Source organism: Bacillus sp. 2B09 (genome assembly GCF_003946835.1).
Taxonomy (GTDB): Bacteria; Bacillota; Bacilli; order Bacillales; family Bacillaceae; genus Bacillus; species Bacillus altitudinis.
This window is the reverse complement of sequence record NZ_RPSG01000007.1, coordinates 1-55,351: the sequence shown is the minus strand read 5'-3', so window position 1 is coordinate 55,351 and position 55,351 is coordinate 1. Positions and strand designations below refer to the sequence as shown.

Here is a 55,351-nt window from a genome sequence, read left to right as displayed (position 1 = left end):
TTCTTGAACAGCAGTGGATACCTTTGGAATGGATAGGCCAAATTCAACCACACAATACACATCAATTGTGATGCCTTCATCAGAGACATCTACTTTCACACCTTTACGGTGATTTTTCTTCCCAAAGCGTTCTGCCACATCAGCAGCGAAGTTGCCGCGCATTTCCGCAATTCCTTCGACCTCTGATGCAGCGATCCCAGCAATGACTTCAATCACTTCTGGCGCAATTTGCACTTTTCCCAATTGATCTTCATCAAGGTTCATTTCAAGCAAATTGTTTTCTGACACGATCATTCACCTCCGAAAGCTGTTATTATTTCATAATTTGATACGTTTCTAAAAACTTCGTATTAAAATTACCGCTCACAAATGTTTCGTGCTCTAGTAATCTGAGGTGGAATGGAATCGTTGTGTAGACTCCTTCAATGACGAATTCTTGAAGCGCACGTTTCATTCTTGCAATTGCTTCTTCTCTCGTTTTACCATATGTGATCACTTTCGCAATCATACTATCGTAATATGGCGGAATCACATAACCAGGGTAAGCGGCAGAATCAATACGTACTCCTAAACCGCCTGGCGGAAGGTACATTTTAATTTCACCAGCAGAAGGCATGAAATTTTTCTCAGGGTTCTCTGCATTAATACGACATTCAATCGCCCATCCTTCGTATACAACATCCTCTTGAGTAAGGGAAAGCTTTTCACCAGAAGCTACTTTGATCTGTTCTTTGATCAAATCAACACCAGTGACCATTTCCGTTACAGGATGCTCTACTTGGATACGTGTATTCATTTCCATGAAGTAAAACTTCTCTTCATTATAATCGTAAATGAATTCAACCGTTCCAGCACCTGTGTATTCAACAGCTTCGGCTGCTTTTACGGCAGCTTCACCCATTTGCTCACGAATATCTGCATTTAGTGCAGGTGATGGCGTTTCTTCCAGAAGCTTTTGCATTCTTCTTTGGATAGAACAATCACGTTCACCTAAGTGAATGGTATTCCCATGCTGATCAGCAAGGACTTGAATTTCAACGTGTCTAAAGTCTTCAATGAATTTCTCCAAATAGACACCTGGGTTCCCGAAGTTTTGTGCTGCTTCCTGCTGCGTGATGGTGACACCGTTAATGAGCTCTTCTTCTGTGCGAGCCACACGGATACCTTTACCACCGCCGCCTGCAGTTGCTTTAATAATGACAGGATACCCAATACCAGCTGCTGTTGAAACAGCATCATCAAGATCTTTTACAATTCCTTGAGAACCAGGGACAATTGGAACTCCAGCTTGCTTCATTGTTTCTCTTGCCACATCTTTCGTTCCCATTTTGGAAATTGCTGAAGCAGTTGGTCCAACAAAGATGACATTACATTCCTCGCAAAGCTCTGCAAAGTCTGCATTTTCAGCAAGGAAACCATATCCTGGATGGATGGCATCTGTACCTGTTAGTTTTGCCACACTGACAATATTTGTCACATTTAAATAACTATCTTTTGAAGCAGTCGGTCCGATGCAATATGCTTCATCAGCCATTTGAACATGCAGCGCATCACGATCCGCTTCAGAAAATACCGCAACTGTTTCAATTCCAAGCTCTTTACAAGCACGGATGATTCTAACTGCGATTTCTCCTCTGTTTGCAATTAATAGCTTTTTAATCATGATCGTACTCCTTACTCTGCTTTCACTAGAAAGAGGGGTTGTCCGAATTCTACAAGCTGACCGTTTTCAGCTAATACTTCGACGATTTCGCCTTTTACTTCTGCTTCGATTTCATTAAACAGTTTCATCGCTTCAACGATACATACAACTGAGTTTTCCTTCACTTTAGAACCTGTTGTCACATATGGATCTGCTTCTGGTGAAGAAGAAGCGTAAAATGTGCCAACCATTGGGGATGTGATTTTATGCAGGTTTTCAGACGCAGTTGCCTCTTGTGCAGGGGCTTCGGTCTGAGCTGGAGCTTGTGCTTTAGGAGCTTGTTGAGCTGGAGCTGCTTGGACAGGAGCCACTGGTGCTTGTGCCGCAACTTGCTGAACGACTTCTTTATTTTTCTTTAACTTGATTTTTGCACCTTCATTTTCGTACGTAAATTCATCAATTGTTGATTCGTCAATTAATTTAATTAGTTCATGAATCTCTTCAATTTTTAACATGGATTTGCACCCCTATGTATGGATTTATCTTTTTTTATAGGCTAGTACTAAAAGTACATACTATAACCATCTTACAGGAGGATTTCGTTGAATTCAACTATTAATGTGATGAGACACCTCGCGCAAGCACCTGAAAAAGGGCGTCAACCCGCATGAAAAAACGCCCTTTTCAAAAAAGGGCGCTTGTGCATTTTTTATTGATTCGATGGCTCAAAAGTGACGGCTACGTTATCAAGCCCTCTCATTTCTTTTGTGACCAAATCAATAATATCTGCTGCTTGGGACTTTGATTTTTTATCAGAACGAACCGTGATGTTCACTTTATCTCCTTCTGCACTGACGAGCGCATCTTTATATCCTTTTGTTTTGATTAATGTCTCCAGCTGACGCTCTGTTCCTTCTGCCTCACTAAGCGCTGTCATTTGATCATAAGCTTCACTTTTCTCTTGCGCTGTTGCATCATCGCTAGACACGATTTCGTTATACTCTTCACGCTGCTTGCTGCGCTTATCTTCAAGTTCAAGTCTGTAGGTTGTGAAAAGTTCATCGTCGGTCTGCTCTGAAACAGCCTTTCCTTCTTCTCCACTTGTTTCAACATCTTCTTGTTTCGCATTGCTTTCTTTGTCAGTTGATTTGTCTTCTGTACCCTTTTCGGTTCCTTTGTCAGTCCCTTTTTCTGGCTCAGCCTTTTTCTCTTCCATTCCTTTTGATTTTGTATCTTCTACTGTCACAGCATTCTCACCTTGTGGAGACATGATATAGTACACACTTAATACGACAACTAAACTTAGCATCGTTAATAGCCAAACCGTTTGTTTTTTTAACATCATTCCGAATCCTCCTTGATTTTTTTAGGGGCAACAGCCACTCTATGGCTCGGTACATCAAGCACTCGTGTAACCGCTTCAATGATGGTTTTCTTTATTTGAACGTTGTCTACTCCTTGAGCAACAACGAGGACACCTCGAATGTCTGGCTTTTTCGTTTGGACAACAACAGGTGTTTCTTCATTTCCATTTTTAATTATGACAATCTCTTCTTCTTTTGTTTGATCCGTGACACTTCGCACGCCGCCTTCTTTGTCTGTTTCCTCGGTTGTAGTGCTTTTATTGGATTTGTTTTTTTCAAACACTTTTAAAGAGGTTGCGTCTACATTTACCACGATGGAAACATCCTCAACACCAATGATCGTTTCTAAAATCTCTTTCAGCTGATTTTCGTATTCTTGTTCAACATCCTCTATCGAGTTGTTTGACTTACCTGAAGAGGATGGTTTGAACACCGCCTGCTCTTCTGAGGATGTTTTTTCAGACGCAGGAACAGCAGCCTCTTGTTTGCTTGATGGCGGTGACAAAATTTGACTGACTAACATGAATGACACGCCGATGATGAAGACAAGCAGTAAGTAATGGTGCTTCGTTAATTTTGGTTTCCCTTCACCTTTTTCAGGTGCTTGGAACATTGATTTCAGTTTTTGTCTCCAGTCTTTGTTATTCATGATCTGCTGCGTCACCTCCCTCAATGTTCAGCGCAATGTGTTCAGGCCGTGTATTCCATACATCTGCAAGCGTCTCTTTCACCCTCGCCATCTCTTTTGCTGACGCCCCGGCGCTTTCCTCCTTTTGCCTGGAGAGATCAATGTCGACCTTTGCCACCGTTTCTACAGCATCACCTGTGAGCGGGACAAGGACTGCTTTGATGCGAAATTGATCTGCCTCCATATTCTGATCAAGGTGCTCCTCATCTGCCAATACTTCTACGTGTTTCATTTCATAGCTCTCCTTCTCCAGTGGCTCCTTTGCGCTTTTTTCTAGTTGGACAGCCATTTGCTTTAAAATATATGCACGCTGTGAAGCTTGTATTTCTTTTTTTTCTAAATTCATCTGATTTTTTATTTCTTCTGATTGCGCTTGGTCCTTCCCTTTCATGATTTCTGAGAAAATTCGGTCCGGATCTGCCCGGAATAACGCAAAGATCGGATTGAGCATCACCACAATTAACAATAAGCTGACGACCATTTTTGCATACTTCTGCATGCTTGAATTGGGAAGCAAAAGATCAATCACAATCGCAAATAAAATAAATAGGATAATACTTGTGATCCATTCTGTGAGAAAACTCAAATGGTGTCCCCTCCTTACTTCATCATCATGGTGAGGTTGCCAGCTGTGATGATAACGGTAATGCTTAAAAAGAACATAAGCGATACAACAGCTAATGCAGCAAATATATAAAGAACACTTTTTGAAATGACATCAAGGCAGCTAATAATCGGCCCGCCCCCTAAAGGCTGAAGAATCGCAGCGGCCAATTTATAAATCAGAGCGAGCGACAGCACTTTAATCGCTGGGAAAGCCGCAATTGAAATCAAAATGGCGACGCCTACAAGGCCAACCGTATTTTTCAGCAGCACAGAGGCGCTGATAACGGTATCTGTCGCATCAGTAAACATTCTGCCAAGGACAGGGATGAAATTTCCGGTAATAAACTTGGCTGTGCGAAGAGCGATGCCATCCGTGATAGCAGCAGATGCCCCCTGTACAGAAATGACGCCGAGGAATACAGTTAAAAAAACAGCGAGCCCGCCAATGGCGACATTTCTTAACAGCTGGGCAAGCTGGGTCACTTTGTATTGTTCGGTCAATGTACTGACGATGCTCAAGATCGCTGATAAAAAGATGAGCGGAAGAACGACATATTGAATAAAAACACCGCTCGTGTTCATTAAAAACAAAATCACAGGATGAAAGAATCCGGCTGAGACAAGCCCGCCTGATGAGGCAATAAGTGCTAATAAAAGAGGAATAAGAGCAAGAATAAAACTAGTCATCGTTTGAATGGCTTCTGTTGCATAAGAGATCGCAACATGAAAACTGTTTAATGCAATAATGATAAGCACCATATAAACAAGAGCGTATGCAACTTTACTAACAGTGCTTTGCTCAAACGCATTTTGCAAAAGCTGCAAAAGCGAACAAAAGATGGTGAGTAATATAAGTGTGCCTAAGAGCTTTCCATTGGCAATCAGCTCATGAAACAGATAATGAACAAAAGCCTTCAGCCACGTTTGGGGAGACAGCTCTTTATCGCCATCGATCATTTCCTTCACTGTACCTTTTTGGCTTTCAGGCAGAAAGCCGCCATACTCGTCCAATATCGTTTCCCAAAAGTCACTGATAGAATGAAGCTCTAAGGCATCAGCCTGTCCACCCGCAACTTCTTCTGCGACCGGTTCTTCACTTGATAAAGGCACACTTTCTTCTGCACCTGCATACGGAACAATCATCCAAAAGAACATCATAAACCCCAGCACAGCTGTCACCCGTTTCATCATCATCACCTCTTTTCCATCAAGTCATGGACGGGATCATACCTAGGATCGTCTCAATGATGACCGTTAAAATCGGTACCGCCATGACCAAAATAAGAATTTTGCCGCCAAGCTCTATTTTTGAAGCGATGGCGCCTTGTCCAGCATCCTTTGTGAGCTGGGCACCAAATTCTGCAATATAGGCAATGCCAATGATTTTCAAAATGGTTTCAACGTATTTCATATTGACGCCTGCACTTGCTGCAATTTTTTCAATCATGGAGATAATGGCATAGATTTGATCGATTAAATAAAGGAAAATGACACACCCAGTAAACACAACAAGCATAAAGGCGAAGGTTGGCTTTTGTTCTTTGACGATTAATGCTAGAAAAGTAGCGATTAAACCAAGTCCAACAATTTGAATGATTTCGATTTGTAAGCCCTCCCCTATCCTTGAAATAGAAATACGGCTTTAATCTTCTTAAACAAATCATCCACAATGGTAGCAACCATAAATAAAATGTAGATAAATCCAAGCAGTGTCACCCACTGTGCGTACTCTTTTTTCCCCATTTGATCTAAAATCGTATGGAGAAAAGCCACGACGATACCCACTCCCGCAATTTGGAATATGACGTTTACATCAACGCCCATGCTCTCGACTCCCTTCCTCTCACATCAATAACAGAATCAGTAGTAACCCACTTAGAAAACCAAGACTTCTCACCATTTTTTCATTTTTTGCTTGGGCGACTTCAGCTTCTTTCTCCTCTGATTCCAAATGGCCTAAAGCTAGCTTGATATATTTTTGTTGAGCCGTCACATCATGCTGACCAAGGGTTTCTCCAAAGTGCTTCAGCGCCTCATATTCGCCTTTTTTTAATACGGTTTTTTTCCATACATCTTCTAGACTTTCATTCCATGCATGCCTCGCAGAAAGAGTTCCGACGTTGAGTTTTTCTGCAAATTGTTCAAATAGCCGATTCACAGGCGGTCCTACTTGGGACGCAATTTGGTCAGCGGCTCTAGCTAAAGGTGTTTGACCATACATAATTTCAGCTTCAAGAGATTGGAGTGCAAACCGGAGCTGGCGGATTTGCTTTGGCCGATCACTGTACCGCTTCGCAAACTCGAATCCTCCCCATGTCGTAGCCGCAACAATGAAAATAGCACCAATAAGCTTTAACATACGTCCACTCCCCGCCTCCTCTTCAGCTCTTGTCCCTCTTGGTCAAATATCCGTCCGATCGTGCCAGGCCCTTTTTCTCTATTTAATTCCACATATCGATCAAACACACGAAGCTGCCATAACGGTTCAAATGATGGCCGTTTAGATAAGTCTTCAAGAGAATACCCATGAGCTGAGACGATAATGGTGACTCCAGCATGGATTGCTTCTAGCAGTGCCTGTACATCTTCACTTTTTCCGATTTCATCGACAATGATGACTTCTGGGCTCATGGACCTGATCATCATCATTAACCCTTCAGCCTTTGGGCACGCATCAAGTACATCAATCCGGTGCCCAAAAGAATGCTGCGGCACTCCTCTTATACAACCTGCGATTTCAGATCGTTCATCTACAATCCCTGTTTTTCTAGGAGAAATGGTTGTTGTTCCTGTACTGACAAGACGTGCTAGATCACGCAGCAATGTCGTTTTCCCGGTTTGCGGCGGACCTATAATCAGTGTGTTACACCAATGTTTTTCATATAAATAAGGGAGAAACGGCAGAGCAATTCCGATCTTCTCTTTTGCGATGCGAATATTAAATGAAGAAATATCTCTTAAGCCTTTGACGAATCCATTTTCGACGATGACCTTTCCAGCAAGCCCAACCCGATGTCCGCCAGATATGGTGATATAGCCCTGTTTTAACTCTTCCTCAAGTGTGTACATGCTGTAATTACTGAGCCTGCCTAATAGCTGAGCCGCATCTTCACCTGTTGTATGATAGGAAAGAAAGCGGGGTTTTCCTCCTTGCATCAGCTCAATTGGGCGATCGGTGCGAATGCGGATTTCTTCTATTTGCGCCCACTCTGCTTCTTTTAACATGCTGAGTTCTTGTCCAATTGAGTGCGGGAGAATATCCAACAAACTCCGCAACGAATTCCCCTCCTTTTTTTCTTCTCTAAAATGTATGATGCATGCCGTTAATTATGCCAAGCCATTTCACTTATAAATTCCAACAAGAATAAATACGACACCAATGAAAATAAACACAAGCTTCGCATAGGATAACTGCCCTGCAATTTGATAGATTCCAATCGTCATCGTGATAATAAAAATGAGCGGCCCGATGATCGCTAATATACTATTGATGACAACCGCTTTACGCACATCATTAGTCACTAAAATGAGGATGGCGGCCGTCAGTTCAATCGATGCAGATAAAAACCTCATCCCTGCCATGGCAGCAACTGATGGGTGTATACCCGGGAGAAATTGTTTCATATAGAACCTCCAGCTTTTTTTACACTATATGCTTCACTAGCTAGAAGTAGTCTTGTTTTTCAAAAGGAAGAGAGATGGATGAGAGAATAGAGTAAGGGGTGTCATAACGAGGCGTCCTATTTTTCAAATAAAAAAAGACTGTAAACACGAAGTTTACAGTCTCAGATAGTTGATAAAGGGCTAAAATGAACTTGATTTTAGCCCTTTGTCTTCTTTTCAGCGTGATAGAAAACCTTTGGAGTCTAGGAAGAACGAGCACTGGCGCGGAGCGAATTTGACATTCGTGAGCACCAGCGCGCAGGACTGACAAAGAATGCGAGGGTTTGCCTACACGCTGAGACTGTAAACACGAGGTTTACAGTCTCTCTCCGTTCATTACGCTCTTGAAACGTATGAACCGTCAGATGTATTGATCACTAGTTTATCACCTTGGTTCACAAAGAAAGGAACGTTCACGATTAAACCAGTTTCTGTTTTTGCAGGTTTTGATCCACCTGATGTCGTATCACCTTTAATACCAGGCTCTGTTTCTACTACTTCTAGTTCTACAGTGTTTGGAAGTTCTACTCCAAGTGTTTCATCACCGTACATGACGATTTGAACCGACATATTTTCAAGCAAATATTTCAGCTCATCTTTGATTTGCGTTTCGCTTAGTTCAAGTTGTTCGTATGAACTTGTATCCATGAATACATGTTGATCGCCATTTGCATATAAATATTGCATTGTTTTTGTTTCAATTTGAGCTTTCGCTACTTTTTCACCTGCACGGAATGTTTTTTCTTGAATCGCACCTGTACGCAGGTTACGCAGTTTCGAACGGACAAACGCTGCGCCTTTTCCTGGTTTTACGTGTTGGAAATCCACTACACGCCAAATACCGCCGTCCACTTCAATTGTCAGGCCTGTACGAAAATCGTTTACTGAAATCATTTTGTCATCCTCCTACATTTCACCATCATAATATGATAAGTTCTTTCGGTGAGTGGGTCAATCGTTTATTGCCGTCAGCTGTCAGGACAATATCATCCTCAATTCTCACGCCGCCGACATCCGGCAAGTAAATGCCTGGTTCAACTGTCACAACCATTCCCTCTTCTAACACGACATCTGAGCGTGAGGAAAGGCCAGGTGCTTCATGTACTTCCATACCAAGACCATGTCCAGTCGAATGCCCGAAGTATCGACCGTAGCCATACTTTTCAATGATGTCTCGTGTGATGCGATCAGCTTCTTTTCCTGTTAAGCCTGGCTTGATTTTATCCACACCAGCGTTTTCTGCTTCTAATACGATATGATAAATTTCCTTTAATTTGTCGCTTGGTGTTCCTACAGCAATGGTTCTTGTCATGTCTGAACAATAGCCTTTATAATAGGCACCGAAATCCAGTGTCACCAAGTCGCCAGATTCAATCACCTTTTCGCTCGCTCTCCCGTGTGGCAGGCTTGAACGAACGCCAGAGGCAACAATCATATCGAATGAAGATCCTTCTGCCCCTTCTTTTCTCATGAAAAATTCAAGCTCGTTCATGACCGCAATTTCTGTCAGGCCCGGCTTGATGTACGTGAGAATATGATCAAAGGCATGATCTGCAATCTTCGCAGCTTCCTCTAATATCTTAATCTCTTCATTAGACTTAATCAAGCGCAACTTTTCAACTGATTCTGAGACTGGAACAAGCTCGATACCGCTTGCTTTCCCCGAGTACTGCTGGTAGGTGGCAAATGTCATATGGTTTTGTTCAAAACCAAGACGTTTCACCCCAAATTCGTTTGCCGTTTGGACAGCAGTTTCCACAATGTTTCCTTTATGTTCAATGATGTCATAGCCCTTTACTTGATCCTTGGCTTGCTCCGTGTAACGAAAATCCGTAATAAAGGCGGCACGATCCTTTGAAACGATGGCAAGACCGGCTGATCCAGTAAAACTCGTCATATAATGTAAATTAAAGCTGCTCGTAATCACTAAACCATCTATGTCTAATTCAGCTAAAAGTTTTCTTAGTTTTTCAAGTTTCATGATACTGCTCCCCCTTCACTGACTAAATAACGAATCGCCAATTTATATCCTTCTAAACCGAGTCCAACGATTTGACCTTGGCATACTGGAGCAAGAACCGAATGATGGCGGAATTCCTCTCTCTTATGAACATTTGTGATATGTACTTCGATGACAGGTAACGTAATACTTGCAATGGCATCTCTCAGTGCATAGCTATAGTGGGTAAAAGCACCCGGGTTAAACACGACGCCATCGTACTGGTCTTCTGCTTCATGGAGCGCATCGACCAAATCTCCCTCGTGATTCGATTGAAAGAACGTCAATTGAATATTTGCTCTTTCTGCAAACTGAAACAAATCCGTTTCTAAATCTGTTAATGTTTTACTTCCATAAACTCCTGGCTCTCTCTTGCCGAGCCTATTTAAGTTGGGCCCATTCAGCACTAGAAAATGAGGCATATGACCACTCCTTCACCCTAATTCACTCTATATCGATGTCTGTTTCTTTTTCCTTAGAAACCTTTCGTTTCCAAAAATAATTTTATCATATGAATGGTGGATTTACACTTTATTCTGTCTTTTTCCCGAGTGCCCTTGCAAGCTTCTGACTCGTTAATTCATTATATTCAAATGAAATACTGTATCCGACAAACATGCCATATAAAATATATAGGCAAAATGTCGTCACAATGGTGCTTTGCTGCAAATCTTGCACTTGCTTCACATCGGGGAATATAGGATTAAATACATAAAAAACAAGCAGCCATAAAATCGCGCCATAAATCAGTCCCATCCAAAAACCTTTTATCCGTTTGAGCAGTCCATAATAAATAAAGGCTGCCCCAATAGATAAAATCCCTAAAAGTACAATACTCATAAATGTACCAAGTCCGCCTTTTTTCCATTCACCAAGCACAAATGGCTGCAACAGCATATTTGGACTCACCTCTGAAAAATGAAACATATGGGTCAGAAATCCGATAAAGCCCCAAAAAACTCCGCCGACAAAACCTGTGGCTGCTGCCCTTGCCACCATTGAAGACGTTTGTACTGATTGATTTTTTTCTTCTTGGTTTTTCTTTTCATCACGTTTCATATAAACACCTCCAGCAAGTAGTATGTCCAAAATGTCATGAAAAAAAAGGATTTCCGTGCGAGAGTGTAAAATTTTTATAACAGGGTATACTGGCTAAAAAGAGGTAGATAGAATTCTAGTAGATAATCGACCTGTGAGCTAGTGATTTCCCCTCTTTTCCTGTACAATAAAGGTATAAGGAAATGCATGTAAATTACAGGAAACAGGCAGGTTGATGAAATATGTCCAATCAAACAAAACCTCCAGCATATGGAGGGCAGGCAGTTGTGGAAGGTGTCATGTTCGGAGGTAAAATGAACTATGTGACAGCGATTCGGCGTAAGGATGAGTCGATTGAGTTTTTAAAGCTTCCCCGGACCTCCAATAAACGAACCGCCTTTCTTAAGAAAATCCCTTTTGTCAGGGGTGTTGCTGCACTTGTTGAAGCAAGCGCAAACGGCAGTAAGCACTTAAACTTCTCCAGCGAGCGCTATGACTTAGATCCTTCTGAAGATCATTCTCTTGAAAAAGAACAAAAAAGCTCGAAATTATCAATGATCTTTGGCATTGCTGTGATCGGAGTTCTCTCTCTTCTTTTTAGTAAATTTGTCTTTACTTTAGTGCCTGTCTTTTTAGCTGAACTTGTGCGTCCGGTGTTTTCTGGAAACTTCGCACAAATTGCAGTGGAAACATTCTTTAAATTGATCCTGTTATTAGGCTATATTTACTTTATTTCCATGACCCCTTTAATTAAAAGGGTATTTCAATATCATGGGGCAGAACATAAAGTCATAAACTGCTATGAACAGAATCTTGACATCACAGTGGAAAATGTCCAAAGCCAATCTCGCCTGCATTATCGATGCGGCAGCAGCTTTATTTTATTCACTGTCATTGTCGGCATGTTCGTCTATTTACTCGTACCGACAGATCCTTTATGGGTGAGAGTTCTGAATCGCTTGGCGCTTATTCCGGTTGTTCTGGGCATTTCATTTGAAGTGCTTCAGCTCACAAACAAACTCCGTGACGTGCCAGTGCTTAAAGTGCTTGGCTATCCTGGCCTTTGGCTGCAATTGCTCACAACAAAAGAACCCTCTGATGATCAAGTCGAGGTAGCCATTGCAAGTTTTAATGAACTTCTTCGTTTAGAGGAAGCATCTGCGAAACAAGCATCAGATTCTGCTCATCAAGTGATCTAGTTTATAAATCCGGTAAATTCTTTCGGAGGTGGACAGTTATGAATCGCCGAGTACATCCTGCTTTTACCATTATTTTCGCTTTAGGTGTTTTGGGATTTGTGTATTTACTCACAACGAATCCAAGCAGACTCTTTACAATGCTGCTATCAGTTGTGATCGTTGGAGCGGTTCTATTTTTCTTATTTAGATGGCTGATGAATCGAAGAACTGGAACAGAAGGAAATCTTTATCGTAAAGCAGTCAAACAATCAAAACGTCGCTACCAGCAGCCTAAACCAAAAACGAAAAGCCAGATGAAAAACCGGGTCACTCATTTGCGAAGCGTGCCGACTGACCACAAGTCGAAGCCCGTCCTTCTCAAAAAGAAAAGCCAAACACATTTGACAGTCATTGAAGGCAAGAAAAACAAAAAGAAAAATCGCGCCTTATTTTAAAATGTCCAGCTCTTTAAAAATTGCTCGGCCTTCTGTCTGCCTAGATCGACGAGCGCCTTTTTCTTTTCTGTCATCAGCTGAAAATCAGTGGCGATGACGTGTTCTACAGGAATAAAAATAATATGACGTTCGTGTTTTGTGGCAATATGTCTTTCGTCATGAGCACCACGCATCGTTTCAAATAGAGCGCCAAACAGTTCAAACGCATTGCGGATGGAATGTTGAGGGCGTTCTTTTTCGTTTGGGGTTAATGTGACACCGACAAACGGTCTTTTTTTCTCTTCAGCAAAAAGCCAAATCGGAAAGTTGCTGAGCACGCCGCCATCCACTATGGTACAAATTCCTTTTGAAGACCTCAGTTTGACAGGTTCGAAAAAATACGGCAGACTGCAGCTCATCCGAATGGCTCTGGCAACAGAAAACCGTTCTGGATTTAACCCATAGGAAGGAAGGTCATCTGGAAGGACAAGGATTTTGCCATTTGTTAAATCAGAAGCGACGATTTTGAGCGTATCTTTTTTCAGATCCCCAAATACAGTGACGCCTTTTCGTTTTAACACGTCTGTCAGCCATTTTTCTAGACGGTCACCTTTGTAAAGGCCAAGACGCCAATAAATAGACACCCACCTGAGCATTTTAAACGGGATAAATTGACACCTTCGGTCAAGCAATTGATGCTCATCCATTTCGTCTAACAGCTCCCGAATCTCCTGACTCGTAAAACCCGCTGCGATGAGTGAAGCAATGATCGCTCCCGCACTTGTTCCAGCGAGACGGACAAATTGAAATCCCCTTGCTTCAAGCGCTTCATAGGCGCCTGCAAGTGCTGCACCCTTAATGCCTCCACCTGAGAACACACCATCTATCTTCATCAAGGAGCCCCCTTTTCTTGTCACACTATTAATAGTGTAGGAGCATTTGCCTTTCATTAGAACTATATTCAAAAAGGACACCCTTCGCCAGGTGTCCTTTCAGCGTGTAGACAAACCATCGCATTCGGTGTCAGTCCTGCGCTCCGGTGCTTACGAATGTCAAATTCGCTCCGCTCCGATGCTCGTCCTTCCTAGACTGCAAAGGTTTTCTTTCACGCTGAAAAGAAGACAAAGAGCTAAAATAAAGTACATTTTACCCCTTTGTCAACAATTTAAAAGGACACCCTTCGACAGGTGTCCTTTTTCTTAAGATTCTTGATTTGTTTGTTCGTTTTTCTTTTGAATCGCTTTCAGCTGAACGGATCGCTCATCGTTTTCTTCAAAGAATTGGACAAGATCGCCGATGCGGTCAATGCTGTTCCAGCTGAGATGATGCTCAATACCTTCTACATCATCATAAATTTTCTCTTCATCTACACCAATGATTCTTAAAAATTGCTCTAGCAGTTCATGTCTGTATACGAGACGTTTTCCAATTTTTTTGCCTTTCGGGGTTAAAATTAGACCACGATATTTCTCATAAATGAGGTATTCATCTTTATCTAGCTTCTGAACCATTTTTGTTACAGAGGAGGGATGGACAGCGAGGGCTTCTGCAATATCAGATACTCTTGCATATCCTTTTTCTTCTATCAGCATATAAATTTGTTCAATATAATCTTCCATACTAGGTGTAGTCATAAAACCCCTCCAAAATGCACCTTTACTTAATAATCATAACAATTCTACACCATCGCCCATTAAAAAACAAGAAGAGTCCTTCGTCTTAACGCTTGTAATTCCAATCATCTGTGGCGTATTTCGTTTTGGCGAGGTGATGAACAAATGCCAACTCTTCATCTGTCAGCTCATAAGGCACAAGCTCGATATTTAATCCTTTTTCAAACCCTCGTTTAAATGCAACACGCGCATCGTCTATCGTACATGTTCGATCTGAAATTTCATTGATCGCCACCGCTTTGTTTTTAAAGCTGCGCTGCATCCGCTCTCTCACCCGGTCGTTTGGATACAGAAATAAATCAAACAATTTATCCTCATCAAGATCAATTAAAATCGAGCCATGCTGGAGGATCACACCTTTTTGCCTTGTTTGCGCACTGCCTGCTACTTTTCTGCCTTCTACAACAAGCTCGTACCATGAAGGCGCATCAAAACATACAGACGATCTTGGATTTTTTAAGCTTTCTTTTTCTTTTTCTGTACGAGGAATGGCAAAATACGCATCGAGTCCCAGTTCTTTAAAGCCCTCTAAAATCCCTTCTGAAATGACGCGGTATGCCTCTGTCACCGTCGCCGGCATCTCTGGGTGCTCTTCTGACACGATGACACTGTAGGTCAATTCCTGATCATGAAGAACGCCGCGGCCTCCTGTAGGCCTGCGAACAAATCCAAGACCATAGCGCTCAACCGCTTCCATGTTGATTTCTTTTTCAACATGTTGAAAATATCCAACAGATAATGTCGCTGGATTCCAACCATAAAAACGGATCACAGGCGGGATCAGCTTCTCGCTATGCCAATAAAGCAAGGCTTCGTCCATTGCCATGTTAAAGGCAGGGTCTTGGTTTCCTGTATCAATGAAACACCATTTCTCTTTTTGCATATAAAATCCCTTCTCTTTTACGTAGTCAATGTTAGATGACGGTGGTAACCACCGATTTTCTCTCTTCATCAGTCTATCAAATAGGGAAGGAATTGAAAATAATTCTTACCATTTATGATGACAAGTTTCTTTTGCTTTACTATAATAGTATTTGTCTAAAACGTACCATCAGACAGGTGACTGTGCTGATGCTCAAGAAGGAGTCGAGTCGTATTGCCAATATTCAACTATATCGTCCTCTCACTTTGTGGACTTTTCGTTCTTTATTCCATCGGCAGTTACATTTATCAGCAGCGCATTATGAAAACGCTGACGGAAGCAGAATTTATCAAAGGTTACCGCAAAGCCCAACTCATTGATGTGAGAGAACCAAATGAGTTTGAAGGTGGACATATTTTAGGCGCAAGAAACATTCCCCTTTCACAATTAAAGCAGCGCAAAAATGAAATACGCCCTGACAAGCCTGTTTATCTCTATTGCCAAAATAATTTGAGAAGCGGAAAGGCTGCTCAAACGTTACGTAAAAATGGCTGTCGTGAGATTTATAATTTAAAGGGCGGCTTTAAAAAATGGGGCGGCCGCATTAAAACAAAGAACTAACAAAAAAGACTCTGGGAGCTATTGCCCCCCATGAGTCTTTTTATTTTCTTTCAAAAACCAGCACTGGATTCCGTGCAGCCTTTGTTTCATCCATTCGTTTCACAACGGTTGTATGTGGTGCTTCCTGTACGATTTCTGGGTTCTCTTCCGCTTCTTTTGCGATTTGAATCATCGCTTCAATAAATGCATCGAGGGTTTCTTTTGATTCTGTTTCAGTTGGTTCAATCATGATACATTCCTCTACATTTAGCGGGAAGTAAATCGTTGGCGGATGATAGCCAAAATCAAGTAATCGTTTGGCAATATCAAGTGTCCGCACACCTAGTTTCTTTTGACGTTTACCTGAAAGGACAAATTCATGCTTACAGTGACGGTCAAATGGCAAATCATAATGAACACATAAGCGGCGCATCATATAGTTTGCATTCAACACCGCATGATCAGTTACAGCCTTTAAGCCGTCTGGCCCCATAGAGCGGATATACGCATACGCTCTGACATTGATACCAAAGTTCCCATAGAACGGTTTCACACGGCCGATGGATTCTGGACGATCGTAATCAAAGAAATAACGACCTTCTTTCTTTACAAGCACTGGCTTTGGCAAATATGGAATCAAATCCTTTTTCACGCCAACTGGACCTGAACCAGGGCCTCCTCCTCCGTGTGGACCTGTAAAGGTTTTATGAAGATTTAAGTGAACCACATCAAATCCCATATCCCCCGGTCTTGCTCTGCTTAATACGGCATTTAAGTTCGCTCCATCATAATAGAGCTTCCCGCCTGCTCCATGGACGATTTCAGCCATTTCTAAAATATTTTCTTCAAAAAGACCGAGTGTATTTGGATTTGTGAGCATGAGCGCCGCCGTTTCTTCATTGACAACACGGCGCAGGTCGTCTAAATCGACAAGCCCATGTTCATTAGATGCCACCGTAATCGTTTCAAATCCAGCTACTGTTGCAGATGCGGGATTTGTTCCATGAGCAGAATCAGGCACGATGACTTTTGTTCGTTTATGATCTCCTCTTGCTTCATGGTATGCACGAATCATCATGAGCCCCGTCCATTCGCCATGTGCTCCTGCCGCAGGCTGTAATGTCACGGCGTCCATTCCTGTAATTTCTTCTAAATGGTCACCTAAATCATAAAGTAACTCTAATGCACCTTGCACAGTGTCTGCCTCTTGAAGTGGATGCACATGCGAGAAACCTGCAAGACGTGCCACCTTTTCGTTAATCTTTGGATTATATTTCATCGTACAAGATCCTAGAGGATAAAAGCCAGAATCGACCCCGTGATTACGCCTAGATAATGCTGTGTAGTGACGCATAATATCCAGTTCAGAAACCTCTGGCAGCTCCGCATCTTCATGGCGGATATACGTTTCATCAAATAAATTTGGGAGCTTCTCCTCAGGTACGTCTAAATCAGGCAGGCTGTAACCAATTCTTCCTTCTTTGGATAATTCAAAAATAAGCGGCTGATCTTGTTTATTCATGACGATCCCCCAATTCCTTGATGAACGTATCAATTTCTTCTTTTGTTCTTAGTTCTGTCACAGCGACGAGCATATGCTGCTGAAGCTCTGGATAATCCCGTCCCAAGTCATATCCACCGATGATTCCTTTTTCAAGCAATCGCTCATTCGCTTCTTTCACAGGTTCATTCAGTTTCAGCACAAATTCATTAAAATGAGCGCCCTCTATTTCAGCCTGTAACCCATGTTTTTCTGCCTGCGTCTTGGCATAATGGGCCTTTTGTACGTTTTGATAGGCAATGTCTTTGATACCTGTTTTCCCAAGCGCCGTCATCGCAACAGAAGCGGCTAACGCATTTAATGCTTGGTTTGAACAAATATTTGAAGTCGCTTTGTCTCTTCGGATATGCTGCTCGCGCGCTTGAAGGGTCAGCACAAATCCTCGCACACCGTTCTCGTCTTCTGTTTGCCCGACTAAACGCCCCGGCACTTTCCGCATTAATTTTTTCGTCACAGCGAAATATCCACAATGAGGTCCGCCAAATGCAGCTGGAATGCCAAATGGCTGCGCATCACCAACGACAATATCTGCCCCAAGCTTTCCTGGTGGTGTCAGTAAACCAAGTGCAAGCGGGTTACTTGAGACGATGAATAAACTTTTCCCTTTATGCGCAATCGGTTCAATGTCCTTTAATGGTTCAACAACACCGAAGAAGTTTGGGTATTGTACAAGGACCGCTGCTGTTTCGTCGCAGACGGCTTCTTCTAATGCGGCTAGATCGGTCTGACCTTTTCGCGCAGGTACCTCGACGACTTCAATATGCTGTCCTTTCGCATATGTTTTCAGCACCGCTCTTGATTCAGGATGAACCGTCTCAGAGACCACAATCTTTTTCTTTTTTGTATGTCCTGCTGCCAACATCGCCGCTTCAGCTAATGCCGTTCCGCCATCATACATCGAGGAGTTGGCAAGATCCATGCCAGTCAGCTCAGCAATCATTGTTTGGAATTCAAAAATTGCCTGCAATTCACCTTGAGAAATTTCAGGCTGATAAGGTGTGTACGCTGTATAAAATTCAGAACGTGAAATCACATGATCGACAATCACAGGCTGGTAATGATCATACACACCAGCACCTAAAAACGAGGCATAGGCCACTGTATCTTTATTTTTTGCAGCAAGACGAGACAATTCCCGCACTAGCTCTGTTTCAGATGCGGCTTCTTTGATGTTGTACGCACCTTTGAATCTGACTTTCTCTGGGATATCTGAGAAAAGCTCATCAATTGACTGAACACCGATGACATCCAGCATTTCTTTTTGATCTTGCTCTGTTTGCGGCAAATACCTGTGCTTCATCCTCTATTCCTCCTCGTTATTTGGCTCTTTTATAAAATGGTGTAGCGACGATTTTGGCTTTTAGACGTTTTTTACGAACTTGCACTTCCACTTCTGTCCCAAGCTGCGCCTCTGATGTTTCAATCAAGGCAAGCCCAATATTTTTCTTTAATGTTGGAGATTGTGTACCGGTTGTGACTACACCAATCTGCTTATCTCCTGAGAAGACCGGATAGTCTGTCCGCGGAATCCCCTTATCTATCATTTCAATCCCGACAAGCTTTCGCTTCGGTCCTTCTTCTTTTTGTTTTTTAAGTGCATCTTTTCCGATAAAATCTGCTTCTTTATCCGTTTTAACAGCAAAACCAATGCCGCCTTCTAAAGGAGAAATATCCTTCGTGAGCTCTTGGCCATAAAGCGGGAGTCTTGCTTCAAATCTTAAGGTGTCACGTGCACCGAGTCCACATGGGATCAGTCCTTTCGGCAGTCCGGCTTCTAATAAAGCGGTCCAAAGGTGAACAGCATCTTCTGACTGGCAGTAGATTTCAAAGCCATCTTCTCCTGTGTAGCCGGTTCTTGATACAAGCACCTCTTTTTGCGCAATTATCGCTTTTGATAAAAACGTAAATGGCTTCAGTGATGTTACCTCTTCATCCGCCACATCTTTGATGATGTCAGCAGCAAGAGGTCCTTGAAGGGCTAACAAGGCGGTTTGATCAGAGACATTTTTAATCGAAACATCTTCCTCACCTTGATGTTTCAGCAGCCACTCCACATCTTTTTCAATATTTGAAGCATTGATCACAAGCAAATAGTTGTTCTTTTCTTTTTGGTAGACAAGCAGATCATCCACCGTTCCGCCATCTTCATAACACATGGCTGTATATAGTGCCTTACCGTCTGTCAGCTTTGACAGATCATTGGTTAATAACCTTTGTAAAAAAGGAAGGGCTCCCTGACCTGTGACTTCCACCTCACCCATGTGAGACACGTCAAACAGCCCTGCTTTTGTTCGAACAGCTTCATGTTCTTCTTTAATGGAAGAAAATTGGACAGGTAATTCCCAGCCCCCGAAGTCAATGGTTTTTGCGCCAAACGTTTCATACGCATGAAAAAGCGGTGTTCGTTTCAACATCAATCGTTTCCCCCTTTTTTCTTACAGTGCACATCACAAGCTGAATTTTCAGAAAAAAATCACAGCAAAAAAGGACAGAGCGCTCCCTTTTATCAAAAAGAAGTCTCTGTCCTTGCACCTGAAAGTTTACAGCACAACATCATTGTGCGTTTTCCCCTTTGGTGGTTTGCTAAAAATCGCTGCGCAAACACTCTCCAGAGTTGCGTCCGGTAAGAGTACTTTTGCCTGAGAGATTCACTGAACCAATTCAGCTTGCTCCTTCGGCGCCTGTCAGTGCAAAATAACCGCTAGGTCTCTCCCCATACCATCATCCGCTCATATTCTTCACCTTTATTGGACATACTATCAAAATGGGTGACTTATTCTCTAGATCACTTACCAACATCCTACCATTAGAAATGGATGAAGAGCAACAGAAAAATCATTAACATTTTTAAAATAATCATTCATTATCGTTCGCTTTTATTGATATATAACATCTTTTAAATCGCTATGAAAAAATGAAGCGTTTAAAAACAGAACGATTTTATCATCACTCTACCAGAAAGGCAGGCGGTCACATTGAATATTCAAACGATATTTGATCAAAAATGGGCAAGTGAATTTCAAAAGCGGCTTACAGCAGACGGTCCCTGGGCGAATTGGGATATGTACCGTTTAGCAGCACAAGTACAAAAAGTGACAGCCATTGATTCATTTGAAGGACTGCAAGCACCTGCGCACCTGCCTGCATTTACTCCTTTAAAACACCAGCTCGAAGTCGCTAGAAGAGTCGTAGAAGAGATGAATGGGAAAGCCATTTTAGCAGATGAAGTGGGTCTTGGAAAAACCGTTGAAGCAGGACTGATTATCAAAGAATACATGATTCGCGGACTTGCCAAGAAGATTCTCATTCTCGTACCCGCCTCCCTTGTGTCCCAATGGGTACAAGAACTGCGGACGAAATTTTACATAGATGCTGTCGAGCAAAAGAAGAGCTATGTGTGGGAGCAGTGCGATGTTGTGGTTTCCTCAATTGATACAGCCAAAAGACAGCCACATCGAGATACGATCTTATCCATCTCCTACGATATGGTCATTATTGATGAAGCACACAAACTGAAAAACAATAAAACGAAAAACTATGAGTTTGTGAGAAATTTGAATAAAAAGTTCTGCTTACTGCTCACAGCCACACCTATCCAAAATCGGATAGGAGAAATTTTTAATCTCGTTTCTCTGTTGAAGCCAGGCCATTTAGGTAATGAAACACAGTTTAAAGACCTCTTTGCCAAAAAAGACCTTCAACTTGAGGACCATGACCGGCTAAAACAGTTAGTCAATAAAGTCATGATTCGGAACCGGAGACAAGACACTGGCATCGAATGGTCAAAGCGGCATGTAAAGACGATTTCTATTGATTTCTCCCCGACAGAACAAGCACTATATGATGAAATTTGTAAGTTAAAAGAAAACCCTTCCTATACGAAGCACATGTTTTCAATTATGACCTTAGAACGAGAATGCTGTTCGAGTCGTGAGGCCGTCTATATGACCATTAAAAAAATGCAAGAAGAGGAAAAACACATTCTAGGTGCTTCTGCGATGATGCACATCATGGAGAAAATCAACCAGGTAGAACAAAATTCTAAAGCACTTGAAGTCGTTAAACTCATTCAACAATTAAATGAAAAAGTCATTATCTTCACTGAATACCGTGCGACACAAATTTATTTACAATGGTTTCTCCAACAAAACGGCATCAGTTCGGTTCCTTTTCGAGGCGGGTTTAAACGGAGTAAAAAAGACTGGATGAAAGATTTATTTAGAGAGCGGGCGCAAGTGCTCATTGCAACAGAAGCAGGCGGCGAAGGGATCAACCTTCAGTTTTGCAACCAAATCATCAACTACGACCTCCCGTGGAACCCAATGCGCTTGGAACAAAGAATTGGACGTATTCACCGGCTCGGTCAAGAGCGGGATGTCCACATTTACAATATGGCAACTAGCGGGACAGTTGAAGAACATATTTTAAAACTTTTATATGAAAAAATTCAGCTGTTTGAAAACGTCATTGGTGATCTAGATGATATTTTAACCCGAATTGATATCCAAGATGCTGAAACAGAATTGCATCAAATTCTCTTCCAACACGAGTCTGACGTAGACATGAAAAAGAAATTAACCCAATTTGCTTCCTATTTAAAAGAAGCACAAACACCGCTTTTAGAAGAAAGACAGCAAGGTTCATAAAGGAGAGTTGACCAATGGAGCAGCGCGAGATTCACACATTTCTTCTCCGTTTCTTTCAGGCAAATCAATGCGACATACTTGAAGAAAGTGCAGGACACATGACCGTACAGCTGACAATCGAAATGGATAAATTGATCATGAACCGTCCTTTTTATTGGCATTGGCTCGAAAAAACGGGAGGCGTACCTGAGCCGCGGCAATTGACTTTGATCACTGATCAAAAAAAAGCTGATGACTCGGTCGAAGGAGAATTTGTCCACTTCGGCTCCCCTCGTTTATTCCAAATATTCGAGGTTGTGAAACAGCAAGGCCGTTTTATTCGGCTGTACGAAAAAGTCAGACCGCTCACAAACAGCCAGATCGCGCTGGAGCCGTGGCTTGGTCTCAATGTCAAAATATCCTATCTGGCAGACCGTAAAAAAGACAAACTGCTGTCTCTTGGACTTCATCTAATACGCGGAGAAGTCATCGAACAATTTCAAGAGAAGCTGGAAGCGCGTGAGCTATCGTCTCAAATTCCTGATTATTGCTTCACAATGAGTACGATGATTAAGCCAGAGAGCGGCGTCAAACGGCTTTACAGCCTGATGGAACGTTATGCCAATGAAGAGCCGGATGATTGGGCGGTAAGAGCTGTTCAAAAGTGGAAAGAAGACTCGGAACTTTTAAACCAATTTTATGAAGGGACTTCAGACACATCTGTAGAATATGAAATAGAAAGACAAGCACTTAAAACTTTATACGAACCAAAAATCAGTCTTACGATTGAAAATGGCGGACTTTTTTACTTACAGCAAAAAAGAGGAGGCTGACTTAGCGAGTCTCCCTCCCTTTCATGTGATATCAAATTTTCGATCAATCAAAAGCAACGTTTGTCTGTTTGTATTGGGCGGAAACATGACGCAAGCAATCTATGAGGTCTTATCACCTGTGTTTTTCCATTTCATGCGTTAAGTGCCTGAAATACACGATTCAGTATTTTAGGAGGGTATTTGTATGGAAAAGAAAACGAAGTTATTAGACAGTGAATGGGTTCAATTATTACGCGAAGCGCGCAAAGCAGGACTAACAGTAGAAGAAGTCCGTCATTTTCTCAAATCACGCGAAAAGTCCTCTGAGTCTCCCCCTATGGCAAGAAGTCATTCTATCAAACCTTTCTGAATGTGCTATAATATCGAAAGGAAGGTGATGACATTGATTGGCCAGCGTATTAAACAATACCGCAATGAAAAAGGCTACTCACTATCAGAACTGGCCGAAAAGGCTGGGGTAGCGAAGTCTTATTTAAGTTCAATAGAAAGAAACTTGCAAACAAACCCCTCCATTCAATTTCTTGAAAAAGTCTCCGCTGTTCTGGACGTCTCGGTTCATACACTGTTAAACGAAAATGATGAAACCGAATACGATGGTCAATTAGATAGTGAATGGGAAAAACTAGTTCGAGATGCAATGACATCAGGGGTTTCGAAAAAGCAATTTCGTGAATTTTTAGATTATCAAATCTGGAAAAAAAAGCAAGAAGAGGAGTAATGCGCATATTTTAGCGCATACTCCTCCAATTGCTATGCAGATCTTGTTATCAGTCTAAAGACTGACTTTATTTTTTATCTTCGCTGTGTGCTTTTTCGTTTTCTTTCACGTAGCCTTTTTCATCCGTATGCTTTTTTGGATTGATCGTTAAACCATTCCACTGAGTCGCTTCGAAGGAAAGATCAACTTGAATCGCATCGCCTTGGTATTTATTTTGGATATAGTTACCCGCTTTATCCTTCGTCTGGTCATTGACAAATTCAATGATCATTTCCATTTTATCGTAATCAAACGGATTCTTTGGAATGCCGTCATACTCTGGAGCTGTTGATCCATCAACGGTGGCAACATTAATTTTACCACTTTCATGTAAAAACTTCTCATCGACGGCATGACGAAGCTTTTCAAATGCGGTCTGATCCTGCTTTGACGTTAATAGATGCAGGTCAAGCAGGTTTGCATGGTCTAAAATAATATTTTTCGGGTATCCATTCCCACCTTCGGCTCCAACCGTTAGAACACTCACCTGAAATTGGCTGAGGAATTCTTCAGCTGTATTCTTCCCGCCATTTTTCGCTGATGTTCCATCTTGAAACTGGCTATAATCAAGACTCATCAGGACTTGATTAATTGCAAGAGACCCTTTATTTTCAAAATTAAATTCCTTCTTTATACGGTCACCGGGTTTTATGTTCGCAAGGTTGATGGCGCCGGAATTCTCTTTTGCAGATAGATTCAGCTCTCCTGTAGAGTAGACCGCGTTTGCCGTCTCAACATCATTAAATGCAGCCCACGTTCCCCCTCCAATTAAAGCAAGACCTAATGCTCCTGATAAAACACCTAAACGAATTGATTTTTTCATTGCCATGATTGAACCCCCTAATAAATTGTTTTATTGAAACCTGATTTAGGTTACAAACGAAAATTTATGCTTGTTCCTCTGACATATGTAACTCAGCCGTATGTCTTCTATGTTTGGCAGCACCAACAAAATGAATGGTTGAATAAACAAGCAGCATCACCCCTGGAATAATGAGCAAAAGAGCGGTCCCAGCAGAAGTTCCTGCATACGAAAGAAGCTTTCCTGCATAAGGAATGTTCACGCCCGTATACTGCGCAGTCACTTGATTCGCTTTGACGAGCGTGCCGTCTTGATACATATTGTGGTCTCCTTTTGTCTCAAAGGCTTTATTTACTCCTTTTCCTTTCACCCCAACAATGCGGTGAGTCACAAAGGATTGGTCTTGCTTCGTTTGAAACGTAATAATATCCCCTTTTTTGAGTGTTTCAGGTGAGGTGACATGTTTCACGACAATCAATGAACCAGTCGAAAATTCAGGTTCCATTGATCCAGATAATACTTGCTTGATCTCATAACCAAAAATCTGAGGATCTCCTCCTGTTGTTCTTGATGACAACACGACAATAATACACACAATCATCATCGTGAAGACCAGCGCGTAAACAATACTCCCAGACATTTTCATCCACTTTTTCATACCTTTCTCCCCTTTACATATCATGTTTCATTCAAAAGACTAGTCCCCTTTAGGACACCTTTTCTTGACAATTCGAAAGCTGCATATGTTGAGACGTAAAGAATGGCTTTTCAGAACCACCAAACCCTTTAGGATAATAGATTTTAAACACATAGATTCCATTTGTTTTTGCTTTACCTGACGTGACAGTCGTCGTTTCTTCTGATGAGAGGGACTGTATAGCACCTTTTTCAATAACATGGCCATCTTGTAATGGCATCTGAACACTCTCTACTTTATGTAGTTCCCACTTCCATTCAGAGTGCGCGATGGGTTGTCCAATATTTTTTAGTGACATGCTCAGCTTTTGAGGCGCACAGACTGTCCCCTCAATGATCGTTTGATCGATCAGTTTCAAATGGCTTCTATCCCATTTCTTCGGCTGGCAATGCTGATCTGTCTCTTCGAAATTTTCACATGTTTTCATGACAAAATTCGAATGCTCAACATCGTTAAAAGAAGCATTAGTAGACGTAATAAAAAAAGAAGTGAAAATCAAACAAATAGCACAAAATAGTACAAAGAGCGGCTGTTTCATTGAATCTTTCAACTCCTTGAACAATTGTTCTTTAAAAAGAACGATTACACTCAGTATAAGGAATTACCTATAAAATCCAAAACGTCAAATTAGTCCATTTTGTTCTTAAACAAGAACATTACCGAGAAAATTCTTCCATTTTCTCATTCTTTCGCCATATTCAATATTTTTTTCTGTGACATTTGTACTTCTTAAAAATTTACATAAAAGTGCAGGATTTGGTCAGGATAATAATTGGTGAGGTGATGTTAGTTGAATTATAGAAGAATCATGATCATGCTCAGTTTACTGTTAAGCCCTTTGATCCAAAGCGCCCATCTAGCGGAGGCAAAAGGAATCACTGTTGCCGCAGATCAATGGGAAACAAGGGCAGTCAAAGAAGCAAAAAAACGGTATCCGTTAGCACATGTTTTATTCAAACAAAAAGTGTGGGATCGGCACCGGGAGAAAGAATCCGTGAAGCAATATCATATTACGTTGAAAGATCAGGCCAAAGAATTTGGGGTATATGTCACCATTTCCTATAACCCTTACTCGAACAAGGTCAATAAAGTCATTGTTGTGGAAGAATACAGCTAAAATGGCATTAAAAAAACCGCCTGCTGGCGGCTTTTTACTTTTGTCGATGACGTTTTTTTAGCATCATTGAAAAGCCAAAAGGCAGAACACCGAATAAACGCTGAGAAAATGGTGGTTTCGTCTCCATTTTTTCCTGTTTATGTTCTTTCCGCTCGTCACGTGGTGTATTCATATATTTAATAATTTCCTGCGTCATATATTTTACATAATCATTTGTCTTCATCGAACACTCACCTCTTCTTCCTTAAAGTGTTACCAAGAATAGTATCGTTTTATACACTCGCTAATAAGTGCTGATCCATTGATTGATTTCTCCTGTCTCCTTATTCATCTCTAGTTCCCGCTCGTCAGTTACACCACCCTTTGTCTCGATGTTAACCAAGAGGCGGACTAGCTTTTTTCTGTCATCACACCCAATTCGCTTCAACGTCACTCGACCTTCTTCTGTGAAAATTGGGCTCAATGGCTGATCACAAATACGATTTAATTTGTTTGCAGCTTCACTTAGACCTAAACGAAATAACTGCTGTTTTTGATAAAAAGAAATCGTGAGCTCTGCACTTTTCAACTCTTTTTGAAGCCCAATGGTCATTGAGCCTAGAATCAATAAAAATAAAAGAATGACAGCAAGTACGTGAGGATAAATAAACCCGTCTTCTCTTTTCACGTTTTAGGAATCACTCCTTTGTAAGTGAAAAAAACAGCTTCATGTACTTGACCAAATACATCTGTGACTTGGAGAGTGGTGGTTTGCTCTTTTGTTCTTACATGGAATTGTTTCACCTTTTGTAATAAAGGGAGATGGCCTGCCTGATCCGTTCGTTTACGAAGCATCTCTTGATACGGCTCAATCGTCACCACTCGCCCTTGATTAGAAATATACTCCAGTGCTGTTCCATTTTTCATCGCTCTTACAGCGACAGCACAATTTAGATCCTCCTCTAATTGCAGGACCGTTTGTTTCCACTCCATTTGCGAAAATTTGTTGATTTCTGCAAACGGATGAGCTTTTTCAACAATTGATAAAAGCAGCATGCAGCCAAAAGAAAGCAGCAAAAATAGCTGCAATTGCCATATTGCTTGAGCGAGTGTAAAGCCTTGTTCATCGCTCCAAATGTCGAAAGCAAATCGTCTTCTTTTTTTGTACTTTGTATGAAACACATCCCTTCTCCTGACCCCAAATGAATTCATATGTGATCTCGCCTCGTTTCTTTGTACTTGATTCATTTTGACCTTCTATAAAAGCTTTATTCATATACTCATGTAAAATTTGATAAGCTTCCAGTTTGGCTCTTAATTCTTCTTTCCCTATTGTCAGTTTTTCAAAGGATGGCACGAGCACAAGAGCAGCAAATAGAAAGAGGTGGCAAGAAAAGAGCATCTCAAACGTACTAAATCCTTTATTGTTGCTGAACATGAATCCGCCCGCTCCCTAAGTAAATCGTGAGTTTATATATTTGACTGCCAAATTGAACAATGAGAGAACCGCCGCTATTTGGATGTCCGTTTTTATTAAAGTGAAGGCCTTTTTGAAATGTGGATTGCTTGATGGTGCCTTTTTTATGTGGATTAGAAGCAATGATCTGCTCACTATTCTGCTCGATGACTTGATAAGATACATTGGTCGGGTGAAACTCAACAGTTACTCGTGTTTTTTTAATAAATGCAGTATAAGATGCCAATTGAAGATCTTTTTTTAGCAAGTTCACTTGCTTTTTTGCTTCAGCACTTTCTAATATTTTGGGAACTTTTCCACCTATTATCGATAATAAGATAGAGAAAATCATGACGATCAAGAGCTGCTCAATGAGTGTAAATCCTTTCTCCTGGAAAAGCGATTTATTCATTTTTCACATCCCCATTTTGAATGAAAATTGCCTTTCCATTCGGACAAGTTAATCCCTTTTTGACATAGCCTTCTTTTTCTAATTCAGCTAAAGATGGCGTCTTGCCATCATGCTCTAATTCATATGCCATTACCTGTGTACTCACCATTGATTTCAGCCCTTCACAGCCCTTTGCTTGAATGCTTTGATGATGCCGAGTGATATTTGGAATGGTGATCAATAAAAGAATGGAGATCACAAGCATGACAATTAACATTTCTAACAGTGTAAATCCTTTATCATTCATGCCTTTGTCCTCCCTTTTCACACTTGTTCCATTAGTTGATACATTGGTAAAAGAATAGATAAATACACAATGAGTATAAGAAATGCTGTTAAGCCATAGATGACAGGCTGCAGCCATGAAACCCATTTTTCAATTTTCAATTCTGCATTCTCTAAGAGAAATTGACTATATGTGTACATTTCTCTTGCTAGCATCCCACTTGCTTCCCCATGCTTAATGACAGCCGCAAAATGCCTTTCGAAAAAAGGAGACCGGCTTATTTGATGTTCCATACTCTCACCTTTTCTTAACTCTCCTATCATTTGTTCAGACATTTCTTGAAGGAAGGGTAAATAGGTCTGCTGTTTAAAAGCTTGCAAACTTTCGTAAATCGATAACCCAGCTTGAAGAAGTCCGCTTAGCTGAAGGGAAAAAAGATACGTATGCATCAGCTGCACCCCTTTAAATACCACCGGCAGCCTGCTGATGACTTTCAGTTTCTCAAGGGTCGATTTTTTCTTAAAAAAGAGCTCATAATATCCAAAAAGACAGATACATATACAACCGATCATGAGCAGCAAAGCGTGTAGGAATTGGAAGAGGCCAAACATTCCTTGAATGAGCCATGACATGCTTGTATTCATAGATGAATATAATAAAGAAAATTGAGGAACGATCATTTGCTGAACAATGATGAGCACAACAAAAACCGTAAACATAAGAAAAATCGGATATCGTAACATACGCTTGAATGTGTCTACCTGCATGATTTTTTTCTCTAGAAATCGGGCGCTTTGTTCAAGAGCTCGCGCTAGGCTGCCATGTTTCTCTGAAAAACAAAGAATAGCGACGGCTTCCCGCTGAAAATGAAGTCGCTCAAGTACAACGTAAAAAGGCTCCCCTTCAAGCAGCCACTGAATGCCTGGCGTTAATCGCTGTTGCTGTTTTTTTGATAACTGAATATTCACCATCGTTAATGCCTCAACCAATGTATATCCGGCTTGAATCAATTGAGCCAGTTTCGATAAGAATTCAGCTTGTTCTTTTTTAGACCAGGCTTTAGAGGTTCGCTTCTTCATAAACCCAGCGATGATATGTGCTTTTTGATAAATAGCCGAGTGCCACTCCTTTCCGAATTAATCTTTGCAGTGTTTCGTATGACGAATGAGCGTACTCTCCTTTTGCCTCTTTGATACACTCACCAAGCTCCTTTCCGTAAAGCAATTCAAATACATTTGTTCGTCTGACTGACCGATTTAGTTTGCAATAAAGCTCACACGTTTCGCCGCAAAATGGACATGCGAGTTCGATTAACCGCTGAGCAGCAATGGCAACCATTGTTTGTTCGAGTTCATTCATCGTCACACCAAATTCGAGCATTCGATAAAGAGCTCCTTTTGCATTCTTTGCGTGCAGTGTGCTCATGACTAAATGACCTGTCAAAGCTGCTCTAATAGCTGTTCTCGCTGTTTCCGCATCTCTTATTTCTCCAAGCACAATCATATCTGGATCATGTCTTAAAATAGCGCGTAAACCTGCCGCATACGTGATACCAGCTTTTTCATTTACTTGAACCTGCAGCACTTCTTCATTTCTTGTTTCCACAGGATCTTCAAGGGTAATAATATTTCGATTAAAATGTTTTTTGGCAAACTGGATCAATGAATAAAGTGTTGTCGTTTTCCCTGAATTTGTTGGTCCAGTAAATAAAATGAGCCCATGCGAATGATTCAGAAACGATAATAATCTCGCTGAAGCCTTCGGGAACAGTGACAAATACTTTGTTTTCGGCACATGATCCTGCGGTAAAATCCGAATCACTAAACTTTCATCATTTACAGTCGGTAATGTAGAAAGCCGAACAAACACTTGACCGCGTCTTAACATCACAGCCAATGATCCATTTTGTGGTCTCCTTCTTTCACCAATATCCATAGAAGATAAAAATTTGAAATGAGCAATGAGCCGCTCTCCGCTCTTTTTGTCAATGATCCGCTGCTGAATGAGGTCAGCGTCTACACGAAAAGAGACTGAAGCTTCCTTTTCTCTCGGAACAATATGCACATCAGATGCTCTCATGCGGCACGCCTCTTCTAGCAGCTCTTGCCCCAAATATTCAATGCCATACAAGGGTGTTCACTCCTTTCAGTGACCATATTGTATGATGGTGGAACGTGCCTGACAAAAACGTATTTCATGATTTTCATGACTGAAGAGGGTTAAAAATGTTCAATTTGAGGTGTATTTCATCTATAAATAACAGAAAGACATATCAAAAAATTTGACTTTTACAACAACGGGTTCCGTTCAGAGGAGAAAATAAAAAAGAAGTGCTATTGGCACCTCTTTTTGATGATTATTTCATTTGGTTCTTTCATTATGGATGATCTGTTACAAGGAGGTGTCTCCAAATTTAATCCTCCTTAATAGATTGCTGATTTGAAGATAAAGAATATCCTTTCGTATCTGATTTATGGGTAAAAAAAGAGACCAAATCGTATGCGAATTGGTCATCTCATTCATATGCTCATTATATTGTTTCTCCTTGTCAACGGACCCGTTACTTTTACTAGTAACATTTTTTGGTTCACGTTGCTTCTTGCTGCTCTTCAAAGATACGAAAGCCTCTTTTTTCTAAAGCTTTTGCAAGGCTGTGTTCAGTATTTACTTTTGAGAAATCAATGCCGAGTTTCACTACAGTTTGAGCGATTTCTGGGCGAATGCCTGATATAATCGTCTCAATTCCTAGCAACTTCGCACTATCAACCACTTTAAACAGCTGATAAGCAACCATTGTATCAACAACAGGAACGCCAGATATATCAATAAATAAATGGGTTAGACGCAGTCTAGATGCCTGTTCTAGTACTGATTCCAAAATGATTTTCGCCCGGTACGTATCAATTTCACCAATCAGCGGCAAAATACCGATCTCTTTTGAAACTGGAATAACAGGCGCACTAAGCTCTTGAATCATTTCTCTTTGTGCATTAAGCTGATTGATCGTCACGCGGTCATACTCTTCTGATAAACGCGCAATCATGTCATCAAATGTGGCGTGAAAATGCTGATTCCAATCGCACACATCTTTGAGCGTCACTTCAAGCTCTGTTTGTTGTGTAAAGGTCTCAATTCTGGAACAAAAAATGTGGCGGAACACCTTAAATTGTCCGATGATTTCATATAAAGGTACTTCATGAACAGCTCGATCGCGGGCAATATCAACTGACCACTTTTTTAGATGATCTTCTACTTTATCTGATAGCGTGACTAACGTTGCTGCAATCGTTTGAATAAATGCTGTGTTTTGTTCTTTCAGCTTCTTTTCTGTCTCCTCTGAAGCATGTTTGGAATATAATGAGCCTTCTTCTGTTCTTGTTTTCAGCCATTCTTCGGTCATGACAGGGGCTTCTTTAAGAATAAATTCATATAATTGCTCAGATTTTTCATTTTTCATTTCTGTCGTTCGCTCCTTTTTCACTTACAACTAGTGACAACCAACTTTTTATGTATAAATGACCGCAGATGGTGAACAATAGCATTACACGTTTCATATTGGGCTATAGCCAAGTGGTAAGGCAATGGACTTTGACTCCGTGATCGTTGGTTCGAACCCAGCTAGCCCAGTTCAGCACAAAAACGAAGACGGCTGAAACATCATTCAGCTGATCTTCGTTTTTGATTAGGAAACCGATTGATGAATCGCTTTCTTTTTTGAAATTTTCATGAGTTCTCCTGGATTATAGCCGACCACTAATTTATTTCCATCAATGATAATAGGTCTCCGGAGCAGCTTTGGTTTTTCAATGAGAAGCTGAAGTACCTCATTTACTTTTAGATCATTAATATTTAAATTTAAGCTTTTAAAAGCTTGGCTTCGAGTAGCTAAAATTTCATCCATTCCTTCTGTTGTTAAGGAAAGGATTTTTTTCAATTCGTCTAGTGTTGGCGTTTCTCTGAAAAGGTGACGCTCTTTAAAATCAATTTGATTCGCCTTTAACCAATGTTTTGTTTTGCGGCAAGACGTGCAGCTTGGGTATGAATAAAAAGTAATGTCACTCATTAGTCTTCCTCCTTAGGTCGTTAACCTTTTCTCTTATGGACTAAGTACCCTCATGCATTTAGGCATAAACACTTTTTCATCACTTTTTCAAAAAAATTTTTTCTAACGAAAGAATGAATGTTCACACGTTGTCAAAAATGTAAATGTTTACATAACAAGTGATCATCAGCTATAATATGAATCAAAGGGGTTTTTTAAGGGGAGGGAAAGAAATGAATCGCATGTTCCGCGTTCTTGGGTTTTGGACGGGTATTTTTGCTGTCATGTTCTATTTAGGACATATGAAAGATGCATCCTTGCTGTTCTTCGGTCAAACCGTTCTTTTTGTATTTTTATCCTACTTGAATTTATCCGAAAGAATGTATATTTACATTTTCGGAGCGTACTTGACGATTTTCTTTGCCGGATTTACATATTATTCGATTTTCATCATGGTTCCCGGTACCGGACATTAATAGAAAAAAGCATCTCTTTTGAAAGAGATGCTTTTTTCGTGCGTGCTATTATAAAGAAAACCCATTGATAAACGGATTTTGCTCCTGTTCTGTAAGCACAGTTGTTTCCTCGCCATGTCCACTTAACACAAGAGTTGATTCTGGCAATGACAACAATTTGTCATGTATCGATTGAAGCAGCACGTCTTGATTACCGCCCGTTAAATCAGTTCTCCCGATACCACCTTGGAATAGAGTATCACCAGAAATCACAAATCCTTCTTCCGCTGAATAGTAAGACACACTGCCAGGTGAATGACCTGGTGTGTGGAACATTTCTAATGTAAACGATCCAATTTGAAGAGGTCCTTCTGACGTAATCAATTGTTCAGCTTCTTTGACCGTAATTCCGTTACCAATTAGTCGAGCTGAACCGTTTAACTGAGCATTTGTCAGCCATTCTTTTTCCTTTTCATGGACATAAAGCGGAATTCCCCATTCTTGACGCACCTCATCTGCTGCACCAATATGATCAAAATGGGCATGTGTCAATAAGACAGCAAGTGGTTTCAGCTGTTTTTCTTTCACATAAGAAATTAGCTTTTGCGCTTCGCCGCCTGGATCAAAAATTAAACATTCTCCTTGTTCATTTTTCCAAATATATGCGTTCGCTTGCACATAGCCTAGTGGCATTCTTCTCCAATTCATTTTCATCACCTACTACTTTTTTCATTCTTTTTTATTATGAAGGCTATTCAATAAAAATTCAAACAATCGTCAACTTGAATGTACTCGACAAGCTTTATGAAAACGGTTAAAATGAAAAGAAAGGAAATCAAGGGGATTGATGACAAAGGGGGACTTTCATATGATGCTCGTCATTATTTTTGGTCTAGTCACGATTTTAGCCGCTCTCGGCATCTATCGCTCACTCAAAAAAGTGAACGTACTGGCCATTGCTTTCGCTGGCGCCACATTTTTGGTTTTTGGATGGTTTACCGTCATGACCATCATCTATAGCGGTTATCCAACTGCACATTAAAAGCCTGCAATCAGCAGGCTTTTTCTATTGATTCAAATGTTTATTCACGCTTTCTAATTTGCTTGAAAGGGTGGTCGTTTGATCTCTTCTGTCATCTATGCGGATATTGGTTGCTACTCGGTGTAAACCCTTTTCAAATGGAGCTTCATGAATACGCTGAATGACCTCAAATAAAACGGATAGCTCCCCTTCAATTAAAGTATTCATTGGTGTGAGCTGATATTTGATTTTCCCTTCTTGTTGAAAGCCCTCTAACAGTCTTTGTACGTCTGCTACATAAGCACTCACGCTTGGTGTATCAGTGCCTATTGGAATGATGGTGACATCTGCTATCGCCATGGTTCTTGCTCCTTTCAATGATATCCTATTTCTTTCTCGTTCTCATTGTAACCCATCGTGATTCAAAAATGCCATGATCATGTGGCGTTTAAGCTTGGTTTGTCCCGTTCTATCGTCAAATCTGCTCTCTCTACCTTCCCAATATTCGTGAAAAGGAGCAAGCATATACCTGAAATAGCCTCTATCAGTCCTCCTGCTGCAATGACATAACCTGAACCGAATAACGTCGCCATATAACCACCAATGAGAGCGCCTAACGGTATCATTAAATACGAGATCATGTTAATAATCGCATACACTTGCGGCTGATCCTCCGCTTTTACTGACAATTGAATCATCGTATGTTCAGGTACATTGACTGCACTGATGGCTGCACCTAAGGCAAATGCAGATATAAACACAAGTGGTAATAAGGCATTCATCCCTGTAATGAAAAATGCAATTCCATCAACGATCCCTGCCCCGATAAAAAGCAGACCGTATCGATTCACTTTCACCTTTGTTAAAACGAATCCCATCAAAAATGCACCTAATGCCGTGGTCACTTTGATGAATGAATATACTACTGGTCCACTATGTAAATCTTCTTTTAAATAAATAACCGACAATGCCTCCCACGGTGCCGCAGCAAAATTGGAGCAGACACAAAAAATGGCTAATGGAAACAAAATATGATGACTTTTTACAAGTGAAAATCCCCTTATTAATCGTTTTCCGTATGATAATCCTTTTTTTCCTTTATCCATGATCGCTTCCGTTTTATATGTAATCAGCAAAACCAGTAAAGCGGACATGAGGTAAAGAGGAATAATCACAACCATTGTATATCCTACCCCTACAAATGCAATCATGACACCACAAATCGTCACAGTCACAAGCCTGACCACATGACTGGCTGATTGAATGGTTGCATTCGCCTTTTGTATCACATCTTCATGCACAAGCTTTGGAATAATGGACACCGAAGCTGGTTCATAGGAACCACCAGTCGCTGAATGCAGCAACATACCGCCAATGATGAGTGCCAAAGGAGAAAAATCATAAAAGTAACTCACCACAATCACAAGTATAATCGCCGCCCGAGTTAAATCAGCAAAGCACATCCAAAATTTCAATTGATGCGGCTTCATCATTGGGGTAATAAACGGCCCAATAATGGCTTGAGGGACAAAACTAACGGCAATAAAAAATGCTGTTCCAATTGCTCCCTTTCCCCCTAGCACTAAAAGCCACAAAATGGTATTAAAAGATAAACTATCAGCAGTAATTTTACACATTTTAGAAACAAATAGATAAGTAAAATTCCGTTTCCACAGGCTTTGAGCATTCAATCATCGACATCTCCCTAATTCATATCCTTTTTTTTACATCCACTCTTTCACAATAGCTTACAGGGATGCTCTCGTCAATCACATCAGCACGGTTTTTATTGACCATAAGAAATTGATTGGTTTGAACGGATTAAATGATTGTTGACAAAGGGCGAAAATGAACTTGATTTTAGCCCTTTGTCTTCTTTTCAGCGTGATAAAAAACCTTTGCAGCCCTAGAAAGGACGAGTACTGGTGCGGAGCGAATTTCACCTTCGTGAGCACTGGCACGCAGGACTGACAAAGAATGCGAGGGTTTGTCTACACGCTGAAAGCACCAATTAGGTGCTTTTAATACTTACATGCTTCCCACAATAACCGCTTTGTTTTTTCATAGATCGAATCAAATTGACTCATAGAAAGCGGGTTCTTACCTCGCCCAAGTTCCACCGTATAGCCCTCACTTTTACATTGATAAATAAACCAATCTCGATAACCTGCATAGCTATCAAGATATTGAATCGCTTTGTAACCACTCACCCGTTCTAACCGTTCGACCGTCTCTTTTGAAATGGCCGGTTCGTGGCCAAGAAAACCCCAGTATATCTCTTCTCCTTGTGTATGAAGGGCAATTAGCCGGTCAAAGCGTTTTCGTAAGGCGAGATGTGCCATTGCTTTCGCTTCTGGTTCTGTTAACGGCTGATGCCCTGGGAAATCCCTATAAGACGGAGCTTTCGGCTTATTACGATAATATTCGATTTCCCAATAAGCAGGAAATTGATTGTTTAGATCAATTCCTCGAATATTCGCCTTCCATTCTCGATAATCGGAAAATCCACCATTTAGCGGCGCGAACTCCTCACCGCACAGCCCTAAAGATTCTGGACCATTGCGAACCAAATCAACACCGTCTGGATTTACCATCGGGACAATAGACAAAGCAGTAGTCTGCAATATACGAACCGCTTCATGATGTCTTGCTTGCACTGGGTCAGAGGCCGCTAAACAAAGTGATTTAAGCCATTTTAATAAAACAGAGGTCGTGATCCATTCATTTGCATGAAAAGAGGCATTAACATGTATGGAATGTAAATGTTGTACAGGCTCCGTACGGATTTCATAAATGGGCGTATCAAGCACTGATTGACCAATCACACTCATTTGAAGAAAAGGAAAAACAGCTTTCAAATATTGAAGCTCTCCTTCTAAGTGAGCGCTATCATATTCAAATATTCCGCTGATCCAATCATCTGATTGCTGGAGCCGGTAAGGCGCAATGAAGCTTTGCACATCACCTACCGATTGAAATGAATGGGTCCCTTCTGGAAGTCTATACCCCGGTAAAAGGAGGTGATCCGTATTTGATTGATTGGACAAACGGAAAGCTTCTTTCCCTATACCAAGCTGCTTTGCCACATCCTCCTTCCTTGCTTCACCCAGATGCCATTCAATTGTGCCAAACGACTTTTTCATTTACATCCCTCCCCTCTCACACTATATGAACCAGTAAGTAAAAAAAGAAAACCTCTGCATGTAAATAGCAGAGGTTTTCTTTTAAATTAAGACGCCTTTTTTAGCTCAGTGTCATCTTCTTTTTTAGATGGTGAATGGTCCGAGTTGTTTCGGTCATAAAATCTAAGGAGATCTCCATAGATAATTTGATCAGAGAATTGAAGCTCCTGCTTTGCCTTTTCTTCATAAGACTGACAACCAGACTCATCTTCTCTCGGCTCACCCGTTTCTTTGTTGTAGCACACACCAGCTGTGAAAACACTGTCCTTCGTAATAAAACTTCCATCTCGAAGCACTGTGAAGTCATTTGTATCTTTTGATAATAGGTCATGACCAAATTGAATTTGCTTACTTGTATCGATTCCTAGAAGGTTCATGACTGTTGGACGGATATCCACTTGGCCGCCAACTGTATCAATCTCTTTTGGATGTTTATCCGTGATACCAGGAATGTGTACAACAAATGGTACTTTTTGAAGCTGAACTTCTTCAAAAGGTGTAATGTCTTTGTTTAAGAATTGTCCCATTGCTTCGTTATGGTTTTCAGAAATCCCGTAGTGATCCCCATATAACACAAAAATGGAGTTATCGTATAACCCTGCTTCCTTCATTTTTTTAAAGAAAAGCTTGAGTGCCTCATCTTGATAACGCACTGTAGGGAAGTATTTGTTCAACGTTTTGCTCTTTGAGTCATATTCATCAATGAGCTTATCTTCTTCATCTAAGTCGAATGGAAAATGGTTCGTTAATGTAATCAATCTCGTATAGAACGGCTGCGGGATCGTTTTCATTAAATCCACTGACTGCTCAAAAAACGGACCATCTTTTAGTCCCCAGCCAACTGAATTTTCTTCATTTACATCGAATGATTTAATATCAAAAAATTTGTCGTAGCCAAAGCTGTCATAGATCAGGTCACGGTTCCAGAAACTTTTGTTATTCGCATGAATAACAGAAGAATGATAGCCTTCCTCTTTTAACAACTCAGGTGCGGCTTTGAACTCGTTGCTTGGATTTGTGAAAAATACAGCTCCTCTTCCAAGCGGATAGAGTGAATTATCAACAATAAACTCGGAGTCGGATGTTTTCCCTTGACCCGTTTGATGATAGAAATTACTGAAATTATAGCTTTTCTTGATCAATTTGTTTAAGAACGGCGTGATCTCTTTCCCATTCAATTTTTCATTGATCACAAAGCTCTGGGTAGACTCAAGCGATACTAGAATGACATTTCGTCCTTTTGCTTGACCAAACGTCTTTTCATTACGGTCTGTTTGATTTGCGCTTACATAGTTTTCAATTTCCGTTAAGCTATTGCTGTCGGCAAGTGCTCGCTGAGCGGATTGCTTCGATTGCAGAACCCCATCATAAATATGGAAGTTATATAAGCTGATGTTTTTCACTAGCATCTCACGGTCAAATGAACGAGTTAACAGCTCTGGTCTTTCTGTTTCAGCCAAACCAAGGTTAAAAAAGAAAGTGGCTGCCACAAATAAGTAATAAGCTGCACGTCCCTTACGTGAAATCGTTACATCTGTTCTAAAGGAAGGCTGTTTTTTATAGAGCCAAATTAAAATGATGATATCAACAAACATCAGAAAATCAACTGGTTCAATTAAAGAGGTAATACTTGACCCGAGGTCACCCATATTGTTTGTTTGAAATAGGACGGGGATGGTTAGAAAATCACTGTAGAATCGATAAAATACAATGTTAGCTAACAAAATAAATGTCAGAACAAAACTCGTCACAATGATATATCGATTGCGATTTTTTTCTTTAAAGAATAAACCGATACCGAAGATAAACAAGAGAAAGCTAAGCGGATTAATAAACAGGATAAATTCCTGCATGAAATTTTCAATTTTGATATTAAAGCTAGATTTATAGATAACATAGGTTTTCACCCACATTAACAAAGTCGCAATCAGTAAAAATGACATCGCCTTTAATCTTTTCTTTCGCATTGTAACCTCCTTATGCTAAAAACGCACTCAGGTTAGGGACATCCCCAATTATTGGTGCTTCTTCAAAAATAACTAAAGTATATCTTATCCTGTCTATGCTGGAAAATCAATGTCTTTTTCCCCATGACAAACTTATGAATATGCTAAACATTCAATTTCATGCCTATCTATCGCTGATTTTAATAAAAATGACATCATTATGACATTTTTGTTCAAGACAGCCACTTGTTTTTTGCCATCCATGCACCGCCGATCACGCCTGCATCGTTTCCTAGTGAGGCAATCACCACTTCAACATCCTCAGCACATGGCGGGAAGGCATGATGCTTGACGACACGCTCTACTTTACTGCGAAGAAGCTCGCCCGCTTTAGATACACCGCCGCCAATGACGATTTTTGTTGGGTTTAAGGCACTGGCTAGATTCGCAAGGACAAGACCAAGATGGGTTGTTACTTCATCTACGACATGCATCCCCAGTTCGTCTCCGTTTTCTGCTGCCTCAAATACATCCTTTGCAGACAGCGAAGTAAGTGAGCCAAGTGATGATGTATGGCTCTTTGTTTGTAATGAATCCTTTGCGATTCGGACGATACCTGTGGCAGACGCAATGGTTTCAATACAGCCTGTTCTTCCGCAGTTACATGGTGCTCCTTGAAATGGAACGGCACAAATATGACCAATTTCTCCACCAGCACCTGTTTCGCCTTGAACCACTTCTCCATTGACAATAATACCGCCGCCAACCCCTGTGCCCAGTGTAACCATCAGGATGTTTTTGGCGCCATCACCTGCACCCTTCCACATTTCACCGAGTGCAGCAATATTCGCATCATTTTCGATGACAGATGGAAGTCCTGTCTCTGCCTCTAAATGGTCTTTCAAGGGATAGTTTGTCCAGCCCAGATTCGTTGTTTTATAGACAATTCCGGATACTTTATCCACTGGTCCCGGTGCCCCCATACCGATCCCAATTAGGGCTGATTTCGGCATGCTGATCTCAACTAGTTTATGGTCAATTGACTTGGCAATGTCGACTGTAATTGTCTGCCCAGATTTATCCGTAGGAATCTCCCACTTATGCTGAATTTCACCATAAAGATTAATAAACGCAAGCTTAATTGTCGTACCGCCAAGATCAACTCCTACAAACCAATCCCCTGTCATATGTCCTCCACCTTCACATTGTTTTTCGGTTTAATTTGGCTAGTTCCATTTGAAGGATGGTCATTGCGTTTGACCATTCAGTTCGATCGATGATGCCCGATGTGTACATTTCCTTCAATTCATCTGCCATAAATTCTAATTCCACTTCACGATCTCCGAAATATACGTAATTTCCAAATCTCATGAGCAGCTGCTGTACATCATATAACGTTTTCATTATTTTCACCATTTCTCTAAATCAACAGATAGGATAAGCGTATTCATAAATACGCTTTCAGTCAAGTCATTCAACGTGTTTGAGTGTTTTCAATATATTGTTTCAACTTTAAAAATTGGTCATTTTGCGGATCTTGTTTTAATGCTTTTTCGATGAAGTCGTCTGCCTCCGCTGTCTCGCCTTTTTCTACATATAACAACGATAAGTGATACAATTTATTCGGCTCATTAGGATCTTTTTCAAGCGACTTTTGCAAATACTCAATGGCCTTGTCAAGATGTCCAAGCTGCGCTTCGGAAAGCGCATATATATGAAGTGCTTCAGCTGAGGCATCCTTTTGCTTTACATATTCCTCTAGACGCTGACTTGCTTCGCTATAGTTCTTTTCATCAAATAAACTCGCTGCCTCGCTAGTTGCCGCCGCTTCTTTTTGATCGTCTGAATGAAACCCTGTATACAATCCAAAGCCGCCAATAAGGAGGAGAAGAAGACTAGCAAGAAGCATTTTGACAGGCTGAAACTGTTTAGGAAGACGGACCGCTAAAGCGGCTAAAAATCCGCCAGCAAGCCCCCCAAGATGCCCTGCATTATCAATCCCTGATACAGTGAAACCTATCCCTAAATTGATGAGGATAATAACGATAATATTTGTCCCCATCGTACGAAAGAAGAGCTTCCGGTTAGAAATCGCTAAATATAACAATGCGCCTAAACAGCCAAAGATCGCACCTGATGCTCCTGCTGCGATGGCTGTATTAAACACAAAGCTCGCTATGGAGCCAAAGATGCCGGAAATTAAATAAATGAGCAAAAATCTTCCTGAACCATAAATTCTCTCAACAGCCGCTCCAACGGACCAAAGAGCAAATGTATTAAAGAGTAAATGCGTCAAACCAATGTGTAAAAACATAGGTGTCACAAAACGCCACCATTCACCCTCTAAAATCAGCATATTATTTTTCGCACCAAATGCTGTTAAAGTGGCTGTATTGGTACTTCCACCAGATAATTCAAGTAAAAGAAACATCACCACTTGGACTGCGATTAACATATAGGTAAAAATCGGTCTGCCATTTTGAAAAACGGCCCGTTCTCGTTCACGCTGCTTTTCCTGATCTTGAAATGCCTGAAGCACGTTCATTTTAAGCTGCATCACATCTTCGGCTGTATCTGCTTTCGCCTCTTCTACATCAATCGAAAGTGATGTATTCAGCCATTTTTGCAACTCGCGTCCATCGTTTTGAAGGGTTTCTTCATTCAGTAAAACAGGTGTCACCGTCACCTTTTGCTGTTTTTGCGGTTGACCGTTTATGTCTTCCCAATCATCTACTGGATGATCAGCTGTAAATTGTAGCTGCAGGAGATGGAGAGAACGTTTACGCATGGCTTCTCTCAACTGATTCATCCGAAAAGCCTGCTCTTCCATATCTCGAACGATCTCCTGTCTAAAATTCACATCTCTTCTATATAGACGGATGAGATCATATCCTGAGTTTCGTGGTGCTTCAAAAAAGATTTCATCTTCTGGGTACGGGCTTTGAATCATCTCGTATCCTTTTTGTCTGAGTTCATCAATCACTCGCCAAAATAGACTATCTATGACATTCATTCATTCGCGCTCCATTTTTTACATTATTATAGCAAGAATTACTCTTATACGCATTTCTCAACAAAAAAATCCCGGCTTTTGCGGGATTAGAATGCTTGGCGAATAAATTTCGTCCGAAAATATGGGATTTTCATTAGCCATTTAATAAAAAAGTGACGCACTTGGTTTTGACCTAAGATCAAATTCATGACCCGATAACGATTTTGCACAAGAACGAATGCAAACAGTGTGAACACAATGCTCCAAATCATTTTATTCATCATATTCCCTCCTATGTTCGTATCGTGGCTTAAATAGGATTTGTTTATGCATGAACCATCATTTTTATCTCTTACCATGCGATCTACTTTCACACTCTAATCCCTTGTTCTTTTGATTGAATATAATAGACCTCTTCACACTCTGATTGATCATAAGAACCGCCAAATTGATGAAGGTCGATTAAATCTTTGAACGCTTTGATATACTCTCTTCTTATTTTTCCGACTCCAAAAAAATCAAGGTGTGTATGCTAAAAATAAACCCATGAATCATGTTCGAGTTGTAAGTCAAAAGTATTCACTTACTCCCACAAATTACGGAAGTATCTTTTCTTTCCTCGAAATTTTTTCAAAACATGCCTCCTACTAGCTAAAATGCCATGAACTAATGAAACGATCTCAACACAAAAAGCCCGTTTTTGGACAATGAGCGGGCTTTCACTTTTGATATAACGTACCTTTTTCACTGACAATCATAGATACCGGTATGTCGTGCGCTTCAGCCGGAATATGCCTCGTCTGCTGTAAAGACAAACAAAGGGCAATGGTTCCCCCGTGGTAGTCCGCTAAGTAGCGATCATAATAGCCCCCACCAAACCCAATCCGGTAACCACGCTGATCGAAGCACACCCCAGGAACAATGATCAAATCAATGGCTTCTTTATGTACAGCTGTAGACTCAAGAGGGTCTGGCTCCAATAGCCCAAAGTAGCTAGATTTCATCTTTGTTTCAGGTGTATATTCATAAAACACCATCTCTTTTGTTCTCGGAAAACAGGTGGGAATACAAACTGTTTTTCCTTCTTCCCACGCTTTTTCAATCAGAGGCATTGTCGGTATTTCTTTTCCCCTAGACATAGTCAAAGCAATCGTTTTCGCCTGTTTCCATGCTGGCAGCTGCAACACGTGTTCATGAAGTAGAGCGGCGTGGCGATTGAACTCTTCAGCGCTTATCTGATCAAGCATGGCTAATGTTTGAAGGCGGAGCTCCTTTTTCATACAGGTTCATCTCCCATCATAAAAAAACAGCAGGAAAATTCCCTGCTGCTTACTTTGTTTCACGATGTAAAGTTTGTTTTTTATCACGTGAGCAATACTTTTTGAATTCAACGCGATCTGGATTGTTTCGCTTATTCTTTTTAGTAATATAGTTACGCTCACCGCATTCAGTGCAAGCTAGAGTAATATTTACGCGCATGTTTTTCCCTCCAAACTAAAATCAATTCACATTCAGACCTAACTATAATACCACTTCTAGCTAAGGAATGCTAGAATGTTTTTTCACCAATTTCATTTTTCAATGCATTCCCCCCGCATCCTGATCCATATTGTCTGGTCATGTGATGAAAAATCGCCTTCTCCCCTATAAAAACACGTTCTTTGTCGTACTGTATACATGAGAACCCCCTCTTTGTTCCACAGCTTTTTTTCATCTGATCCGTCTTCTTTTATTTTAACAGCGGGTAAGGTTTTCATACTTGGTTTCCCTATAAAAAGAAAAATGATGAAAAAAAGGTGATTTTTTCAGCAATTCCTTTTGAAACTAGCTTTTTTATGGTATAAAAAAGAAGGGTCGAAAACTGTCTGAAACAATCATGAGAGCCTTTTTTGGCTTTCAGCATTAAAATATGAATAAAAGGTGATGAAACATGGAAATTGCAATTATCGGATTGCTTGTTGTCAGTATTGTACTGATCGCATTCTCATATTTTCAAAGAGAGCCGATTAAAGAAGTCGAACAGGAACTTGAAACACTTCAACTATCTGCAATGCAAGAAATCTATAAACTGAAAAAGAAAATGAAGGTTCTTGAAGAAGAATTGCTTGAAACAAACATCGTTGTCCGCAAGCATTCAGAAATTGATCCATCTATTGCAAGACAAATCATTTCAAAGCATCAAAATGGCATGTCTCCTGAGGCGATTGCGCGCGCTGAGCATGTATCTGTAGAAGATGTGAACATGATCATTAAAGACAACGAGAGGGTGCTTGTATGACGAAAAAAAGCATCCAAACGTTTGCAGCAGGTATGATTCTTGCAACTGGTGTTCTGGCGATCGTCTTTTTCCTTACTGGAAAAGATGAAGCGGCAGCTGATTCTACAACAAAAGAAACCCTCGCAGCGAAAGTGACAGACACTGACGTGAAAAATTACTTAGACTCTAAAAAAGAAGTCTCCGTCAGCCGTGAAACATATCAACAACTTCTTGATTATAAAGAAAAAGCGCTGAAAGCAAGTGAAGACGGCGATTCTCAGAACGATAAACAAACAACGGACAAGCCAAAAGGCAAAACGGTTAAATTCGTGATTAAAAACGGTATGAGCACAAGTGATGTTTCAGACATGCTTGAAAAGGACGGAATCATCAACTCGTCTAAAGATTTTAATGATTATGTGATAGACGCAGGCTACCATAAAGAAATTCGTGCCGGCAAATTCAATTTAAAAACAGGTATGACATTCAAACAAATCGTCAAAGCCTTAACAAAATAACATCAAAAAACCCCCTGGCGGCATTGACCTCCAGGGGGTTTTTGATTATCCAAATCGTCCTGATATATAATCATTTGTTCTTTGATCATTTGGCTCTGAGAACATCACATTCGTATCATTGACCTCAACAAGCTCGCCCATCAAAAAGAACGCTGTTCGGTCTGATACCCTTGCCGCTTGCTGCATATTATGCGTCACAATGGCAATCGTATATTTCTCTTTCAGTTTCATGATTAATTCTTCAATCTTTAATGTTGAAACAGGATCAAGCGCAGATGTGGGTTCATCCATTAATAGAATATCCGGGCTTGTGGCAATGGCTCTTGCGATACAAAGACGCTGCTGCTGACCGCCGGAAAGACCTAATGCAGGCGCACTTAATCGATCTTTCACTTCATCCCAAAGGGCAACATCACGAAGCGCTTTTTCAGCGATTTCTTTCAATTGCTGCTTGCTCTTCACCCCGTGAATTCTTGGCCCGTAGACGACATTATCAAAGATAGATTGAGGGAATGGGTTTCCTTTTTGAAAGACCATCCCAACGTTTTTACGCAGTTCCACTAGATCGACACGGCCTTTTAAAATATTGTCACCGTTATACATCATATCCCCGGTGATTTTCACACCTGGCACTGTTTTGACCATGAGATTTAAAGTCTTTATAAATGTTGACTTTCCGCAGCCGGACGGACCGATAATCGCTGTGACCTCATGCTCTTTAATGTCTAAATCAATATGCTTCAGTGCGTGATGCTGTCCGTACCAAAGGTTCATATCATTCACACGAAACACTTCTTTTTTGGCTGTTTCAGTTGCTACTGCATTCATCAAAATCCACCCGCCTTATCCGAATCGACCATTAATATAGTCTTCTGTTTTTTGCTGCGCAGGACGTGTAAAGATACGTTCAGTCGCATCGTATTCCACTAGATCACCGTTCAGGAAAAAGGCTGTATGATCAGATACACGTAACGCTTGCTGCATATTGTGTGTGACAATGACAATCGAATAATCATGTTTTAATTCCGATAATAGTTCTTCAATTTTTGCATTTGAGATCGGGTCTAAGGCAGAAGCCGGTTCATCTAATAAAAGCACGCTAGGTTTCATCGCAAGGGTACGTGCAATACAGAGGCGCTGCTGCTGGCCGCCTGATAATGATAAGGCAGAGCGGTGCAAGCGATCTTTGACCTCATCCCATAGCGCTGCCTTTGTTAAACTTTCTTCTACCGCATCATCAAGCACTGATTTCCTTTTTTCACCCGCATATTTTAGCGCATGCGTAATGTTGTTGTAGATGGATTTAGGAAATGGATTTGGCTTTTGGAAGACCATCCCGATTTCTCTTCTTAAATTCACCACATTAATACGGTCATCCAAAATATTTAACCCTTCGTACATGATCGCCCCTTCACTTCGTGCACCTGGAATTAGGTCGTTCATGCGGTTAATGCTGCGTAAAAAAGTCGATTTTCCGCACCCTGATGGGCCGATTAATGCAGTAATTGCATTTTTTTCAATTTCGAATGAAATTTGATTGACCGCTCTTTTTTCACCATAATAAATACTTAAATCCTGCACCTGTAGAATCTGTTCCGCTTGAAGTGGAGCCTTTTTTGCTGCAATCTCTTTTTTTTCTGCTAGCATTTGAACCATATCCCCTTCACACCTCTCACTATTTATTTTGACGTAAGCTTCTTATGAATAAATGAACCAAGCCATCTAGCTGCTAAGTTGAATACTAATACAGAGAGCACAAGTACGGCTGATGCACCATTTGCAATGGCCTCTGCATCTGGAATAATCCCCTGTGTATTGACGTTCCATATATGAACGGCTAATGTTTCTGCCGGTCTAAAAATATTGAGTGGTGACGTATCGGAGAAAGGACTCCAGTTTGTAAAATCAAGACGCGGTGTTGAAAGACCTGCTGTGAAAAGAAGAGCAGCCGCCTCACCGAAAACTCTTCCCGATGCTAAAATCGCTCCAGTTATAATGGATGGAATCGCACCTGGGATCAGAACCGTCTTCACTGTATGCCACTTTGTCACACCGAGCGCAAGCGATGCTTCCTTTTGATCCTTCGGTACAGATCGAAGTGCATCTTCTGTCACCCTGACCATCACTGGCAGATTAAAGACTGTCAGCGCAAGGGCTCCTCCGATAATCGTATAGCCCCAGCCTGTTAAATTAACAAACATCAGCAAACCAAACATACCGATGACGATCGATGGCAGAGACGATAACACTTCAATACATGTACGAATAAAATCAGTCACTTTGTTTTGAGGTGCATATTCTGCCATGTACACCCCGCCGCCCACGCCAAGAGGCACGGTAAACAGCATCGTAATAAATAGAATGTAAAACGAGTTAAACAGCTGATCCCTAATACCGCCGCCAGAACCAATCGCACTTGAGCGGGTAGTCAAAAAGTCAAAATTTAATTCTTTGGCACCGTTGAAGATGATATAAGAAAACAAGCCAACAAGTATCGCCGTGATAATGGCGGCACATAATCCAAAAACGATTGTGGCAAAACGATCGGTCATTTTGCTATTCATTAAATCTTCCTCCTAGATGACAAGTATCTGATAATGAGTATGAACATAAATGATACAACTAGAAGGACAAGTCCCATTGACCAAAGTGTATTGTTTTCAACACTTCCATACGTTGTATGTCCCATGTTTAACGTAATAATGGTTGTTAATGTACCAGCTGTGTCCATAATACTTTCTGGTAGATTACGCGTGTTTCCAATGACCATCTGAACGGCAAGGGCTTCTCCAAATGCTCTTGCCATTCCAAGCACGACTGCTGTCATTAATGTCGGAAGCGCTGCCGGTACAAGAACACGTCTGATCGTTTGCCATCTTGTTGCGCCTAATGCATACGATCCCTCACGTAAACTTTTTGGAAGTGAAGCCATTGCGTCAGTTGCAATGGATGTAACAGTTGGCAGAATCATAATAGACAGGACAATCGTTCCTGCTAAAACACTGTGCCCTGAACCGCTTGACTTAAAGTGTCCAATAAACGGCACCAATACTGTAAGACCTATGAATCCGTAAACAACGGATGGAATCCCTACAAGCAGTTCAATCACTGGCTGGAGAATTTTCCGTCCCCATGCAGGTGCAATTTCTGTCATGAAGATCGCTCCTGCGATGCCTAGCGGTGCTGCTATGAGTGCTGATAGAAGCGTGACAGCGATTGATCCAAAGATAAATGGAAATGCGCCGTATTGCGGATTTTCCGCTGTAGGGTTCCAATTGATACTGGTTAAGAACTCAATTGGGCTTACACCATTTACGATGAAAGATTGTAAACCCTTAATGCCAAGGAAGATTGTGATGGCAATTGATACAGCAATCATTAAGAATGCGCAAAATTTCACCAAAATACTTCCTCTTACTTCATCCATTTGCCTATTTTTTTTCGAGCTGATCAGTCGATCGCTCGCTTCTGTATGTTCTATCTGTTTCATCTTTTTCTACACTCCTATGAATGTCATAAAAGGAAAAGTGAAAAGCTCCACTTTTCCTTCATCATCAATTCAAGACCTTTTACTTATCTGTTTGTTTGCCTGTTGCGTCTCTTTCTACTTTCATATTAGAGACTGAGATGTAGCCTTGGTCTTTAACGATTTCTTTTTGTACTTCGTCACTCATCAAGTAATCTAAAAATTGTTTTGCTAAACCTTCTGGCTCACCTTTTGTATAAGAGTGCTCATATGCCCAAATTGTATATTTACCGCTTTCTACATTGCTTTCTTCTGGTTTCACACCATCAATGCTAAGCGGTGTAATTTTGTCATCTGTTAAATAAGAGAATGCTAGGTACCCAATCGCACTTGGTGTTTCTGCAATCAACTTTTTCACCGTGTTTGAAGAATCCTCTGTGATTCCTTCTGCAGGTGTCGCGCCGTCAAGTGCATATTTCACAAATGTTGCACGAGTTCCTGATGAGTCTGGTCTGTTCACAAGTGTGATTTTTTGGTCTTTCCCGCCAAGCTCTTTCCAGTTTTTGATTTTACCAGTGAAGATTTTTTTCAATTCGTCCTTTGTGATGTCTTTGACACCAACTTCAGGGTTAACAGCTGCCGCCATTCCAACAACTGCTACTTTGTGGTCTTTTAAAGCTTTTGCGTCGATTCCGTCTTTCTCTTCTGCGAATACATCTGAGTTCCCAATTTGTACAGATCCTTCTGATACTTGAGAAAGTCCTGTTCCTGAACCGCCGGCTTGTACTTGAATATCGGCTTTTGGATGTTTATCCATGAATTTTTCTGCTGCCGCAAGAACTAAAGGCTGCATCGCAGATGATCCTGAGATGGTAATGGAACCTGATGCCTCATCTTTGTTTGAAGCATTTCCTTTACTGTCTTTTGAATCTCCGCTTGAGCTGCTGTTTCCGCATGCTGTGACGAATGCTAACAATGCGATAGTAAGGAAAGTAAGCAGCCATAATTTGTTCTTTTTCATTTCAAGAATACCCCCTGAATAATTTGTCCTACGAGTAATACATTAAAGGTTCTTTATTAATTTCGTTTAAATGGAATGTTAAGGTTTTGTAAATGTCGAAGATTTGTAGAGAAATTGCGGGGTTTTTTATGATTTTTGTCAATTTAAATCGAAAAGTTTGAAGAAAATATAAAAAAACGCCCACAAAAAGTGAGCGTTTTTACCTAGAAAAGGTCTAGTTATTTGTTTCTGCTTCATTTTCAATTTTGTTTTTGTTCTTCGCTTGTGTATCATTGCTTTCCTGTTTTGATTTCAGTTCAAAGTACTTGTCTAATACTTGTTCACCAATATCATTTGTAATCGGATAGCGCTGGTTGTAATCTTGATACACCCAAGGCACGACAACTGAAATCGCTACTTCTGGATTATCAGCAGGCGCATACGCAACAAGTGTTGTGTTATACGTTGGTGTGCCGCGTTTACTTTTAATCGGGCCGTCATAGAATGATTGAGCGGTCCCTGTTTTGCCAGCTGGATTGTATTTTTTGTTGCCAAAGTTCGAATATGCTGTCCCTCTTGGGTTCTGCATCACAAGCTTGAATCCTTGCTGTACGCGTTTGATCTCATCACTTGTCATATCGAGCTTATTCAGTACATCCGGCTTGACGGACTCTGTTACAGCCCCAATGCCTCTTTGCGGATCTGGCTCTCTCACTTCTTTTACGAGCTGAGGACGTAAACGATAGCCGCCATTGGCAATCGTTGAAACGTATTGCGCCATTTGTAGCGGTGTAAACGTGTCATATTGTCCAATCGCATAGTCAAGTAAAAGACCAGATTGTGTAGATGTTCCACGATAGCCAGTTGCTTCGTTTGGCAGGTCAATACCTGTCTCCACTCCAAGACCAAATTTACTAAAATTGTAACGGAACGTATCAAACGCCTTTGTATCAATTGGGAGCGGCTGATTCTTACGATATTCCCCTTTCCCAATTGCAATCGCTGTTTTAAACATATACACGTTTGATGAACGTTCTAGTGCGGTTAAATCATTAATGAGTCCCATATTTTGATAGGATTTTTTCGGCGGTGACTGAGCGATATAGAGCGGTTCATCGTATTGGGTGCTTCCAATATGAAGGACGCCTGTTTTATAACCTGTCAGCACAGTTGCCCCTTTTACTGCTGATCCCATCGCATATGATGATGTCATCGTTCCTAGTGCATAGTCATCAAATTTGTATGTCCCATTCTTATTGGTAATCTGTTTACCCGCAATCGAGAGCACTTCCCCATTTCTCGGGTCCATCATGACAACAAACGCACGATCAAGAAGTTCTGTGCCGCCTCTTTGCTTCGCACTTTTCAAGTTCTTTTCGATGATTTTTTCTACCGCTTTTTGCAGCTGAATATCAATCGTCAGCACAAGGTCTTTCCCGCTCTTTCCTTCTGTTAACACTTTAGAGCTTGTGACATTGCCTTCTTTATCCGTTGTACTTTGTTCTTTTTCTTTTTGACCTTGCAGGACATCTTCATATTGATATTCAAGATAACTTTTTCCTACACGATCATTTCGGCTGTAGCCGAGTGATAGATAATGTTCAAGCAGTGACGACGGAAGACCTTCATCACTTGAAGACACACTGCCGAGCATACTGCGGAGCAGTCCTTTATAAGGATAGCTGCGTGACCAGTCTGTTGTGACATCTACACCTGGCAGCTCGTCCAAATGCTCAGAGACGTAAGCAATTTCACTTGGTTTTACATCTTCATTTTTAATGAATTGAGGCGTAAGTGCATAGCCTGCATCCATTTGTCTTTTAATCGCAAGCACTTGCAAATCTTTTTTCGTCAGTTGATTTAATTCCTTGTCTGTGATGCGTTTCAACTGGAGCTCGTATAGTTTATCATCAGAGACCTTATCGTCACCCTTTAAATCGGCTTCTTTTTGAACAAGCTTTTTCGCTTCATTCGGATGGGTTAAGATCCAGAAATCTTTTTTATCACGATCTGTGATTTTCTTCGTACTTACATGAATCATATCTGCTAATTTTGTTGCCACTTTGAGCCGCTCTTCTTGTGAAGTCGTCGAGGTTCTCGTATATGTAATGGCATTTAGCGCTTTATTGCTGACAATCGTGTTATAGTTTCGATCATAAATTTTTCCGCGCGGAGCAGATGAGCTGACATTTACGTCTTCTTGTTTTTCTGCCTGCTTTTTATAATCTTCTCCATTCACAATCTGCACAAAACCGAGTCTGACCACAACACCGGTAAAAATAATAAACGCAGCTAAAAATAATAAATTCAGCCGGATCGGAAGTGTTTTGCGCCCTTCCTTCGCGTCTTTTTTGTTTTTCTTGTTTCTCATCACATCACCTTTTCTATCAAGAAAGAAATGGCACCCCTTTTTGTGTATAAAAGGTGCCATCATCATTTTAGCGGTTTTTCTATCATTTATCTAGAAATTTGATGTTCCATTGGTAAGAAATTTTACCTTTCTCCCTTCATAAGGTTCGTTTGAGAAACAGGCTTTTGACCGTCAGCCTCTTCTATATCAGCTGTTTTCTCTTTTAAATGAATGTCCTTTACAAAATAATAAATAAGGGTGTGCCCCGCTCCGAGTACGACAAGTGAAGCAGGAATCCCAAGCCGATCGCCCAGTAAGGTGACAGATAAAAGAAAAAAGACAATCGAACAAATACGCCCGGCATTTAAAAATAGTTCTCTGACGACAATATATTCAATTCGGGCTTTCCTTGCATATCTGGCATGACCGATGACATCGTAAGTTAAAGAGACATACGGAACAAGCAGAAGCGGGTAGCCGATCGCAATGGCTACAGCGTACATAAGCAGTGATACATAGGACAAGTGAAAGACGATTAAAAATAAAGCGCCGTATAAAATAAGCCCGCCAAACATAATCGCTTTTTTACGCCATTTTTTCTTAATCAAACGGGTAGCAAAAAAATAGGCAAAAAAGGCAACACCTGAATTGACTAGACCAAATGTGCCTAAAGCAAGCTCACTGTTTGTTGCAATAAACACAAAGACACTGATTAAAAAGACAAACACGCCTTCACGGAGCCCCTGAAAAAAGTGAGCAGTTGTGATCTTACGCCAATTCTCGTCCGCATGGCGCTCTTTCCAAATTTGCTTAATGATAAATTTTCCTTTTGATTGTCTCCTCTTGAGGAAAAAACTCATCACCACCGCTAGTGAAAACAAAAAAAGCGATAAAGTGAAAATCACTGTATAGCCTGTATCATCCGTTAATTGAGAAATCACAATTCCTGCAATGAGCGGCCCGATCATACCGGCTGTAGAGGTAAGCACTCCTAAAAATCCATTAAAGAAATCCCTTGTTTCAGGTTCAGTGATCTCAAAAGTGAGCACGTTAAAGGCAAGCCAGTAAAAACCATAGCCGATTCCAAGCACACTGCCTAATAACACGAGCCGAGCTGCCGCTTGCTCTCCTGCCATGAGAACAATTAAGTAAAAAGCGGCTAAGAAGATGACACCGAAACGAAGGACAAATGCACGATCTATTTTTTTAGCGAGCCGACCAGCAAATAAAAAGGTAATGGGCTGAAGGACAACTATCGCCAAGTTATAAATCGCAAGGTCTGTAAATCGCCCAGACTGTTTCCATAAATACACGTTCACAAACGTATTCGAAAGCGCAATCGCAAGTGCGTATAATCCGCCAATCGTGAGGAGGAGCAATAAATCTCTTGTGACATCCATGTCCCCGAACATTTTCTTTAATCTGCTCATATCATTCATTCTCCTTTTCTACACAATAGTCTGTCTCATCAAAAGGCAGATATGTAAAAAAAGGAGGGAAAATATAAAAAGACCCGCTCTCAGAGAGAAGCAGGTCTTTTCAAATCAAATCATTTATTTAGCTTCGCTGTAAAGGCGAGCCACTTCATCCCAGTTCACAACATTCCAGAATGCTGAAATGTAATCAGGACGACGGTTTTGGTAGTTTAGGTAGTAAGCATGCTCCCAAACGTCTAGTCCTAGGATTGGTGTTTTTCCTTCTGTTAAAGGAGAATCTTGGTTTGGTGTGCTTGTGATTTCAAGTTTGCCATTGTTCACAACAAGCCATGCCCAACCAGAACCAAAGCGTCCTGCAGCTGCTGCAGCGAAATCAGATTTGAATTTTTCAAATCCGCCTAATTCTTTTTCGATCGCATCTGCAAGTTCACCAGTTGGTGCGCCGCCACCGTTTGGTGAAAGAAGCGTCCAGAATAATGAGTGGTTCGCATGTCCTCCGCCATTGTTACGTACAGCTGTACGAATGTTTTCAGGCACAGAGTTCAAGTTAGCCACTAGCTCTTCAATTGATTGATCTTCAAGAGCTGATACACCTTCGATTGCTTTGTTTAAGTTTGTTACATAAGTGTTATGGTGTTTTGTGTGGTGAATCGTCATTGTTTCCTTGTCGATATGTGGTTCTAATGCATCGTAAGCATATGGTAATTCTGGAAGTTTAAAAGCCATGGTTAAATTCCTCCTTAGAAATGTATGTACTGAAATGCTTCCTTAGTAAGCAAGCAATTCACCCTAATCAAAGAGTATCAAAAGAAACGGCTTGTTTCAACGTTATTGCTCATGATCTGAAACATTTCAGTGTTTATTTTGTATTTAACCCTTCAGAAAGAGTGTTAAACACCGATTTTCCATTTAGCGAAGCACATAAAACAAAAAGATTCCCAGCATCAGTGCTTGAATCAACCCTTTTGCAAATACGCCTGACACAAAACCAATTAATGAGCCAAGCCCAACTTTCACACTTGTCTTCAGATCTTTTTGATGAACGAGCAGCTCTGCGATGACACTGCCGATAAATGGACCAATGATAATTCCAGCAATCGGAATCACAAAAGGACCGGCTAAAAGCCCAATGGTACTTCCCCAAATGGCCGCCCGGCTGCCGCCAAAGCGTTTCACCCCAATCAGATTGGAGACATAATCTGCGGCAAATAACACAGCTGTAAACATGGCTTGAATGAGCCAAAAGGTGAGCGTCAATTTCTCAAAGCTAAAAAAGAGCCCATATAAAATAAACCCAAGAACCATGAAAACCACACTAGGAATGATTGGATAGACAAGTCCCACAAACGCAATGATAAATGCACAGCCGATCAAAATCCAATACAGCACGTCCAATCCGCTGCCGCCTCCTTTTTATATGCTGTATACATTATGCCTCATTCCTTCTATCTTAACCAGTAATGAAGGCCGTACTTGTACTGGATGGATAGACATTGATACAATGTGAGAAATAGAAAAGAATGTAGGAAGTGAATCGGTTGAACGTATTTAGTTTATTGTTAAAAGGAATTTATTCACCAAAAGATATTGCCAGAGCACGTTTTACTGGGATTGGAAAGGCCATTTTATTCATCTTTATCCTTTCGATCATCGCAGCTGTCCCCCAGGGCTATCATATGAGCCAAGAGATTTCAAATGCGATGTCAGGATTTCAACATGTGATTAAAAAAGATTTACCCGACTTTTCCATTGAAAAAGGAACGCTTCAAGCGGATCAAAGCACGCCGATCGAAAAAGAAGAAAATGGCATCACGATTATCTTTGATCCCGCTGAAAAAATAAAATCAAGTGAGCTTGAATCAAAACAAACAGCCATTGCGTTATTGAAAGAAAAAGCAGTGATTGCCATTGACGGACAAATGACAGATATTCCATACCAGCTGCTTGGCGGAACACTCACAAAAGATGAACTTGCCAGCGTCACAAACCAGAATCAAGCGATCATTATCCCTGTCATTTGTGTCCTGCTGTACCTATCTACTGCTTCTCTCATGTTCATCAGCGCAACATTCCTAGCCATGCTTGGCACATTTATTAAACGAATGCAGCAAAAAGAGCTGTCCTTTCAAATGCTTTGGAAGCTCTCTGCCTATTCACTCACATTAACAACCGTCTTTTTCGCCATCATGAGTGCATTAAACACGCCGGTTGCGAACTCATTTTTATTAAATTGGGTGATTAACTTTATTTTCTTATATCTTGTCGTTAAAGAAATACCTGCAAAAAAATAAGCTCCCTCATTTTGGGGAGCTTCAGATTGTAGAGAAACTCATGTTTTTCTACAATCTTTTTTATTTTCACCATCATTATGATAGATGAGATTGAAGGAAAAACATGAAAAAGGCCTCCCACACACCTATCCTATAGCTTTGCTA

The 55,351-nt window shown here is 40.9% G+C and carries 68 protein-coding genes, 1 tRNA gene, 1 pseudogene and 2 riboswitches (1 of these 72 cut by a window edge); of the genes and pseudogenes, 14 read left to right on the top strand and 56 right to left on the bottom strand.

From position 1 onward, the window contains the following. From EBQ12_RS14365 to EBQ12_RS14285, 16 genes are all read right to left on the bottom strand, one after another. Window positions 1-288, bottom strand: partial view of an Asp23/Gls24 family envelope stress response protein gene (locus tag EBQ12_RS14365; RefSeq protein WP_017357965.1) — the 5' portion only. The gene continues 120 nt to the left of window position 1, outside the view; the window shows 288 of its 408 coding nt (coding positions 1-288); its start codon is at window positions 286-288; its stop codon lies beyond the left edge, outside the window. Between the two features lie 25 nt (window positions 289-313). Then, entirely contained in the window at window positions 314-1,663 is a 1,350-nt protein-coding gene (gene accC / locus EBQ12_RS14360; protein WP_008342217.1) for an acetyl-CoA carboxylase biotin carboxylase subunit, read from the bottom strand. Window positions 1,664-1,674: 11 nt separating this feature from the next. Next, complete coding sequence (accB, locus tag EBQ12_RS14355) at window positions 1,675-2,157, bottom strand: acetyl-CoA carboxylase biotin carboxyl carrier protein (protein WP_019743732.1); 483 nt, start codon at window positions 2,155-2,157, stop codon at window positions 1,675-1,677. Window positions 2,158-2,351: 194 nt separating this feature from the next. Further along, on the bottom strand, window positions 2,352-2,984 hold the full coding sequence (locus EBQ12_RS14350) for a SpoIIIAH-like family protein (RefSeq protein ID WP_164511659.1): 633 nt from the start codon (window positions 2,982-2,984) through the stop codon (window positions 2,352-2,354). Beyond that, window positions 2,984-3,619, bottom strand: a complete 636-nt coding sequence (spoIIIAG, locus tag EBQ12_RS14345) for a stage III sporulation protein AG (protein WP_430384053.1) — start codon at window positions 3,617-3,619, stop codon at window positions 2,984-2,986. The genes EBQ12_RS14350 and spoIIIAG overlap by 1 nt, the downstream gene beginning before the upstream one ends. Window positions 3,620-3,647: 28 nt before the next feature. Then, window positions 3,648-4,280, bottom strand: coding sequence for a stage III sporulation protein AF (spoIIIAF, locus tag EBQ12_RS14340; RefSeq protein ID WP_125590444.1), 633 nt, complete (start codon window positions 4,278-4,280; stop codon window positions 3,648-3,650). A 14-nt stretch (window positions 4,281-4,294) separates the two neighbouring features. Then, the gene (gene spoIIIAE, locus EBQ12_RS14335; protein WP_017357967.1) at window positions 4,295-5,488 is read right to left on the bottom strand and encodes a stage III sporulation protein AE; all 1,194 of its coding nucleotides are present in this window, start codon (window positions 5,486-5,488) and stop codon (window positions 4,295-4,297) included. Between the two features lie 19 nt (window positions 5,489-5,507). Beyond that, the gene (spoIIIAD, locus tag EBQ12_RS14330) at window positions 5,508-5,921 is read right to left on the bottom strand and encodes a stage III sporulation protein AD (RefSeq protein WP_087978339.1); all 414 of its coding nucleotides are present in this window, start codon (window positions 5,919-5,921) and stop codon (window positions 5,508-5,510) included. Continuing rightward, window positions 5,918-6,124 carry a stage III sporulation protein AC gene (spoIIIAC, locus tag EBQ12_RS14325; protein WP_003153142.1) on the bottom strand — a complete coding sequence of 69 codons (207 nt, stop codon included), beginning with the start codon at window positions 6,122-6,124 and terminating at the stop codon, window positions 5,918-5,920. The genes spoIIIAD and spoIIIAC overlap by 4 nt, the downstream gene beginning before the upstream one ends. A gap of 19 nt (window positions 6,125-6,143) precedes the next feature. Then, window positions 6,144-6,659, bottom strand: coding sequence for a stage III sporulation protein SpoIIIAB (spoIIIAB, locus tag EBQ12_RS14320; RefSeq protein WP_125590442.1), 516 nt, complete (start codon window positions 6,657-6,659; stop codon window positions 6,144-6,146). Further along, the gene (gene spoIIIAA / locus EBQ12_RS14315; protein ID WP_083693024.1) at window positions 6,653-7,576 is read right to left on the bottom strand and encodes a stage III sporulation protein AA; all 924 of its coding nucleotides are present in this window, start codon (window positions 7,574-7,576) and stop codon (window positions 6,653-6,655) included. The genes spoIIIAB and spoIIIAA overlap by 7 nt, the downstream gene beginning before the upstream one ends. 66 nt (window positions 7,577-7,642) lie before the next feature. Then, window positions 7,643-7,924, bottom strand: a complete 282-nt coding sequence (locus tag EBQ12_RS14310; RefSeq protein ID WP_008342211.1) for a YqhV family protein — start codon at window positions 7,922-7,924, stop codon at window positions 7,643-7,645. A gap of 375 nt (window positions 7,925-8,299) precedes the next feature. Next, on the bottom strand, window positions 8,300-8,857 hold the full coding sequence (gene efp / locus EBQ12_RS14300; RefSeq protein ID WP_008342209.1) for an elongation factor P: 558 nt from the start codon (window positions 8,855-8,857) through the stop codon (window positions 8,300-8,302). 25 nt (window positions 8,858-8,882) lie between these two features. Next, entirely contained in the window at window positions 8,883-9,944 is a 1,062-nt protein-coding gene (locus tag EBQ12_RS14295; protein WP_125590438.1) for a M24 family metallopeptidase, read from the bottom strand. Continuing rightward, window positions 9,941-10,384, bottom strand: a complete 444-nt coding sequence (gene aroQ, locus EBQ12_RS14290) for a type II 3-dehydroquinate dehydratase (RefSeq protein WP_007501195.1) — start codon at window positions 10,382-10,384, stop codon at window positions 9,941-9,943. Before aroQ ends, EBQ12_RS14295 begins: the two co-directional genes overlap by 4 nt. A gap of 109 nt (window positions 10,385-10,493) precedes the next feature. Further along, window positions 10,494-11,021 carry a YqhR family membrane protein gene (locus EBQ12_RS14285; protein WP_035390792.1) on the bottom strand — a complete coding sequence of 176 codons (528 nt, stop codon included), beginning with the start codon at window positions 11,019-11,021 and terminating at the stop codon, window positions 10,494-10,496. Between the two features lie 221 nt (window positions 11,022-11,242). Between EBQ12_RS14285 and EBQ12_RS14280 the strand changes: the two genes are divergently transcribed. Then, a complete protein-coding gene (locus EBQ12_RS14280) occupies window positions 11,243-12,199 on the top strand; it encodes a DUF1385 domain-containing protein (RefSeq protein ID WP_017357970.1) in 957 nt (318 codons plus the stop codon). A 38-nt stretch (window positions 12,200-12,237) separates the two neighbouring features. After that, complete coding sequence (locus tag EBQ12_RS14275) at window positions 12,238-12,633, top strand: SA1362 family protein (RefSeq protein ID WP_007501201.1); 396 nt, start codon at window positions 12,238-12,240, stop codon at window positions 12,631-12,633. On the opposite strand, the gene EBQ12_RS14270 is transcribed toward EBQ12_RS14275, so the two are convergent. The 3 genes from EBQ12_RS14270 to EBQ12_RS14260 all read right to left on the bottom strand — a co-directional run bounded on the left by EBQ12_RS14270 (window position 12,630) and on the right by EBQ12_RS14260 (window position 15,168). After that, a complete protein-coding gene (locus tag EBQ12_RS14270; RefSeq protein ID WP_008342205.1) occupies window positions 12,630-13,505 on the bottom strand; it encodes a patatin-like phospholipase family protein in 876 nt (291 codons plus the stop codon). The genes EBQ12_RS14275 and EBQ12_RS14270 overlap by 4 nt on opposite strands. A 306-nt stretch (window positions 13,506-13,811) precedes the next feature. After that, entirely contained in the window at window positions 13,812-14,246 is a 435-nt protein-coding gene (gene mntR, locus EBQ12_RS14265) for a transcriptional regulator MntR (protein ID WP_003215946.1), read from the bottom strand. Between the two features lie 85 nt (window positions 14,247-14,331). Next, window positions 14,332-15,168, bottom strand: coding sequence for a lipoate--protein ligase family protein (locus tag EBQ12_RS14260; protein ID WP_017357972.1), 837 nt, complete (start codon window positions 15,166-15,168; stop codon window positions 14,332-14,334). Between the two features lie 219 nt (window positions 15,169-15,387). Between EBQ12_RS14260 and EBQ12_RS14255 the strand changes: the two genes are divergently transcribed. Continuing rightward, a complete protein-coding gene (locus tag EBQ12_RS14255; protein WP_024718853.1) occupies window positions 15,388-15,768 on the top strand; it encodes a rhodanese-like domain-containing protein in 381 nt (126 codons plus the stop codon). A gap of 40 nt (window positions 15,769-15,808) precedes the next feature. Here the strand turns inward: EBQ12_RS14255 and gcvPB are convergent, their stop codons facing one another. From gcvPB to gcvT, 3 genes are read right to left on the bottom strand one after another with little or no spacing between them, the layout of a single operon-like run. Then, entirely contained in the window at window positions 15,809-17,269 is a 1,461-nt protein-coding gene (gcvPB, locus tag EBQ12_RS14250) for an aminomethyl-transferring glycine dehydrogenase subunit GcvPB (RefSeq protein WP_125590436.1), read from the bottom strand. Beyond that, window positions 17,262-18,608 (bottom strand): aminomethyl-transferring glycine dehydrogenase subunit GcvPA, encoded by a 1,347-nt coding sequence (gene gcvPA, locus EBQ12_RS14245; RefSeq protein ID WP_035702787.1) that lies wholly within the window; start codon window positions 18,606-18,608, stop codon window positions 17,262-17,264. The genes gcvPB and gcvPA overlap by 8 nt, the downstream gene beginning before the upstream one ends. Before the next feature lie 16 nt (window positions 18,609-18,624). Beyond that, window positions 18,625-19,722 (bottom strand): glycine cleavage system aminomethyltransferase GcvT, encoded by a 1,098-nt coding sequence (gene gcvT / locus EBQ12_RS14240; protein WP_125590435.1) that lies wholly within the window; start codon window positions 19,720-19,722, stop codon window positions 18,625-18,627. A gap of 104 nt (window positions 19,723-19,826) precedes the next feature. Next, window positions 19,827-19,922, bottom strand: a riboswitch (glycine riboswitch). A 3-nt stretch (window positions 19,923-19,925) separates the two neighbouring features. Beyond that, window positions 19,926-20,033: riboswitch (glycine riboswitch) on the bottom strand. 250 nt (window positions 20,034-20,283) lie between these two features. On the opposite strand from gcvT, the gene EBQ12_RS14235 reads away from it, so the two are divergent. The 4 genes from EBQ12_RS14235 (at window position 20,284) to sinR (ending at window position 23,484) form a co-directional block, all read left to right on the top strand. After that, window positions 20,284-21,954 (top strand): DEAD/DEAH box helicase, encoded by a 1,671-nt coding sequence (locus EBQ12_RS14235; RefSeq protein WP_125590434.1) that lies wholly within the window; start codon window positions 20,284-20,286, stop codon window positions 21,952-21,954. 14 nt (window positions 21,955-21,968) lie between these two features. Beyond that, a complete protein-coding gene (locus EBQ12_RS14230) occupies window positions 21,969-22,766 on the top strand; it encodes a YqhG family protein (protein WP_017367588.1) in 798 nt (265 codons plus the stop codon). 184 nt (window positions 22,767-22,950) lie between these two features. After that, on the top strand, window positions 22,951-23,115 hold the full coding sequence (locus EBQ12_RS14225; RefSeq protein ID WP_008342197.1) for an anti-repressor SinI family protein: 165 nt from the start codon (window positions 22,951-22,953) through the stop codon (window positions 23,113-23,115). Window positions 23,116-23,148: 33 nt separating this feature from the next. Next, window positions 23,149-23,484 (top strand): transcriptional regulator SinR, encoded by a 336-nt coding sequence (gene sinR, locus EBQ12_RS14220; RefSeq protein WP_017357978.1) that lies wholly within the window; start codon window positions 23,149-23,151, stop codon window positions 23,482-23,484. A 67-nt stretch (window positions 23,485-23,551) separates the two neighbouring features. Here the strand turns inward: sinR and tasA are convergent, their stop codons facing one another. Genes tasA through tapA form a run of 3 tightly spaced genes read right to left on the bottom strand, consistent with a single transcriptional unit; the run spans window position 23,552 to window position 25,560 of the window. Then, window positions 23,552-24,352, bottom strand: coding sequence for a biofilm matrix protein TasA (gene tasA / locus EBQ12_RS14215; RefSeq protein ID WP_008342195.1), 801 nt, complete (start codon window positions 24,350-24,352; stop codon window positions 23,552-23,554). 58 nt (window positions 24,353-24,410) lie between these two features. Beyond that, the gene (sipW, locus tag EBQ12_RS14210) at window positions 24,411-24,983 is read right to left on the bottom strand and encodes a signal peptidase I SipW (RefSeq protein WP_125590433.1); all 573 of its coding nucleotides are present in this window, start codon (window positions 24,981-24,983) and stop codon (window positions 24,411-24,413) included. A gap of 49 nt (window positions 24,984-25,032) precedes the next feature. After that, window positions 25,033-25,560 carry an amyloid fiber anchoring/assembly protein TapA gene (gene tapA, locus EBQ12_RS14205; RefSeq protein ID WP_041091748.1) on the bottom strand — a complete coding sequence of 176 codons (528 nt, stop codon included), beginning with the start codon at window positions 25,558-25,560 and terminating at the stop codon, window positions 25,033-25,035. A gap of 252 nt (window positions 25,561-25,812) precedes the next feature. Here tapA and EBQ12_RS14200 point away from each other — a divergent pair, with 252 nt between their 5' ends. Further along, on the top strand, window positions 25,813-26,139 hold the full coding sequence (locus EBQ12_RS14200; protein ID WP_019743005.1) for a DUF3889 domain-containing protein: 327 nt from the start codon (window positions 25,813-25,815) through the stop codon (window positions 26,137-26,139). 34 nt (window positions 26,140-26,173) lie between these two features. Here EBQ12_RS14200 and EBQ12_RS14195 read toward each other — a convergent pair whose 3' ends face one another. From EBQ12_RS14195 to EBQ12_RS14155, 9 genes are all read right to left on the bottom strand, one after another. Then, window positions 26,174-26,362 (bottom strand): YqzE family protein, encoded by a 189-nt coding sequence (locus EBQ12_RS14195; protein ID WP_008360237.1) that lies wholly within the window; start codon window positions 26,360-26,362, stop codon window positions 26,174-26,176. A 60-nt stretch (window positions 26,363-26,422) separates the two neighbouring features. Then, complete coding sequence (locus EBQ12_RS14190; protein WP_125590432.1) at window positions 26,423-26,806, bottom strand: competence type IV pilus minor pilin ComGG; 384 nt, start codon at window positions 26,804-26,806, stop codon at window positions 26,423-26,425. Beyond that, complete coding sequence (comGF, locus tag EBQ12_RS14185; protein ID WP_125590430.1) at window positions 26,803-27,300, bottom strand: competence type IV pilus minor pilin ComGF; 498 nt, start codon at window positions 27,298-27,300, stop codon at window positions 26,803-26,805. Before comGF ends, EBQ12_RS14190 begins: the two co-directional genes overlap by 4 nt. Continuing rightward, window positions 27,242-27,556 (bottom strand): competence type IV pilus minor pilin ComGE, encoded by a 315-nt coding sequence (comGE, locus tag EBQ12_RS14180; protein ID WP_007501227.1) that lies wholly within the window; start codon window positions 27,554-27,556, stop codon window positions 27,242-27,244. The genes comGF and comGE overlap by 59 nt, the downstream gene beginning before the upstream one ends. After that, window positions 27,540-27,986 carry a competence type IV pilus minor pilin ComGD gene (gene comGD / locus EBQ12_RS14175; RefSeq protein WP_125590428.1) on the bottom strand — a complete coding sequence of 149 codons (447 nt, stop codon included), beginning with the start codon at window positions 27,984-27,986 and terminating at the stop codon, window positions 27,540-27,542. The genes comGE and comGD overlap by 17 nt, the downstream gene beginning before the upstream one ends. Then, entirely contained in the window at window positions 27,979-28,272 is a 294-nt protein-coding gene (gene comGC / locus EBQ12_RS14170; protein WP_008342186.1) for a competence type IV pilus major pilin ComGC, read from the bottom strand. The genes comGD and comGC overlap by 8 nt, the downstream gene beginning before the upstream one ends. Before the next feature lie 17 nt (window positions 28,273-28,289). After that, entirely contained in the window at window positions 28,290-29,330 is a 1,041-nt protein-coding gene (gene comGB / locus EBQ12_RS14165; RefSeq protein WP_079920615.1) for a competence type IV pilus assembly protein ComGB, read from the bottom strand. Beyond that, window positions 29,311-30,381 (bottom strand): competence type IV pilus ATPase ComGA, encoded by a 1,071-nt coding sequence (gene comGA / locus EBQ12_RS14160; RefSeq protein ID WP_019743634.1) that lies wholly within the window; start codon window positions 30,379-30,381, stop codon window positions 29,311-29,313. The genes comGB and comGA overlap by 20 nt, the downstream gene beginning before the upstream one ends. A 457-nt stretch (window positions 30,382-30,838) precedes the next feature. Further along, window positions 30,839-31,708: an STAS domain-containing protein gene (locus tag EBQ12_RS14155; protein WP_007501231.1), complete on the bottom strand. Its 870-nt coding sequence runs from the start codon at window positions 31,706-31,708 to the stop codon at window positions 30,839-30,841. A gap of 99 nt (window positions 31,709-31,807) precedes the next feature. On the opposite strand from EBQ12_RS14155, the gene EBQ12_RS14150 reads away from it, so the two are divergent. Further along, window positions 31,808-31,878: transfer RNA gene (locus EBQ12_RS14150), tRNA-Gln, on the top strand. 55 nt (window positions 31,879-31,933) lie between these two features. Here the strand turns inward: EBQ12_RS14150 and EBQ12_RS14145 are convergent. Beyond that, window positions 31,934-32,314, bottom strand: coding sequence for a Spx/MgsR family RNA polymerase-binding regulatory protein (locus EBQ12_RS14145; protein ID WP_007501232.1), 381 nt, complete (start codon window positions 32,312-32,314; stop codon window positions 31,934-31,936). Window positions 32,315-32,526: 212 nt separating this feature from the next. On the opposite strand from EBQ12_RS14145, the gene EBQ12_RS14140 reads away from it, so the two are divergent. Beyond that, a complete protein-coding gene (locus EBQ12_RS14140) occupies window positions 32,527-32,769 on the top strand; it encodes a DUF2626 domain-containing protein (protein WP_003217440.1) in 243 nt (80 codons plus the stop codon). Between the two features lie 48 nt (window positions 32,770-32,817). Here EBQ12_RS14140 and EBQ12_RS14135 read toward each other — a convergent pair whose 3' ends face one another. Continuing rightward, a complete protein-coding gene (locus EBQ12_RS14135; protein WP_017357989.1) occupies window positions 32,818-33,456 on the bottom strand; it encodes an MBL fold metallo-hydrolase in 639 nt (212 codons plus the stop codon). 160 nt (window positions 33,457-33,616) lie between these two features. Between EBQ12_RS14135 and EBQ12_RS14130 the strand changes: the two genes are divergently transcribed. Beyond that, window positions 33,617-33,790, top strand: coding sequence for a DUF2759 domain-containing protein (locus tag EBQ12_RS14130; RefSeq protein WP_003217333.1), 174 nt, complete (start codon window positions 33,617-33,619; stop codon window positions 33,788-33,790). A 24-nt stretch (window positions 33,791-33,814) separates the two neighbouring features. Here EBQ12_RS14130 and EBQ12_RS14125 read toward each other — a convergent pair whose 3' ends face one another. The 11 genes and pseudogenes from EBQ12_RS14125 to rpmG form a co-directional block, all read right to left on the bottom strand. Beyond that, window positions 33,815-34,129: an MTH1187 family thiamine-binding protein gene (locus tag EBQ12_RS14125; RefSeq protein ID WP_008342314.1), complete on the bottom strand. Its 315-nt coding sequence runs from the start codon at window positions 34,127-34,129 to the stop codon at window positions 33,815-33,817. 77 nt (window positions 34,130-34,206) lie between these two features. Then, on the bottom strand, window positions 34,207-35,460 hold the full coding sequence (locus EBQ12_RS14120; protein ID WP_125590426.1) for an MFS transporter: 1,254 nt from the start codon (window positions 35,458-35,460) through the stop codon (window positions 34,207-34,209). A 330-nt stretch (window positions 35,461-35,790) separates the two neighbouring features. Beyond that, window positions 35,791-36,912, bottom strand: coding sequence for a M14 family metallopeptidase (locus EBQ12_RS14110; RefSeq protein WP_116307144.1), 1,122 nt, complete (start codon window positions 36,910-36,912; stop codon window positions 35,791-35,793). Window positions 36,913-36,998: 86 nt separating this feature from the next. After that, on the bottom strand, window positions 36,999-38,918 hold the full coding sequence (locus tag EBQ12_RS14105; RefSeq protein ID WP_007501242.1) for an LTA synthase family protein: 1,920 nt from the start codon (window positions 38,916-38,918) through the stop codon (window positions 36,999-37,001). A gap of 212 nt (window positions 38,919-39,130) precedes the next feature. Beyond that, window positions 39,131-40,084, bottom strand: a complete 954-nt coding sequence (locus tag EBQ12_RS14100; protein ID WP_046343980.1) for an ROK family glucokinase — start codon at window positions 40,082-40,084, stop codon at window positions 39,131-39,133. A gap of 13 nt (window positions 40,085-40,097) precedes the next feature. Then, complete coding sequence (locus EBQ12_RS14095; protein ID WP_008342322.1) at window positions 40,098-40,301, bottom strand: YqgQ family protein; 204 nt, start codon at window positions 40,299-40,301, stop codon at window positions 40,098-40,100. Window positions 40,302-40,371: 70 nt separating this feature from the next. Further along, window positions 40,372-41,910 carry a rhomboid family protein gene (locus tag EBQ12_RS14090; protein WP_125590424.1) on the bottom strand — a complete coding sequence of 513 codons (1,539 nt, stop codon included), beginning with the start codon at window positions 41,908-41,910 and terminating at the stop codon, window positions 40,372-40,374. Between the two features lie 86 nt (window positions 41,911-41,996). Continuing rightward, window positions 41,997-42,170 carry a hypothetical protein gene (locus EBQ12_RS19390; protein WP_017357994.1) on the bottom strand — a complete coding sequence of 58 codons (174 nt, stop codon included), beginning with the start codon at window positions 42,168-42,170 and terminating at the stop codon, window positions 41,997-41,999. 89 nt (window positions 42,171-42,259) lie between these two features. Then, a pseudogene (locus EBQ12_RS19650) lies at window positions 42,260-42,472 on the bottom strand (hypothetical protein). A gap of 136 nt (window positions 42,473-42,608) precedes the next feature. Then, window positions 42,609-43,169 carry a 5-formyltetrahydrofolate cyclo-ligase gene (locus EBQ12_RS14080; RefSeq protein ID WP_048001749.1) on the bottom strand — a complete coding sequence of 187 codons (561 nt, stop codon included), beginning with the start codon at window positions 43,167-43,169 and terminating at the stop codon, window positions 42,609-42,611. A gap of 49 nt (window positions 43,170-43,218) precedes the next feature. Further along, the gene (rpmG, locus tag EBQ12_RS14075) at window positions 43,219-43,368 is read right to left on the bottom strand and encodes a 50S ribosomal protein L33 (protein ID WP_008360061.1); all 150 of its coding nucleotides are present in this window, start codon (window positions 43,366-43,368) and stop codon (window positions 43,219-43,221) included. 451 nt (window positions 43,369-43,819) lie between these two features. Here rpmG and EBQ12_RS14065 point away from each other — a divergent pair, with 451 nt between their 5' ends. Further along, the gene (locus EBQ12_RS14065) at window positions 43,820-44,167 is read left to right on the top strand and encodes a hypothetical protein (RefSeq protein WP_003217285.1); all 348 of its coding nucleotides are present in this window, start codon (window positions 43,820-43,822) and stop codon (window positions 44,165-44,167) included. Next, complete coding sequence (locus EBQ12_RS14060; RefSeq protein WP_007501254.1) at window positions 44,164-44,664, top strand: endolytic transglycosylase MltG; 501 nt, start codon at window positions 44,164-44,166, stop codon at window positions 44,662-44,664. Before EBQ12_RS14065 ends, EBQ12_RS14060 begins: the two co-directional genes overlap by 4 nt. Window positions 44,665-44,709: 45 nt before the next feature. On the opposite strand, the gene pstB (EBQ12_RS14055) is transcribed toward EBQ12_RS14060, so the two are convergent. From pstB (EBQ12_RS14055) to EBQ12_RS14015, 9 genes are all read right to left on the bottom strand, one after another. Further along, the gene (gene pstB, locus EBQ12_RS14055; RefSeq protein WP_017367606.1) at window positions 44,710-45,492 is read right to left on the bottom strand and encodes a phosphate ABC transporter ATP-binding protein PstB; all 783 of its coding nucleotides are present in this window, start codon (window positions 45,490-45,492) and stop codon (window positions 44,710-44,712) included. 15 nt (window positions 45,493-45,507) lie between these two features. After that, the gene (gene pstB, locus EBQ12_RS14050) at window positions 45,508-46,320 is read right to left on the bottom strand and encodes a phosphate ABC transporter ATP-binding protein PstB (protein ID WP_007501258.1); all 813 of its coding nucleotides are present in this window, start codon (window positions 46,318-46,320) and stop codon (window positions 45,508-45,510) included. A 23-nt stretch (window positions 46,321-46,343) separates the two neighbouring features. Then, window positions 46,344-47,228, bottom strand: coding sequence for a phosphate ABC transporter permease PstA (pstA, locus tag EBQ12_RS14045; protein WP_007501259.1), 885 nt, complete (start codon window positions 47,226-47,228; stop codon window positions 46,344-46,346). Beyond that, window positions 47,228-48,154 carry a phosphate ABC transporter permease subunit PstC gene (gene pstC / locus EBQ12_RS14040; RefSeq protein ID WP_017357999.1) on the bottom strand — a complete coding sequence of 309 codons (927 nt, stop codon included), beginning with the start codon at window positions 48,152-48,154 and terminating at the stop codon, window positions 47,228-47,230. Before pstC ends, pstA begins: the two co-directional genes overlap by 1 nt. A 79-nt stretch (window positions 48,155-48,233) precedes the next feature. Beyond that, window positions 48,234-49,151, bottom strand: a complete 918-nt coding sequence (locus tag EBQ12_RS14035; protein ID WP_125590422.1) for a phosphate ABC transporter substrate-binding protein — start codon at window positions 49,149-49,151, stop codon at window positions 48,234-48,236. A gap of 214 nt (window positions 49,152-49,365) precedes the next feature. Continuing rightward, window positions 49,366-51,501 (bottom strand): peptidoglycan D,D-transpeptidase FtsI family protein, encoded by a 2,136-nt coding sequence (locus EBQ12_RS14030; RefSeq protein ID WP_017358000.1) that lies wholly within the window; start codon window positions 51,499-51,501, stop codon window positions 49,366-49,368. A 122-nt stretch (window positions 51,502-51,623) separates the two neighbouring features. After that, window positions 51,624-52,910, bottom strand: coding sequence for an MFS transporter (locus EBQ12_RS14025; protein WP_008342348.1), 1,287 nt, complete (start codon window positions 52,908-52,910; stop codon window positions 51,624-51,626). 123 nt (window positions 52,911-53,033) lie between these two features. Next, window positions 53,034-53,642, bottom strand: coding sequence for a superoxide dismutase SodA (gene sodA / locus EBQ12_RS14020; protein WP_007501264.1), 609 nt, complete (start codon window positions 53,640-53,642; stop codon window positions 53,034-53,036). Between the two features lie 183 nt (window positions 53,643-53,825). Further along, window positions 53,826-54,311: a DUF456 domain-containing protein gene (locus EBQ12_RS14015; protein ID WP_007501265.1), complete on the bottom strand. Its 486-nt coding sequence runs from the start codon at window positions 54,309-54,311 to the stop codon at window positions 53,826-53,828. A gap of 143 nt (window positions 54,312-54,454) precedes the next feature. Here EBQ12_RS14015 and EBQ12_RS14010 point away from each other — a divergent pair, with 143 nt between their 5' ends. After that, window positions 54,455-55,207, top strand: coding sequence for a DUF1189 family protein (locus EBQ12_RS14010; protein ID WP_125590420.1), 753 nt, complete (start codon window positions 54,455-54,457; stop codon window positions 55,205-55,207). The last annotated feature ends 144 nt before the right edge of the window (window positions 55,208-55,351 follow it).

Coding starts and splice junctions, on each gene's coding strand:
- accC (WP_008342217.1), bottom strand. CDS start 1,663: ATGATTAAAAAGCTATTAATTGCAAACAGAGGAGAAATCGCAGTTAGA.
- accB (WP_019743732.1), bottom strand. CDS start 2,157: ATGTTAAAAATTGAAGAGATTCATGAACTAATTAAATTAATTGACGAA.
- EBQ12_RS14350 (WP_164511659.1), bottom strand. CDS start 2,984: ATGTTAAAAAAACAAACGGTTTGGCTATTAACGATGCTAAGTTTAGTT.
- spoIIIAG (WP_430384053.1), bottom strand. CDS start 3,619: ATGTTCCAAGCACCTGAAAAAGGTGAAGGGAAACCAAAATTAACGAAG.
- spoIIIAE (WP_017357967.1), bottom strand. CDS start 5,488: ATGAAACGGGTGACAGCTGTGCTGGGGTTTATGATGTTCTTTTGGATG.
- spoIIIAC (WP_003153142.1), bottom strand. CDS start 6,124: ATGGGCGTTGATGTAAACGTCATATTCCAAATTGCGGGAGTGGGTATC.
- spoIIIAB (WP_125590442.1), bottom strand. CDS start 6,659: ATGTTAAAGCTTATTGGTGCTATTTTCATTGTTGCGGCTACGACATGG.
- EBQ12_RS14310 (WP_008342211.1), bottom strand. CDS start 7,924: ATGAAACAATTTCTCCCGGGTATACACCCATCAGTTGCTGCCATGGCA.
- efp (WP_008342209.1), bottom strand. CDS start 8,857: ATGATTTCAGTAAACGATTTTCGTACAGGCCTGACAATTGAAGTGGAC.
- EBQ12_RS14295 (WP_125590438.1), bottom strand. CDS start 9,944: ATGAAACTTGAAAAACTAAGAAAACTTTTAGCTGAATTAGACATAGAT.
- aroQ (WP_007501195.1), bottom strand. CDS start 10,384: ATGCCTCATTTTCTAGTGCTGAATGGGCCCAACTTAAATAGGCTCGGC.
- EBQ12_RS14285 (WP_035390792.1), bottom strand. CDS start 11,021: ATGAAACGTGATGAAAAGAAAAACCAAGAAGAAAAAAATCAATCAGTA.
- EBQ12_RS14280 (WP_017357970.1), top strand. CDS start 11,243: ATGTCCAATCAAACAAAACCTCCAGCATATGGAGGGCAGGCAGTTGTG.
- EBQ12_RS14275 (WP_007501201.1), top strand. CDS start 12,238: ATGAATCGCCGAGTACATCCTGCTTTTACCATTATTTTCGCTTTAGGT.
- EBQ12_RS14270 (WP_008342205.1), bottom strand. CDS start 13,505: ATGAAGATAGATGGTGTGTTCTCAGGTGGAGGCATTAAGGGTGCAGCA.
- mntR (WP_003215946.1), bottom strand. CDS start 14,246: ATGACTACACCTAGTATGGAAGATTATATTGAACAAATTTATATGCTG.
- EBQ12_RS14260 (WP_017357972.1), bottom strand. CDS start 15,168: ATGCAAAAAGAGAAATGGTGTTTCATTGATACAGGAAACCAAGACCCT.
- gcvPB (WP_125590436.1), bottom strand. CDS start 17,269: ATGAATAAACAAGATCAGCCGCTTATTTTTGAATTATCCAAAGAAGGA.
- gcvPA (WP_035702787.1), bottom strand. CDS start 18,608: ATGAAGCACAGGTATTTGCCGCAAACAGAGCAAGATCAAAAAGAAATG.
- gcvT (WP_125590435.1), bottom strand. CDS start 19,722: ATGTTGAAACGAACACCGCTTTTTCATGCGTATGAAACGTTTGGCGCA.
- EBQ12_RS14230 (WP_017367588.1), top strand. CDS start 21,969: ATGGAGCAGCGCGAGATTCACACATTTCTTCTCCGTTTCTTTCAGGCA.
- EBQ12_RS14225 (WP_008342197.1), top strand. CDS start 22,951: ATGGAAAAGAAAACGAAGTTATTAGACAGTGAATGGGTTCAATTATTA.
- tasA (WP_008342195.1), bottom strand. CDS start 24,352: ATGGCAATGAAAAAATCAATTCGTTTAGGTGTTTTATCAGGAGCATTA.
- sipW (WP_125590433.1), bottom strand. CDS start 24,983: ATGAAAAAGTGGATGAAAATGTCTGGGAGTATTGTTTACGCGCTGGTC.
- tapA (WP_041091748.1), bottom strand. CDS start 25,560: ATGAAACAGCCGCTCTTTGTACTATTTTGTGCTATTTGTTTGATTTTC.
- EBQ12_RS14195 (WP_008360237.1), bottom strand. CDS start 26,362: ATGAAGACAAATGATTATGTAAAATATATGACGCAGGAAATTATTAAA.
- comGE (WP_007501227.1), bottom strand. CDS start 27,556: ATGTTCAGCAACAATAAAGGATTTAGTACGTTTGAGATGCTCTTTTCT.
- comGD (WP_125590428.1), bottom strand. CDS start 27,986: ATGAATAAATCGCTTTTCCAGGAGAAAGGATTTACACTCATTGAGCAG.
- comGC (WP_008342186.1), bottom strand. CDS start 28,272: ATGAATGATAAAGGATTTACACTGTTAGAAATGTTAATTGTCATGCTT.
- comGB (WP_079920615.1), bottom strand. CDS start 29,330: ATGAAGAAGCGAACCTCTAAAGCCTGGTCTAAAAAAGAACAAGCTGAA.
- EBQ12_RS14155 (WP_007501231.1), bottom strand. CDS start 31,708: ATGAAAAATGAAAAATCTGAGCAATTATATGAATTTATTCTTAAAGAA.
- EBQ12_RS14145 (WP_007501232.1), bottom strand. CDS start 32,314: ATGAGTGACATTACTTTTTATTCATACCCAAGCTGCACGTCTTGCCGC.
- EBQ12_RS14140 (WP_003217440.1), top strand. CDS start 32,527: ATGAATCGCATGTTCCGCGTTCTTGGGTTTTGGACGGGTATTTTTGCT.
- EBQ12_RS14135 (WP_017357989.1), bottom strand. CDS start 33,456: ATGAATTGGAGAAGAATGCCACTAGGCTATGTGCAAGCGAACGCATAT.
- EBQ12_RS14130 (WP_003217333.1), top strand. CDS start 33,617: ATGATGCTCGTCATTATTTTTGGTCTAGTCACGATTTTAGCCGCTCTC.
- EBQ12_RS14125 (WP_008342314.1), bottom strand. CDS start 34,129: ATGGCGATAGCAGATGTCACCATCATTCCAATAGGCACTGATACACCA.
- EBQ12_RS14110 (WP_116307144.1), bottom strand. CDS start 36,912: ATGAAAAAGTCGTTTGGCACAATTGAATGGCATCTGGGTGAAGCAAGG.
- EBQ12_RS14105 (WP_007501242.1), bottom strand. CDS start 38,918: ATGCGAAAGAAAAGATTAAAGGCGATGTCATTTTTACTGATTGCGACT.
- EBQ12_RS14100 (WP_046343980.1), bottom strand. CDS start 40,084: ATGACAGGGGATTGGTTTGTAGGAGTTGATCTTGGCGGTACGACAATT.
- EBQ12_RS14095 (WP_008342322.1), bottom strand. CDS start 40,301: ATGAAAACGTTATATGATGTACAGCAGCTGCTCATGAGATTTGGAAAT.
- EBQ12_RS14090 (WP_125590424.1), bottom strand. CDS start 41,910: ATGAATGTCATAGATAGTCTATTTTGGCGAGTGATTGATGAACTCAGA.
- EBQ12_RS19390 (WP_017357994.1), bottom strand. CDS start 42,170: ATGAATAAAATGATTTGGAGCATTGTGTTCACACTGTTTGCATTCGTT.
- EBQ12_RS14080 (WP_048001749.1), bottom strand. CDS start 43,169: ATGAAAAAGGAGCTCCGCCTTCAAACATTAGCCATGCTTGATCAGATA.
- rpmG (WP_008360061.1), bottom strand. CDS start 43,368: ATGCGCGTAAATATTACTCTAGCTTGCACTGAATGCGGTGAGCGTAAC.
- EBQ12_RS14065 (WP_003217285.1), top strand. CDS start 43,820: ATGGAAATTGCAATTATCGGATTGCTTGTTGTCAGTATTGTACTGATC.
- EBQ12_RS14060 (WP_007501254.1), top strand. CDS start 44,164: ATGACGAAAAAAAGCATCCAAACGTTTGCAGCAGGTATGATTCTTGCA.
- pstB (WP_017367606.1), bottom strand. CDS start 45,492: ATGAATGCAGTAGCAACTGAAACAGCCAAAAAAGAAGTGTTTCGTGTG.
- pstB (WP_007501258.1), bottom strand. CDS start 46,320: ATGGTTCAAATGCTAGCAGAAAAAAAAGAGATTGCAGCAAAAAAGGCT.
- pstA (WP_007501259.1), bottom strand. CDS start 47,228: ATGAATAGCAAAATGACCGATCGTTTTGCCACAATCGTTTTTGGATTA.
- pstC (WP_017357999.1), bottom strand. CDS start 48,154: ATGAAACAGATAGAACATACAGAAGCGAGCGATCGACTGATCAGCTCG.
- EBQ12_RS14035 (WP_125590422.1), bottom strand. CDS start 49,151: ATGAAAAAGAACAAATTATGGCTGCTTACTTTCCTTACTATCGCATTG.
- EBQ12_RS14030 (WP_017358000.1), bottom strand. CDS start 51,501: ATGAGAAACAAGAAAAACAAAAAAGACGCGAAGGAAGGGCGCAAAACA.
- EBQ12_RS14025 (WP_008342348.1), bottom strand. CDS start 52,910: ATGAGCAGATTAAAGAAAATGTTCGGGGACATGGATGTCACAAGAGAT.
- sodA (WP_007501264.1), bottom strand. CDS start 53,642: ATGGCTTTTAAACTTCCAGAATTACCATATGCTTACGATGCATTAGAA.